Origin of the sequence: Pseudomonas sp. GL-B-26 (assembly GCF_019947405.1) — a bacterium.
GTDB lineage: Bacteria > Pseudomonadota > Gammaproteobacteria > Pseudomonadales > Pseudomonadaceae > Aquipseudomonas.
Window position 1 is genome coordinate 1 of sequence record NZ_JAGYGJ010000017.1, and the last position, 55,269, is coordinate 55,269.

56 protein-coding genes and 2 pseudogenes (1 of these 58 only partly in view) are annotated in these 55,269 nt (G+C 59.8%); 19 read left to right on the top strand and 39 right to left on the bottom strand.

Going from position 1 to position 55,269, the window contains the following annotated elements; all coding sequences use genetic code 11:
* A pseudogene (locus KGB23_RS13155) lies at window positions 1–236 on the top strand (IS4 family transposase); the annotation flags it as partial.
* Window positions 237–336: 100 nt separating this feature from the next.
* On the opposite strand, the gene KGB23_RS13160 reads toward KGB23_RS13155, so the two are convergent.
* Window positions 337–756, bottom strand: coding sequence for an organic hydroperoxide resistance protein (locus tag KGB23_RS13160; protein WP_223431382.1), 420 nt, complete (start codon window positions 754–756; stop codon window positions 337–339).
* A 208-nt stretch (window positions 757–964) separates the two neighbouring features.
* Window positions 965–1,450, bottom strand: coding sequence for a MaoC family dehydratase (locus KGB23_RS13165; RefSeq protein WP_223431383.1), 486 nt, complete (start codon window positions 1,448–1,450; stop codon window positions 965–967).
* A gap of 188 nt (window positions 1,451–1,638) precedes the next feature.
* On the opposite strand from KGB23_RS13165, the gene KGB23_RS13170 reads away from it, so the two are divergent.
* The 3 genes from KGB23_RS13170 to panB all read left to right on the top strand — a co-directional run bounded on the left by KGB23_RS13170 (window position 1,639) and on the right by panB (window position 4,050).
* Window positions 1,639–2,256 carry a LysE family translocator gene (locus tag KGB23_RS13170; RefSeq protein ID WP_223431384.1) on the top strand — a complete coding sequence of 206 codons (618 nt, stop codon included), beginning with the start codon at window positions 1,639–1,641 and terminating at the stop codon, window positions 2,254–2,256.
* A gap of 77 nt (window positions 2,257–2,333) precedes the next feature.
* Window positions 2,334–3,137, top strand: a complete 804-nt coding sequence (locus KGB23_RS13175) for a helix-turn-helix transcriptional regulator (protein ID WP_223431385.1) — start codon at window positions 2,334–2,336, stop codon at window positions 3,135–3,137.
* Window positions 3,138–3,249: 112 nt separating this feature from the next.
* Complete coding sequence (panB, locus tag KGB23_RS13180; RefSeq protein WP_223431386.1) at window positions 3,250–4,050, top strand: 3-methyl-2-oxobutanoate hydroxymethyltransferase; 801 nt, start codon at window positions 3,250–3,252, stop codon at window positions 4,048–4,050.
* A 47-nt stretch (window positions 4,051–4,097) separates the two neighbouring features.
* Here the strand turns inward: panB and msrA are convergent, their stop codons facing one another.
* The 3 genes from msrA to KGB23_RS13195 all read right to left on the bottom strand — a co-directional run bounded on the left by msrA (window position 4,098) and on the right by KGB23_RS13195 (window position 5,663).
* Window positions 4,098–4,604 (bottom strand): peptide-methionine (S)-S-oxide reductase MsrA, encoded by a 507-nt coding sequence (gene msrA / locus KGB23_RS13185; protein WP_150657296.1) that lies wholly within the window; start codon window positions 4,602–4,604, stop codon window positions 4,098–4,100.
* A 79-nt stretch (window positions 4,605–4,683) separates the two neighbouring features.
* Window positions 4,684–5,085, bottom strand: coding sequence for a GFA family protein (locus KGB23_RS13190; RefSeq protein ID WP_223431477.1), 402 nt, complete (start codon window positions 5,083–5,085; stop codon window positions 4,684–4,686).
* A gap of 146 nt (window positions 5,086–5,231) precedes the next feature.
* Entirely contained in the window at window positions 5,232–5,663 is a 432-nt protein-coding gene (locus tag KGB23_RS13195) for a nuclear transport factor 2 family protein (RefSeq protein ID WP_223431387.1), read from the bottom strand.
* 279 nt (window positions 5,664–5,942) lie between these two features.
* Between KGB23_RS13195 and KGB23_RS13200 the strand changes: the two genes are divergently transcribed.
* From KGB23_RS13200 to KGB23_RS13215, 4 genes and pseudogenes are all read left to right on the top strand, one after another.
* Window positions 5,943–6,575, top strand: coding sequence for a CDP-alcohol phosphatidyltransferase family protein (locus tag KGB23_RS13200; RefSeq protein ID WP_223431388.1), 633 nt, complete (start codon window positions 5,943–5,945; stop codon window positions 6,573–6,575).
* Window positions 6,562–7,161: a lysophospholipid acyltransferase family protein gene (locus KGB23_RS13205; protein ID WP_046049021.1), complete on the top strand. Its 600-nt coding sequence runs from the start codon at window positions 6,562–6,564 to the stop codon at window positions 7,159–7,161. Before KGB23_RS13200 ends, KGB23_RS13205 begins: the two co-directional genes overlap by 14 nt.
* A complete protein-coding gene (locus KGB23_RS13210; RefSeq protein WP_223431389.1) occupies window positions 7,158–8,105 on the top strand; it encodes a phosphatidate cytidylyltransferase in 948 nt (315 codons plus the stop codon). The genes KGB23_RS13205 and KGB23_RS13210 overlap by 4 nt, the downstream gene beginning before the upstream one ends.
* 107 nt (window positions 8,106–8,212) lie before the next feature.
* Window positions 8,213–8,416, top strand: a pseudogene (locus tag KGB23_RS13215) (methyl-accepting chemotaxis protein); the annotation flags it as partial.
* 46 nt (window positions 8,417–8,462) lie between these two features.
* On the opposite strand, the gene ilvD reads toward KGB23_RS13215, so the two are convergent.
* Complete coding sequence (gene ilvD, locus KGB23_RS13220) at window positions 8,463–10,145, bottom strand: dihydroxy-acid dehydratase (RefSeq protein WP_223431390.1); 1,683 nt, start codon at window positions 10,143–10,145, stop codon at window positions 8,463–8,465.
* Between the two features lie 387 nt (window positions 10,146–10,532).
* Between ilvD and mqo the strand changes: the two genes are divergently transcribed.
* Window positions 10,533–12,179 carry a malate dehydrogenase (quinone) gene (mqo, locus tag KGB23_RS13225; RefSeq protein WP_223431391.1) on the top strand — a complete coding sequence of 549 codons (1,647 nt, stop codon included), beginning with the start codon at window positions 10,533–10,535 and terminating at the stop codon, window positions 12,177–12,179.
* A gap of 164 nt (window positions 12,180–12,343) precedes the next feature.
* On the opposite strand, the gene KGB23_RS13230 is transcribed toward mqo, so the two are convergent.
* From KGB23_RS13230 to KGB23_RS13355, 26 genes are all read right to left on the bottom strand, one after another.
* The gene (locus tag KGB23_RS13230) at window positions 12,344–12,967 is read right to left on the bottom strand and encodes a hypothetical protein (RefSeq protein ID WP_223431392.1); all 624 of its coding nucleotides are present in this window, start codon (window positions 12,965–12,967) and stop codon (window positions 12,344–12,346) included.
* 3 nt (window positions 12,968–12,970) lie between these two features.
* Window positions 12,971–13,783: a diaminopimelate epimerase gene (dapF, locus tag KGB23_RS13235; protein ID WP_223431393.1), complete on the bottom strand. Its 813-nt coding sequence runs from the start codon at window positions 13,781–13,783 to the stop codon at window positions 12,971–12,973.
* Window positions 13,784–14,055: 272 nt separating this feature from the next.
* The gene (locus KGB23_RS13240; protein ID WP_223431394.1) at window positions 14,056–15,075 is read right to left on the bottom strand and encodes an AbrB family transcriptional regulator; all 1,020 of its coding nucleotides are present in this window, start codon (window positions 15,073–15,075) and stop codon (window positions 14,056–14,058) included.
* 152 nt (window positions 15,076–15,227) lie between these two features.
* Window positions 15,228–17,483 (bottom strand): catalase/peroxidase HPI, encoded by a 2,256-nt coding sequence (katG, locus tag KGB23_RS13245; protein ID WP_223431395.1) that lies wholly within the window; start codon window positions 17,481–17,483, stop codon window positions 15,228–15,230.
* Between the two features lie 379 nt (window positions 17,484–17,862).
* Window positions 17,863–19,899 carry an LTA synthase family protein gene (locus KGB23_RS13250; protein WP_223431396.1) on the bottom strand — a complete coding sequence of 679 codons (2,037 nt, stop codon included), beginning with the start codon at window positions 19,897–19,899 and terminating at the stop codon, window positions 17,863–17,865.
* A 32-nt stretch (window positions 19,900–19,931) separates the two neighbouring features.
* On the bottom strand, window positions 19,932–20,546 hold the full coding sequence (locus tag KGB23_RS13255; protein ID WP_223431397.1) for a hypothetical protein: 615 nt from the start codon (window positions 20,544–20,546) through the stop codon (window positions 19,932–19,934).
* Complete coding sequence (locus KGB23_RS13260; RefSeq protein ID WP_223431398.1) at window positions 20,543–21,841, bottom strand: sialidase family protein; 1,299 nt, start codon at window positions 21,839–21,841, stop codon at window positions 20,543–20,545. The genes KGB23_RS13255 and KGB23_RS13260 overlap by 4 nt, the downstream gene beginning before the upstream one ends.
* 380 nt (window positions 21,842–22,221) lie before the next feature.
* Complete coding sequence (locus KGB23_RS13265) at window positions 22,222–23,451, bottom strand: hypothetical protein (RefSeq protein WP_223431399.1); 1,230 nt, start codon at window positions 23,449–23,451, stop codon at window positions 22,222–22,224.
* A 389-nt stretch (window positions 23,452–23,840) separates the two neighbouring features.
* Window positions 23,841–24,800 (bottom strand): PDR/VanB family oxidoreductase, encoded by a 960-nt coding sequence (locus KGB23_RS13270; RefSeq protein WP_223431400.1) that lies wholly within the window; start codon window positions 24,798–24,800, stop codon window positions 23,841–23,843.
* A 3-nt stretch (window positions 24,801–24,803) separates the two neighbouring features.
* Window positions 24,804–25,241: a Rid family hydrolase gene (locus KGB23_RS13275; RefSeq protein ID WP_223431401.1), complete on the bottom strand. Its 438-nt coding sequence runs from the start codon at window positions 25,239–25,241 to the stop codon at window positions 24,804–24,806.
* The gene (locus KGB23_RS13280; protein WP_223431402.1) at window positions 25,238–26,272 is read right to left on the bottom strand and encodes an aromatic ring-hydroxylating oxygenase subunit alpha; all 1,035 of its coding nucleotides are present in this window, start codon (window positions 26,270–26,272) and stop codon (window positions 25,238–25,240) included. Before KGB23_RS13280 ends, KGB23_RS13275 begins: the two co-directional genes overlap by 4 nt.
* Window positions 26,273–26,293: 21 nt before the next feature.
* Window positions 26,294–26,521 carry a recombinase-like helix-turn-helix domain-containing protein gene (locus KGB23_RS13285; RefSeq protein WP_027923567.1) on the bottom strand — a complete coding sequence of 76 codons (228 nt, stop codon included), beginning with the start codon at window positions 26,519–26,521 and terminating at the stop codon, window positions 26,294–26,296.
* A 1-nt stretch (window position 26,522) separates the two neighbouring features.
* Complete coding sequence (locus KGB23_RS13290) at window positions 26,523–26,840, bottom strand: hypothetical protein (RefSeq protein ID WP_223431403.1); 318 nt, start codon at window positions 26,838–26,840, stop codon at window positions 26,523–26,525.
* Between the two features lie 14 nt (window positions 26,841–26,854).
* Window positions 26,855–27,997, bottom strand: a complete 1,143-nt coding sequence (locus KGB23_RS13295; protein WP_223431404.1) for an FAD-dependent monooxygenase — start codon at window positions 27,995–27,997, stop codon at window positions 26,855–26,857.
* Window positions 27,998–28,010: 13 nt separating this feature from the next.
* Window positions 28,011–28,976, bottom strand: coding sequence for a VOC family protein (locus tag KGB23_RS13300; RefSeq protein ID WP_223431405.1), 966 nt, complete (start codon window positions 28,974–28,976; stop codon window positions 28,011–28,013).
* Window positions 28,973–30,469, bottom strand: coding sequence for an aldehyde dehydrogenase (locus KGB23_RS13305; RefSeq protein ID WP_223431406.1), 1,497 nt, complete (start codon window positions 30,467–30,469; stop codon window positions 28,973–28,975). The genes KGB23_RS13300 and KGB23_RS13305 overlap by 4 nt, the downstream gene beginning before the upstream one ends.
* Before the next feature lie 10 nt (window positions 30,470–30,479).
* Window positions 30,480–31,283: an aspartate dehydrogenase gene (locus KGB23_RS13310; RefSeq protein ID WP_123368849.1), complete on the bottom strand. Its 804-nt coding sequence runs from the start codon at window positions 31,281–31,283 to the stop codon at window positions 30,480–30,482.
* Between the two features lie 10 nt (window positions 31,284–31,293).
* Window positions 31,294–32,976, bottom strand: a complete 1,683-nt coding sequence (locus KGB23_RS13315; protein ID WP_223431407.1) for a thiamine pyrophosphate-binding protein — start codon at window positions 32,974–32,976, stop codon at window positions 31,294–31,296.
* Entirely contained in the window at window positions 32,969–33,766 is a 798-nt protein-coding gene (locus KGB23_RS13320) for an SDR family oxidoreductase (protein WP_223431408.1), read from the bottom strand. The genes KGB23_RS13315 and KGB23_RS13320 overlap by 8 nt, the downstream gene beginning before the upstream one ends.
* 1 nt (window position 33,767) lies before the next feature.
* The gene (locus KGB23_RS13325; protein ID WP_082555898.1) at window positions 33,768–34,604 is read right to left on the bottom strand and encodes an IclR family transcriptional regulator; all 837 of its coding nucleotides are present in this window, start codon (window positions 34,602–34,604) and stop codon (window positions 33,768–33,770) included.
* On the bottom strand, window positions 34,601–35,485 hold the full coding sequence (locus tag KGB23_RS13330) for an alpha/beta fold hydrolase (protein WP_223431409.1): 885 nt from the start codon (window positions 35,483–35,485) through the stop codon (window positions 34,601–34,603). Before KGB23_RS13330 ends, KGB23_RS13325 begins: the two co-directional genes overlap by 4 nt.
* 4 nt (window positions 35,486–35,489) lie before the next feature.
* A complete protein-coding gene (locus tag KGB23_RS13335) occupies window positions 35,490–36,041 on the bottom strand; it encodes a cupin domain-containing protein (protein ID WP_149418820.1) in 552 nt (183 codons plus the stop codon).
* A gap of 14 nt (window positions 36,042–36,055) precedes the next feature.
* A complete protein-coding gene (locus tag KGB23_RS13340; RefSeq protein ID WP_223431410.1) occupies window positions 36,056–36,823 on the bottom strand; it encodes an SDR family oxidoreductase in 768 nt (255 codons plus the stop codon).
* Window positions 36,820–37,596, bottom strand: coding sequence for an ABC transporter permease (locus tag KGB23_RS13345; protein ID WP_027923579.1), 777 nt, complete (start codon window positions 37,594–37,596; stop codon window positions 36,820–36,822). The genes KGB23_RS13340 and KGB23_RS13345 overlap by 4 nt, the downstream gene beginning before the upstream one ends.
* 28 nt (window positions 37,597–37,624) lie before the next feature.
* Entirely contained in the window at window positions 37,625–38,626 is a 1,002-nt protein-coding gene (locus tag KGB23_RS13350) for an ABC transporter substrate-binding protein (RefSeq protein ID WP_223431411.1), read from the bottom strand.
* Window positions 38,627–38,665: 39 nt separating this feature from the next.
* Entirely contained in the window at window positions 38,666–39,502 is an 837-nt protein-coding gene (locus KGB23_RS13355; RefSeq protein WP_223431478.1) for an ABC transporter ATP-binding protein, read from the bottom strand.
* Between the two features lie 445 nt (window positions 39,503–39,947).
* Between KGB23_RS13355 and KGB23_RS13360 the strand changes: the two genes are divergently transcribed.
* The 3 genes from KGB23_RS13360 (at window position 39,948) to KGB23_RS13370 (ending at window position 42,575) form a co-directional block, all read left to right on the top strand.
* A complete protein-coding gene (locus tag KGB23_RS13360) occupies window positions 39,948–40,619 on the top strand; it encodes a DUF2238 domain-containing protein (RefSeq protein ID WP_223431412.1) in 672 nt (223 codons plus the stop codon).
* Between the two features lie 69 nt (window positions 40,620–40,688).
* On the top strand, window positions 40,689–41,909 hold the full coding sequence (locus KGB23_RS13365; protein WP_223431413.1) for a helix-turn-helix domain-containing protein: 1,221 nt from the start codon (window positions 40,689–40,691) through the stop codon (window positions 41,907–41,909).
* 36 nt (window positions 41,910–41,945) lie between these two features.
* Window positions 41,946–42,575, top strand: a complete 630-nt coding sequence (locus KGB23_RS13370; protein WP_223431414.1) for a PQQ-binding-like beta-propeller repeat protein — start codon at window positions 41,946–41,948, stop codon at window positions 42,573–42,575.
* 16 nt (window positions 42,576–42,591) lie between these two features.
* Here KGB23_RS13370 and KGB23_RS13375 read toward each other — a convergent pair whose 3' ends face one another.
* Window positions 42,592–43,452: a CAP domain-containing protein gene (locus KGB23_RS13375; protein ID WP_223431415.1), complete on the bottom strand. Its 861-nt coding sequence runs from the start codon at window positions 43,450–43,452 to the stop codon at window positions 42,592–42,594.
* Window positions 43,453–43,625: 173 nt separating this feature from the next.
* Between KGB23_RS13375 and KGB23_RS13380 the strand changes: the two genes are divergently transcribed.
* Window positions 43,626–44,033 carry a hypothetical protein gene (locus KGB23_RS13380; RefSeq protein WP_223431416.1) on the top strand — a complete coding sequence of 136 codons (408 nt, stop codon included), beginning with the start codon at window positions 43,626–43,628 and terminating at the stop codon, window positions 44,031–44,033.
* Here KGB23_RS13380 and KGB23_RS13385 read toward each other — a convergent pair.
* Window positions 43,981–44,871: a DMT family transporter gene (locus KGB23_RS13385; RefSeq protein WP_223431417.1), complete on the bottom strand. Its 891-nt coding sequence runs from the start codon at window positions 44,869–44,871 to the stop codon at window positions 43,981–43,983. The genes KGB23_RS13380 and KGB23_RS13385 overlap by 53 nt on opposite strands.
* Before the next feature lie 83 nt (window positions 44,872–44,954).
* Between KGB23_RS13385 and KGB23_RS13390 the strand changes: the two genes are divergently transcribed.
* The 3 genes from KGB23_RS13390 to KGB23_RS13400 all read left to right on the top strand — a co-directional run bounded on the left by KGB23_RS13390 (window position 44,955) and on the right by KGB23_RS13400 (window position 48,755).
* A complete protein-coding gene (locus KGB23_RS13390) occupies window positions 44,955–46,286 on the top strand; it encodes a PLP-dependent aminotransferase family protein (protein WP_223431418.1) in 1,332 nt (443 codons plus the stop codon).
* 158 nt (window positions 46,287–46,444) lie between these two features.
* The gene (locus KGB23_RS13395; RefSeq protein WP_223431419.1) at window positions 46,445–46,861 is read left to right on the top strand and encodes an organic hydroperoxide resistance protein; all 417 of its coding nucleotides are present in this window, start codon (window positions 46,445–46,447) and stop codon (window positions 46,859–46,861) included.
* Between the two features lie 622 nt (window positions 46,862–47,483).
* Window positions 47,484–48,755 carry an epoxide hydrolase family protein gene (locus tag KGB23_RS13400; protein ID WP_223431420.1) on the top strand — a complete coding sequence of 424 codons (1,272 nt, stop codon included), beginning with the start codon at window positions 47,484–47,486 and terminating at the stop codon, window positions 48,753–48,755.
* A gap of 14 nt (window positions 48,756–48,769) precedes the next feature.
* Here the strand turns inward: KGB23_RS13400 and KGB23_RS13405 are convergent, their stop codons facing one another.
* A complete protein-coding gene (locus KGB23_RS13405; protein ID WP_223431421.1) occupies window positions 48,770–49,558 on the bottom strand; it encodes an alpha/beta hydrolase in 789 nt (262 codons plus the stop codon).
* A 428-nt stretch (window positions 49,559–49,986) separates the two neighbouring features.
* On the opposite strand from KGB23_RS13405, the gene KGB23_RS13410 reads away from it, so the two are divergent.
* Window positions 49,987–50,931 carry an aldo/keto reductase gene (locus KGB23_RS13410; protein ID WP_223431422.1) on the top strand — a complete coding sequence of 315 codons (945 nt, stop codon included), beginning with the start codon at window positions 49,987–49,989 and terminating at the stop codon, window positions 50,929–50,931.
* Between the two features lie 5 nt (window positions 50,932–50,936).
* On the opposite strand, the gene KGB23_RS13415 is transcribed toward KGB23_RS13410, so the two are convergent.
* A complete protein-coding gene (locus tag KGB23_RS13415; protein ID WP_223431423.1) occupies window positions 50,937–51,599 on the bottom strand; it encodes a glutathione S-transferase family protein in 663 nt (220 codons plus the stop codon).
* Window positions 51,600–51,746: 147 nt separating this feature from the next.
* Between KGB23_RS13415 and KGB23_RS13420 the strand changes: the two genes are divergently transcribed.
* Entirely contained in the window at window positions 51,747–52,118 is a 372-nt protein-coding gene (locus KGB23_RS13420) for a nuclear transport factor 2 family protein (RefSeq protein ID WP_056745311.1), read from the top strand.
* A gap of 44 nt (window positions 52,119–52,162) precedes the next feature.
* On the opposite strand, the gene KGB23_RS13425 is transcribed toward KGB23_RS13420, so the two are convergent.
* A complete protein-coding gene (locus tag KGB23_RS13425; RefSeq protein ID WP_223431424.1) occupies window positions 52,163–53,554 on the bottom strand; it encodes an aldehyde dehydrogenase family protein in 1,392 nt (463 codons plus the stop codon).
* Between the two features lie 100 nt (window positions 53,555–53,654).
* Between KGB23_RS13425 and ptrR the strand changes: the two genes are divergently transcribed.
* Window positions 53,655–54,539: a putrescine utilization regulator PtrR gene (gene ptrR, locus KGB23_RS13430; protein ID WP_046046804.1), complete on the top strand. Its 885-nt coding sequence runs from the start codon at window positions 53,655–53,657 to the stop codon at window positions 54,537–54,539.
* A gap of 37 nt (window positions 54,540–54,576) precedes the next feature.
* On the opposite strand, the gene KGB23_RS13435 is transcribed toward ptrR, so the two are convergent.
* Both KGB23_RS13435 and KGB23_RS13440 read right to left on the bottom strand, forming a co-directional pair.
* Entirely contained in the window at window positions 54,577–55,038 is a 462-nt protein-coding gene (locus KGB23_RS13435) for a MarR family winged helix-turn-helix transcriptional regulator (protein WP_095132653.1), read from the bottom strand.
* Window positions 55,039–55,171: 133 nt separating this feature from the next.
* On the bottom strand, window positions 55,172–55,269 hold the 3' portion of the coding sequence (locus tag KGB23_RS13440; RefSeq protein WP_150657331.1) for an Ohr family peroxiredoxin. It continues 343 nt past the right edge of the window; 98 of the gene's 441 nt are visible here — the last part of the coding sequence; its start codon lies off the right edge, out of view — the gene reads right to left on this strand; its stop codon occupies window positions 55,172–55,174.

The window sequence follows — 55,269 nt, forward strand, 5'->3', positions numbered from 1 at the left end:
GTTACGAGGGTATGCAAATAGCTCTGCCAGCAGAGCACTCATCCATTCCGATCCCCGCAGGAGGGCTGGCTCAGTACCTGCTTGCACTCGCTCGAAACATCCAGCCCAAAGCGGTCGTCAAGAGCAAACGAGGTCCGAAGGTGCCCAAAACAAAGGAGTGGCTTGAAGGCAAAGCCGCGAATGCCCACGTGTCGACGGATCGGGTGCTCAAGGCCGCTAAAGTCAAAAGACCTTGAAAGGGCTGGCTGTAAAAGCGAAACCGTAATCAGCCATCACCACAGAAACGGATATGTACCCCCAACCCTAAGTAAACAGCGCTGCACGGAGTGCTTTGGTTTAAACCAGATTGATCGTAACGTCGATGTTGCCACGGGTCGCCTTGGAGTACGGGCACCGCTGGTGGGCGCCATCCACCACCGCCCGTGCAACAGCAGGGTCCAGACCCGGAAGGCTGACATTGAGGCGCGCCTGGAGGAAAAAGGCGTCTTCTGTCTTGCCCAGGTCCACTTCGGCATCGACAGCGACGTCGCTCGGCAGGGTCACCTTCAATGCGACAGCCGCCTTACCCATTGCACCGATGAAACAGGCCGACCAACCTGCAGCCAGCAGCTGTTCGGGATTGGTGCCGCTCCCTGACGAGCCAGGCGCGGAAAGCTTGACGTCCAAACGTCCATCGTTGCTTCGCGACTCGCCGTTACGGCCTCCGGTCGTGTGGGTCTTGCCGGTATAAAGTACGGTATCGATTTCATTGATCATGAGGTGGCTCCTGGTGGGGTGTTGGGCTCTTTAGCCTGGGTTCATCGGAGAACGCCAGGTGTTCGACGCCGCCCACTTTTTCACCTTCATGTACTGCGTATGTGTCCTGATTCAGTGGTTGTGTAACGCTGTGTAAGATCGCCGGCGAAAATACACAGCGATACAAATCATCTTGTCTCCTGACTCTTCGCAGATGCGCGGGAAGCCGTCACTCGCCAAGGGCCGTTACACCGTTTGTGGGATCACCTTCGCACAGCATCTGCGTCAGGATTTCTCGCTCCTTCACGCCCGGCACGACGCCACTGGTTTGTGCTTCCAGCACGACGATGTCGTCCTCGTTGGTCATCGTGATAGCCGCCGTGGCGCGGTCCTTTTCATCGATGTCCGTGATCACCCAATGGCAGGTGATGGTGTCGCCGGCATACACGGGTTTCTTGAACTGGAACATCATGCCTGACGCCAACCAGCCGATCTGCCCACCGATTTCGGTGACCAGGCTGGCCGTCAGCAGGCCATGGGAAACCGGTGCCCTGAAGCCGCGGGCCTCGGCGAAACGCGCATCGAAATGCACCGGGTTGTAGTCGCGGGAAATGGTGGCGAAGCGCTGAATGTCTTGCTCACTGAAGCGGCGGGATACCGTGAAACTGTCGCCCACTTGCAGTCCTTTGGCGGCGCGCTGTCTGAAGCTGATCACTGAATAATCCTTTTATTGATGAGGCGTTCTCAACCGGAAAAACCGATGAGCGTGTTCAATCAATAAGTGGGTTGTTGCCAGGCGTCAACCCGCTAATTCGCGACCCACAAACGTACAAGCCAAGCACCAGATTGCCTGCGTAGACTCCACGATTCGTACCGCGTTTTTGGGTTAATTACAGGCAAGTCATGGACATTTTTCTCTACGCCTTCAGCGTGATGTACAGCCCGGGGCCGGTCAATTTCATGGCGCTGAATGCCGGGCTGACAGGTAGATTTCGGCGTTCCCTGGGCTTCTTCGTCGGCGTGGGCTGCGCGTTGTTGATGCTGTTCATCCTCTTCGGCTACACCGGTGAAGCGATTATTTCCCAAGGGGCGCTGCCTTATATTTCCCTGATCGGCGGTCTCTATACGCTCTATCTCGCCTACCAGGTCTATACCGCAACGACGGTGGTGCCGGGGGAGGGCAGCGAGCCTGCGGTAGCGGCGCAAAAGACCCTGACGTTCTGGAACGGATTTTTGATTCAGGTGCTGAATCCCAAAGGCATCATGGTGGTATTGCCGATCACCAGCGTCATGTTGCCGGCGGCGCACATCACCGGTGCCTCCATCGCGATCGTCTCTGCGCTGCTGGCGATCGCCGGTGGTGGGGCGCCCGGTGTCTATTCGCTGCTGGGCGCCATCCTCGGTCGACGTATCACCCGTGAGTCTTACTTCACGGTGTTCAATCGTCTGATGGGCTTGGCGCTGGTGGCCTGTGCTTTCTTCATGTTCCACGCGTTCTACTTGCACGTTCAGGCGACATGAACCGGGTTGAGCTACGTGTCGATCCGTCGTGTTATGGTTTCGAAGGTACATATCTGCAATCGCACCGGTGCGCCACCATGCAAGATCACCCTTCGCAAAGAGACTGGGTCAGACATGCTCCCCAGGCTTCGAAGCTTGAGCGGTTCGAAGCGTTCTTCTGCGCGCACGCCTTCGACCCTCACCGGCACGACACGTACGCCATCGGACGAACCGTCGCCGGCGTGCACCGTTTCAATTACCGGGGTGAGTCGAAACTGTGCCTGCCCGGTGAAACCATGATCGTGCATCCAGACGAATCACATGATGGTTGCGCAGGTTCCGAGGCGGGTTTCCGTTATCGCGGCGTGTACGTACCGCCATCCCTGGTTCAGCAGATTGTGAAGGGCAAGCCGCTGCCGTTTTTCAAGGCAGGCGTCACCCGGGATCCGCGTCTGGCCGCTGCGGCCGATGCGTTGCTCGATACGCTGGGTGACGAACTGGATTCGTTGGCGGAAGACGACGCCCTCTACACCTTCGTGATAACCCTGGCAGAACTCGCGGGCCAGTCTCCCGGCCGGACAGCCCACCACTTCGCCGCTGCGGCGCGAGCCCGCGAGTACATTGACGACAACCTTGATCGGCCGATCACCCTCGACGACCTGGCCGATTGCGCCGGGCGCGATCGCTGGAGCCTGTCAAATGACTTTCGTGTGTTCTTCGGCACCAGTCCGCACCGCTATCTCACCCTGCGGCGTCTGGACCGGGTGAAAGCGCTCACCCAAGCGGGGCTGGCGCTGTCGGATGCGGCGATTGATGCGGGTTTTTTCGATCAAAGCCACATGTCGAGGCACTTCAAGAAGGCCTTCGGTATTTCGCCTTCGCGCTGGTGTAACCCCGCGTAAACGCTCGACCCCTGACCCAAAGCGTTGCACCGCCGAGATTCGTGCTCACCCGGATTTCGCAGCAGCGCCGTGTCCGATTGATCCTTCCAGCCACAGCACGAGAACATTAGTCATGCCCGATATCACCTTGACCACTCTGCAAGGACTCAAACAGCGCGGCGAGAAAATCGTCATGCTGACCTGCTATGACGCCACGTTCGCCCAAGCCGCCAGTAGTGCCGGCGTGGAGATGTTGCTGGTCGGCGATACCCTCGGAATGGTATTGCACGGTCACGACAGCACCTTGCCGGTGGAGGTCGAAGACGTGGCCTACCACACCGTCTGCGTCAAACGCGGTAATGCCGGTGCCTTCATCGTCGGCGACATGCCGTTCATGAGTTACGCGACCCTTGAGCAGGCATTGCAGAGTGCCGGCTGCCTGATGAAGGCGGGCGCGCACATGGTCAAGCTTGAAGGGGATATCTGGCTGGCTGACACCGTCCGCCGACTGACCGAGAACGGTGTTCCAGTGTGCGTACACCTGGGTTTGACCCCGCAATCCGTCAACGTTCTGGGCGGGTTCAAGGTTCAGGGACGCGATCCGGTTCGGGCCCGTCAGTTGGTCGAGGCCGCCCTGCGCCTGGAAGAGGCCGGTGCTGCGATGTTGCTGGTGGAATGCCTGCCCAGTCCGTTGGCCGAGCAGATCAGCCAGGCCGTGCGCATCCCGGTGATCGGCATTGGCGCCGGGGCGGGAACCGACGGCCAGGTGTTGGTCCTTCACGACATGCTCGGTCTGTCCCTGACCGGTCGCACGCCGAAATTCGTGCGCAATTTCATGGCCGGGCAAGACAGCATTCAGTCTGCGCTGGAGGCGTATGTGGCGGCGGTGAAGGGGGGCGCTTTTCCGGCGGGGGAGCATGGGTATTCGGCGTGAAGCGGTCTCGCCAATAGCTGCAGGCGGGACCGCTTCTGGCCGTACCATCACGCTCGTTTAGGCAGTTTCCAGTTTGGCCGAATGAAATGGCACGTGTAGCCGTTGGGATAGTGTTCGAGGTAGTCCTGATGTTCCGGCTCTGCCTCCCAGAACGGGCCAGCGGGCACGATTTCAGTGACGACCTTGTCGGGCCACAAGCCAGATGCATCAGCGTCGGCTACCGTGTCCTCGGCCACTTGCTTCTGTTCATCGTTGAGATAGAAGAGAGCCGAGCGGTAGCTCACACCCACATCGTTGCCCTGACGATTTGTCGTCGTCGGATCGTGGATCTGAAAGAAAAACTCGAGGATCTGGCGATAGCTGATTTGGTCCGGATCGAACACGATCTCGATCGCTTCCGCGTGCGTGCCATGGTTGCGGTAAGTGGCATTGGGCACATCGCCGCCCGAGTAGCCTACCCGCGTGGACAGCACGCCGGGGTAACGCCTCAGCAAATCCTGCATGCCCCAGAAGCAGCCACCGGCCAGGATGGCAGTTTCAGTTCGCGTCGTCATATACGGTCCCTTCCATCATTGAATTTGGGAATCAGGTATCAATGTACCTCATGTGCTTTCGCTTTTTGGCCGAAAGCGCTCACTCGGTCCGCGGCCACCGATCCTCGATTGCGTACCACGGCGCTTTCGATGCAACACACAGGTGTTTCTGTTTTTCACTCAGGAACGGCGTATCCAGCGTGCCTATCGCCACTGACATCCAGCCCGAAAACTCACCTTTGGAATCAGACCAGAACAGCGAAGAGCCGCACTCGCCACAGAACTGTCGGGCGACGCCTTCAGACGAGTGAAAGGTTTTGAGCGTCTCGACTCCCGCAACGATCGTAATCGCCGACCTGGGCGCGCTTGCATACGTCGCGAACGCTGCCCCGTGGCTCTTGCGGCATTGGCTGCAATGGCAATGGGTAACCGCTTTCAGCTCGGCGGCTACTCGATATTTCACTGCGCCGCACAGGCAACTTCCTTGGTGAAGTGCATCCATGTTCATCGTTTCTCAGGTGTCGGTCGCGCCACTCTAGCGGTCTGCCGGGTTGAGTAAAACCCAAGTGTCCGGTCAACCGTCATCGTCTTGCAGTAAAAGGGGACACCGTAGCCTGGCTAACCGATGTCCCCTTCGTTACACAAAAATCAGAACTTGAACGCTTGTCGACCTACCAGCAACCAGTGGCCTTTCTGTTTTTGCCAAATCTGGAAGTTCTCGATTTCAGTCGGAACCACTTCGGTGCCTTTAAGCGCTTGTGCCGAGAAGTGATGGCGGACCAACGCCACGTCACCGGATACGGTGATGGTCTGGTTCTGCATTTCCAGGGTTTTGAACGCGCTTTTACCGGTTTCGATATCGTCGATGAATGCTTTCTTGTCCTGGATCTTCCCGCTGGAGTGCCCGTAGGTCAGGTTCTCGGCGGTCAGCGCTTTCAGTTCGGCAATGTTCTTGTGCAACATGGCCTGCGTCAGATGATCGACGGCTTGCGCAACATCCTTGTCCACGGAAGCAGGGGCGGCGGCTACGTAGCCACTGAAGAGGCACAAGAATCCAATCAGCACTTTCACTTTTTTCATGGGTGTTTCCTTGTTGTTGTGGGTCGTCAGAGCGAGAGTGAAAATATCACTTATCGGTCATCGTACAACCTAGCATGCGGCCGAGAAAAAAACGAACGTGCGTTGAGGGTTTGTCTCGAGGTTTAAGGTCGGAACGACGTCCCGAAAAATGAAGGTGAAAACTTTTGTCTGGGAAGAGCAGGGTTCGTTAGCAAAGACTGCAATTGCTGGGTGTAGTCGGCGCAACTCGCCATTACAATGCAACACGTAGTAACTCATCATTTATAGGGATATTGGCTAGTGGATGACAACAGAAGGCCCATCAAGACGCGCTCTGCGGGCTGGGCAAGACGCATCACCGACATTCTGGTGAAAAGAGACATTTCCCCCAATCAGATTTCCGTTGCCAGCATCGCCTTCGCGTTTGCCGGCGTCGTGGCGCTCAATATTGATAGCGGTGTCATTGGATCGATCTGCTGCGCGATCGGCATTCAGTTGCGCCTGCTGTGCAACCTCTTCGATGGGATGGTGGCGATAGAGGGCGGCAAGAAGTCCGATATCGGCAGTCTCTACAACGAATTCCCGGACCGGATTGCCGACAGCCTGCTGATCGTCGGGTTGGGGTATGCCATTGGGCAATCCGACCTCGGATGGTTCGCTGCCCTGGCGGCGGCACTGACGGCTTATGTGAGGGTGTTCGGCGGCTCGATTGGCCTCAAGCAGACCTTCATCGGCCCTATGGCCAAGCAGCATCGAATGGCCGTAATGACCGCAGGACTGCTGCTGAATGCCATCGAAGCAAACGTTTATGGCACTCACTACGTACTGTTGATCGCGCTGGCTGTCATCGCCATTGGCTCAGTCGCAACCTGCGTCACACGAACGCTGGCGATCGCCAGGCAGCTGAAAGGGGCCGACCATGTGGATCAGTAATGCGCTGATTTCTGTTCTTCGATTGCTGATTGGCGTCACGGCCAGATGGGAGAGCCCACCGGATCTCACGCGTCAGCGAATCTATTTCGCCAATCACACCAGCCATATGGACACCTTGGCCATCATTGCGGCCCTGCCGCCCGAGGCGAGGTTGAATGTGAAGCCGATCGCCGCTGCCGATTACTGGGGAAAGAACCGGTTTCTGTCGTACATCTCCCAGAAAGGCCTGAATGCCGTGCTGATTGACCGTAAACCGGCGCCCGGTAAAAACGCGCTGGAGCCCATTTTCGATGTGGTGCAGGCGGGTCATTCGATCATCTTCTTTCCGGAAGGCACTCGGTCATCCGAGGCACTGCCCGGGGAATTCAAATCAGGTCTTTTCCGGCTGGCCGAGACCTTTCCCGATGTCGACCTGGTGCCTATCTACCTGGAAAACCTTCATCGCTCCATGCCCAAAGGCAAACACGTTCCTCTGCCGATCATCTGCACGATCCGTATCGGCAATCCGATGGAAAGGATTGCTGGCGAGGATAAACAGGTGTTTCTGGAACGCGCGCGTAACGCCATTGTGGGGCTGTCGAAATGAGTCTTGAAGCAAAGTTTTTGTGGTTCTTTTTTGGATTGGCATGCTTGCTGGCGATAGCTTCGCTGGCCGGTCGACTGCTGGCCCGGCGGGCCAACACAGAAGGCGCTGTCTCGACCATCGAAAACCTCAATCAGCGCGTGAATGCCTGGTGGGGGATGGTCATCATCTTCTTCGTTTCCTACCTGCTGGGCGGCAATGCAACGGTCGTCCTGTTCGGATTCATCTCACTGTTCGCGCTCAGAGAGTTCATCACCCTGACTCCGACCCGACGGGGTGACCATAACGCCTTGTTTTCGGCGTTTTTCATCCTGATCCCGCTGCAATACATTCTGATCGGTACGCACTGGTATTCGATGTTCACGCTGCTGATTCCGGTGTATTCATTCCTGCTGCTACCGGCGATTGCGGTGCTGAGTCAGGACACTGACGGCTTCCTGGAAAGGACGGCGAAGATCCAGTGGGGCGTGATGATCTGCATTTATTGCATCAGCCATGCGCCCGCGCTTTTGCTCCTGGATCTGCAAGGATTCACCGGCCAAAACGCGCTGCTGCTGTTCTATCTGGTGTTCGTCGTTCAGTTGAGTGACGTGTTGCAGTACGTGTTCGGCAAGCTCTTCGGCAAGCACAAGGTTGCGCCGCTGGTGAGTCCGTCAAAAACGGTGGAAGGACTGGTCGGTGGCGGCCTGTCTGCAACGCTGATTGGCGGCTGCATGTTCTGGATGACCCCTTTCAGCTTCTGGCAGTCACTGATGATGTCGTTCGTCATCGTGGTGATGGGCTTCCTCGGTGGTCTGGTCATGTCGGCGATCAAACGCAGTTTGAGCGCCAAGGACTGGGGAACCATGATCAAAGGTCACGGCGGCATGCTCGACCGGATGGACTCGATTTGCTTCGCCGCGCCAATCTTCTTTCACCTGACGCGATACTTCTTCTCTGCTGCCTGATTCGGGCGCCATCAAAACCGAAAAAACATACCGCATGTCGTAAAGACATGCGCGTATGGATATTCGCTTCATTAACCGCTCGTGCCAGTCGATAACCTTTTCAGCAAACCACCACGCAACTGGTCAATGACATCACCCGCACCATCGGCGAGCAGAGCCTGGCCAACAACGAAATCGCCCATCAGGTCGAAATGATTGCCGGCATGTCCGAAGGCAACAGCAAGATCATCGGCCGGACGGCCTCGACCACCGATGAGTTGTCTACCCTGGCGGGCAAGCTGTCGCAGTCAGTGGATCGGTTCAGACTTTAAGCCATAACGCGCCCCGTAGCAGCTGTCGAGCTCGCGTATGAAACGCCTAGAGGTACTTATCCGTCACCGCGCCTTCCGAGGCGCTGGACACGGTCTTCGCGTACTTGGCCAACACCCCGCGTTTATACTTGGATTCCGGGCGCACCCAACGTGTCTTGCGATCGGCCAGTTCGGCGTCGGAGACATCGACCGTAATCTGCCGAGTTTCGGCGTCGATGGTGATCTTGTCGCCGTCTTCAATCAGCGCGATCGGCCCGCCATCAAAGGCTTCGGGCGTGATATGACCCACCACAAACCCGTGCGAACCGCCGGAGAAGCGGCCATCGGTGATCAGCGCAACGTCCTTGCCCAGCCCCTTGCCCATGACCGCCGACGTGGGCGAGAGCATTTCGCGCATTCCCGGGCCACCTTTTGGGCCTTCGTAGCGAATCACGATCACATCGCCGGCTTTGACTTCGCCGTTGAGGATACCGGCCAGAGCTCCTTCCTCGCCGTGATACACACGCGCTGTGCCTTCAAAGCGCAAACCTTCCTTGCCGGTGATCTTGGCCACGGCACCGGTGGGTGAAAGGTTGCCGCGCAGCACCACCAGGTGCGAGTCCTTTTTGATCGGTTGGTCGAAGGGCAGGATCACGTCTTGACCTTCGGGGTAGTCGGGCACGTTTTCCAGGTTTTCGGCCAGGGTTTTGCCGGTGACCGTTAGCGCATCGCCATGCAGCATGCCGGCGGCGAGCATGCGCTTCATCAGCGGCTGGATACCGCCGATGGCCACCAGCTCACTCATCATGTATTGACCGCTGGGGCGCAGGTCGGCCACCACCGGGGACACCTTGCCCAGCTCGACGAAATCATCCAGCGTCAGCTCGACATCCACGGCATGCGCCATGGCCAGAAGGTGCAGCACGGCATTGGTTGAGCCGGCGAGGGCGATCACCACCCGAATCGCATTTTCAAAGGCTTTGCGGGTCATGATGTCGCGCGGTTTGATGTCTTGCTTGAGCAGCTCCATGACCTGCTGACCGGCGCGGAAACTGTCCGACGCCTTGTCGCTGCCGACGGCCTCCTGAGAGCTGGAACCGGGCAGGCTCATGCCCAACGCCTCAATCGCGGAAGCCATGGTGTTGGCGGTGTACATGCCGCCGCAGGAACCAGGGCCTGGAATCGCCACTTCCTCGATTTGCTTGACCTGAATCTCGCTGATGTCGCCCCGTGCGTGCTGACCCACGGCCTCGAACACCGAGATGATATCGGTGTGGCCGGCACCCGGCCGGATGGTGCCGCCATAGACGAAAATGGACGGGCGATTCAGCCGTGCCATGCCGATCAGGCAGCCCGGCATGTTCTTGTCACAACCGCCCACGGTCACCAGACCGTCAAAGCCTTCGCAGCCGGCTACGACTTCAATGGAATCGGCGATCACTTCCCGCGACACCAGCGAATACTTCATGCCTTCGGTGCCGTTGGCGATGCCGTCGGAAATGGTGATCGTGTTGAAAATGACGCCCTTGGCACCGGCGGCATTCGCGCCTTTTTCGGCTTCAATCGCCAGTTTGTCGATGTGCATGTTGCAGGGCGTGACCATCGCCCACGTGGAGGCGATGCCGATCTGCGGTTTCTTGAAATCCTCGTCCGTGAAACCCACGGCACGCAACATGGCGCGGCCGGGCGTGCGTTCCACGCCGTCGACCACTTGGGAGGAATATTTGCGCAAATCGTCTTTGTCGCTCATGACTGCTCCTCACAGGCTCGTCGAGAAAATCACGATGAGTATAGTGGGCTCAGCGCCCGTGCCCGGACTATCAAGTCGGGAACAGACGCGCGGGTTTGCCGTGTCGTGATATTCTTCGCCCTAACTTGCTTTGACCTATTCAGTTTGCGCGTCCTTGAGACGCGCCAACAGAATCACTGTCGCTCAAGTAGCTGAAGCCAATAACGATAAAAAGTCAGTTCAGTAGGGACATATAAACTGAGGTCGATGGAGACACGTCGGCCTTGTGTGCCCACCCTCCAATCCCTATGAGTGCGGAACCCACAGCATGCTGCCTGCATGCCGTGAACCAGGGGCCTCAAGCGTGGGGATGGAAGGGCGGATGGCGTTTTATCATAGGTGCTACACATGTTTAAAAAAATGAACACGGCCCTGCTGGGGCTGGCTTTGTCGATGGGGATCGCGTCCGCGCAAGCGGAAGAGGCAAAGAAAGTCGATGTGCTGCTCATCGGCGGCGGCATCATGAGCGCGACCCTCGGTGTCTGGCTCAATGAACTGGAACCGGGTATGTCGATGGAAATGGTCGAGCGCCTCGACGGCGTCGCCCTGGAAAGCTCCAACGGCTGGAACAACGCCGGTACCGGTCACTCCGCCCTGGCCGAGTTGAACTACACCCCGGAAGACGATAAAGGCAACGTTCAGATCCCGAAAGCCGTTGAAATCAACGAAGCCTTCCAGATCTCCCGTCAGTTCTGGGCCTGGCAGGTTCAGCAAGGCGTGTTGAAGAACCCGCGTTCGTTCATCAACTCCACGCCACACATGAGCTTTGTGTGGGGCGATGACAACATCAAGTTCCTGAAAAAGCGCTACGAAGCCCTGCAAGCGAGCCCGCTGTTCGCCGGCATGCAGTACTCCGAAGACCCGGCTGTGATCAAGAAGTGGGTTCCGCTGATGATGGAAGGGCGTGACCCGAACCAGAAAGTCGCGGCCACCTGGTCTCCGATCGGTACCGACGTCAACTTCGGCGAGATCACCCGCCAGTTCGTTGCGCACCTGCAAACCACGCCAAAGTTCGACTTGAAACTGTCTAGCGAAGTGCAAGACATCACCAAGAACGAAGACGGCAGCTGGCGCGTCAGCTACAAAAACCTGAAAGACGGCAGCAAAACCGAAACCGACGCCAAGTTCGTCTTCATCGGCGCGGGCGGCGGTGCACTGCACCTGCTGCAGAAGTCCGGCATTCCTGAAGCCAAGGAATACGCAGGCTTCCCGGTAGGCGGCTCGTTCCTCGTGACCGAAAACCCGACCATCGCCGAGCAACACCTGGCCAAGGCCTACGGCAAAGCCTCCGTTGGCGCACCGCCGATGTCGGTTCCGCACCTGGACACCCGTGTCCTGGACGGCAAGCGCGTCATCCTGTTTGGCCCATTCGCGACCTTCAGCACCAAGTTCCTGAAAGAAGGCTCATACCTGGACCTGCTGACCACCACCACCACGCACAACGTGTGGCCAATGACCAAAGTCGGCATCAAGGAATACCCGCTGGTCGAGTACCTTGCTGGCCAACTGATGCTGTCTGACGAAGACCGCCTCAACGCCCTGAAAGAATACTTCCCGAACGCCAAAGCCGAAGACTGGCGCCTGTGGCAAGCCGGCCAACGCGTGCAGATCATCAAGCGTGATGAAGCTGCCGGTGGCGTGCTGAAGTTGGGTACCGAGATTGTTGCTTCGCAGGACGGCAGCATCGCTGGTCTGCTGGGCGCATCGCCGGGTGCATCGACTGCTGCACCGATCATGCTGACCGTGCTGCAGAAAGTGTTCAAGGACAAGGTTGCTTCGCCAGCCTGGCAGGAAAAGCTGCACCAGATCGTGCCGAGCTATGGCACTCAGTTGAATGGCAGTCCTGAGAAGGTTGCTGAAGAGTGGGCTTACACCGCCAAGGTGCTGCAGCTGACTCCGCCACCGGCGATTGGTCAGATGGTGGCTCCGGCTGCTGCTCCGGCTGCTCCTGCTAAGGCGCCGAAGGCTAATGCTGCGACTGATATGGCTCTGTAACTAGAGGCCGAATCAAAAGCCCACTGAACCGGCGACGGTCAGTGGGCTTTTTTGTGCACGAAATTCAGTGCAGATAATTTGCGAGAGTCGCCAAAAGGAGATGCTTTTGTGGCGAGGGAGCTTGCTCCCGTTGGGCTGCGAAGCAGCCCCAGAAAGGTAAACGATCACTCAACGTCGTACATCAATTCCACGCAATTCGTCCATTCATTCGGCGCGTTGTATCTTGCGTAATAAATTTCCCTTTCTGCTCCGCTTAAGTTAGTGAAGAACGGTGAGAAGTAGCTGTCGTTATAGTAGCCCTGAGCACCTTGCATATTTCCTCCCCACCACAAAGGGTTGTACCCCTCAAACGCTATCCAGGGTGGCGGAACGGCCAATTTCTCAAGCTGAATGATGTTCAGAAATTCGACGCTGTTCGTAACCATCCGTATCGTTGTGGCGTTAAATTCTCCGTCGGATCTGAAATAGATCAGGTGGTTGTTTTCTCGGATGTCTGAATAACGTTTTACGGGAAGGTCGTTGAATAGTTTTTCAGTCTTGAACCTGAAATTTGATTCGACGAGTGCCGAAAATTTATGAGCGTCTTCATTGCCGATTAAGAAAGCAGAGTAATAGGCCGAGATACCGATATCGTCCAAAGATGCCACTTGCGGATAGTCGGTTAGAGACCGAGGGAGGTGTGGTAAAGGCTCAGTAAAAACTGACTTCAACTCTGGAATGGAGTAGCCGGCGACTTGCTCTTCCTGGCCACGTCTTACTAAAGTTTTTATTCGACTGAAAATACTCATTCCCTATCCTCGATCCTTGACCGTGATAGTTCCCGAAAAAGTTGTCTCTACCGGTCCGATGAGAAAGACAGGTCCCACGCCATCCCATTGAACCGTCACAGTTCCCCCATCACATTCAACCTCAACGGAATTGTCTAATAAACCACGACGAATTCCATTAACAGCGGCGCCACAAGAGCAGGATCCTGAGCCGAGCGGAATACCACCCCAGCGCTCCCAAATGCGCAACCGAATGTGCTTTCGGTTAATGATCTGGACGAAATGCACGTTCGTCCTGAGGGGGAATAGGGCATTGGTTTCAATTGTCGGTCCAACTGTCGCTATATCAATGGCCGTCAGATCATCCACAAAATAGGTGCAGTGCGGATTGCCCATGCTGCACGCTGTTGGGTCACCAGCAAGTGGCAAAACAGCAGTGTCCAGTTCCAGAGCCAGGGGAATATCCGACCAGCCGAAAAGCGGCTTTCCCATGTTGACGGAAATTGCGCCGGTCGAAGTTCGTTCGCAAGTGAGTAGGCCACGGTTGGTTCGGAGCGCTATCGAAGTGGTATTTGATTCGCGCATCAGCCTATCTGCGGCACCCCGCGTTGCGCTGCCACAAACATCCAGCGTGGAGCCATCTGCATTCCAAAACATCAAGCGCGCATCTGCATCATCGCAATCGAGCACCACCGCGAGTTGATTGAATCCGATTCCTCGGTGCCGATCACCCATTCGCCGAGCCAGGGTACTTGTCATTGGATTGGCCGCGTTTCGCGAGTCCACAATGACGAAGTCATCGCCATTGGCGTGCATTTTATGAAAACTCAGCGGCATACATAGATCCTGGCGGAAATGACGTTTAAAGGCGATCTAGCCCCAGTTTGGTGTTCTGATCCGTATTTTCCTGCGCTATCTGCATCTGTAACGCACACAGCCGCCGGCTCACAATAACGGCACGCTCCGCAGTCGCGGAAACCGCTGCACCGCAAACTCATAATGTAGGAGGCCCAATGGGCAAGATGGCGATTTTCCTGGGTGGATTTCTGGTGTTGACCATTTTGATTGGTGCCTTGGCCACGATCTCTCCCACTTAGTCCTTTCTGCGATCAAACATCTTCCCGCCAGCGCCGTGCCTGAACGACCAACGCTGGCGCAAAGTGCAGCACGACCATTCGCACCAGGTGATGGGTCAGGATAAACACCACGTTCAGCCCGCCACTGAAGGCGACGAGGGCGATGGTTTCGATGGCGCCAGGCATGTACGCCAGCCACAACGACAAGGGATCGCTGCCCAGAACCCGGGCGGCCACTGCGGCAAACGCTGCTGCGATCAGCAGCATCAGGCCGACGGCCATCAGCCCGGCCCGTCCGTGGCGGACAAGTTCTGCGAGGCTGATGTCTTTGAATTTCGAGCCAATCAGCACGCCGAGGAGGACCACGGCGGTGTCGACACTCCATGACGGCATGTGGAAGGCCTGGAGATAGCCCATCTTGAGGTAGACGCCGGTGACGACGATCGCGGTGAGCATGAACGGCGCCGGAACGCCAACGCGCAACAGCAAGCGGCCGAGCAAAAGGCACAAGGCGATCAGCGACAGCAGGGTCAGCGCGGTACTCAGCAGCAGCGGGCTGCTCTCTGCAAGCGCCACGTCGGTCTGTCCGGGAATGCAGAAGCTGACCAGCACGGTGATCGACAGCAGTCGCACCAGGTGCACGACGATCACTTTGCTGGACGCGCGCTCGGACTCGAGTAAATCGAACACGGCGGCGAGCGCGCCCGGATACACGGCTAACAGGGAGTCCTTCGGGTTCCATCCCGAGACCTTGAGCAGCCACACACCGGCCACGGCGCTCTGGACCGTCAGGCCCAGCAGCATGAAGCCCAGGCTCGGTAACATGGCGGCCGCCGTTTGGCTGTTCCACGAGGTGAACATCAGACCGGTCGCGATCCCCAACACGATTTGCACGTAGACAAGACTGAAGGGCAGCGCGGGAGAAAAACGCAAGTTGCTGGCGATCAACGCGGTGGCGAGTATCGAACCCAGCAACAGACCATGGGGGATACCAGCGTACTGCAGCGCGGTGCCGACGCCGGTGGCGATCAGCAAACACAGGAGGGTTTTCATGGTGTTGATGAGTCTTCCTTGATTCATGTTGAACCCAACGCTTGCATCCGGGCCACGCACGTTTTCCCATCTAACGGCGTGGAGCGTCAAGTGACAAAAAGCACAACGCCTCCACAGTGGGAGGCGTTGCAGTTTCAGCGATACCGCTCGTGTTACTTAACGTCGAAGCGATCCAGGTCCATCACTTTGGCCCAGGCGGCTACGAAGTCTTTGACGAACTTCTCCTGCGCATCAGCGGTTGCATAGACTTCAGCCAACGCACGCAACTGCGCATTTGAGCCGAAGACGAGGTCGACGCGGGTGCCGGTCCACTTCACTTCGCCGGTTTTGCGATCGCGCCCTTCAAACTCCTCATTAGCCTCCGACACCGGTTTCCATTCCACGCCCATGTCCAGCAGGTTCTTGAAGAAGTCGTTGCTCAACGCTTCTGGCTGCTTGGTGAACACACCGTGCTTGGTTTGCCCGACGTTGGTGTTCAGCACGCGCATGCCGCCAATCAGCGCGGTCATTTCTGGCGCGGTGAGTGTCAGCAGTTGCGCCTTGTCGATCAACAGCTGCTCGGCCGCTACGCTGTATCTGCCTTTGAGGTAGTTGCGGAAACCATCGGCGATGGGTTCGAGGAAGCCGAAAGACTCCACGTCCGTCTGCTCTTGGGAGGCGTCCATCCGTCCTGGTGTGAACGGCACTGTCACGGTTTGACCGGCATTTTTCGCCGCCTGTTCGACGCCGGCGTTACCGGCCAGCACGATCAGGTCTGCCAACGAGATTTTGTTGCCGCTGTTATTGAACTCGCTTTGGATGCCTTCGAGCTTCGCCAGCACGTTCGCCAGTTGCTCAGGCTGGTTGGCCTGCCAGAACTTCTGTGGGGCCAGACGCAAACGCCCACCGTTGGCGCCACCGCGTTTGTCGGAGCCACGGAAGGTCGAAGCCGCCGCCCAAGCTGTTGATACAAGCTGCGAGACGGTCAGCCCCGAGGCCAGGAGTTTGCTCTTGAGCGCGGCGACGTCACTGTCGTTGACCAGGGCATGGTCGACCGCTGGAATCGGGTCTTGCCACAGCAGCTCTTCGCTCGGCATTTCCGGGCCGAGGTAGCGGGAGAGGGGACCCATGTCGCGGTGGATCAGCTTGAACCAGGCGCGGGCGAACGCGTCGGCCAATTGGTCTGGATTGGCCAGGAAGCGCCGCGAAATCGGTTCATAGATCGGGTCGAATCGCAGCGACAGGTCGGTGGTCAGCATGGTCGGATTACGACGCTTGGACGGGTCGTGCGCATCCGGAATGATGCCGGCGCCGGCGTTGTTCTTCGGTATCCACTGGTTCGCACCGGCCGGGCTTTTGCTCAACTCCCACTCGAAGCCGAACAGGTTCTCCAGATAGTTGTTGCTCCATTTCGTGGGTGTGGTGGTCCAGGTCACTTCCAGGCCGCTGGTGATGGTGTCCGCGCCCTTGCCGGTGCCGAAGCTGTTCTTCCAGCCAAAGCCCTGTGCTTCGAGGCCAGCGGCTTCGGGCTCGGCGCCGACATTGTCGGCCGGTCCGGCGCCGTGGGTCTTGCCGAAGGCGTGGCCGCCGGCGATCAGTGCCACGGTTTCTTCGTCATTCATCGCCATGCGCGCGAAGGTTTCGCGGATGTCTAACCCGGCCGCGACCGGGTCGGGGTTACCTTCCGGACCTTCCGGGTTGACGTAGATCAGGCCCATTTGCACGGCGGCGAGCGGGTTCTCCAGGAAGCGTCCCTGCTCGGTGCGGCTCTCCTCATTTTCCCCAGGCTCAGCTACGAGTGGGCCTTCGCCAGGCTCTTGCATGGGCTCGTTTTTTTTGCCGTAGCGGGTGTCGCCGCCCAGCCACTTGTTTTCCGAGCCCCAGTAGACGTCCTCATCCGGCTCCCAAACATCCGGGCGACCGCCGGAAAAGCCGAAGGTCTTGAAGCCCATGGACTCCAGCGCGACGTTGCCGGTGAGGACGATCAGATCGGCCCAGGAAATTTTGCGGCCATATTTTTGCTTGATCGGCCAGAGCAGCCGGCGCGCCTTGTCGAGGCTGACGTTGTCCGGCCAACTGTTGAGCGGCGCGAAGCGTTGCTGACCGGAACCGGCGCCACCACGACCGTCACCGGTGCGGTACGTACCGGCGGCGTGCCAGGCCATGCGAATGAAGAGTGGCCCGTAGTGACCGAAGTCCGCCGGCCACCAGTCCTGGGAATCGGTCATCAACGCAGTCAGGTCTCTTTTGACCGCTTCAAAGTCCAGGCTTTTGAATGCTTCGGCGTAGTTGAAGTCCTCGTCCATCGGATCGGACAGGGACGAGTGCTGATGGAGGATCTTCAGATTCAGTTGGTTCGGCCACCAGTCGCGGTTTGTCGTGCCACCGCCAGCGGCGCTAATGAACGGGCATTTCGATTCGTTTGCCATGTGTGAGCTACCTTTGGTCGTATTCATCCGGCTATCCGGCCCAACGTGGGCGTTAAACAGCAACGGGCGAAACCAATGACACAGGCTGCAGGGCCAGCAGTTTGATCAACTGATTGTTTTGATCACACGGGAATTCTGAACAGCGGCAATCGAGTTGCCTGCACGGTGGCCTACGGCAGGTTTAGTCAGGCTTCTGACCCATTCCTATCTCCTTATCAGCTCTTGACCGGCCGGCTTATGGTGCCGGCGCTCGAATAAGGTTAGACCCCAGTTGGGAAGTCAGCTAATAGGGGGAGTATTGGCTCGTGATAGGCAGAGTCTTTTACGGGTATCACGGGCAGGCCCCGCGTCTATTTGAAGCATAGACGCGGGAAAGCCGTTACTTGCGCACGTTCTGGTACAGCATCAACCTTGAGGTTTCATGCATGGCGCGGGTCAATTGCGACAGGCGCTTGAACTCTTCAGGGTTTTGCTCGGCGACGTTGTCCAGCGGCGTCGGTGAGGCCAGGTCATGGAGACTTGGCGAGCTGCCGTCGTGTTCCATTTGCACCATGTAGTGTTGAGTCACGCCGGCAATCAGCGGGAATGTGCCTTCACGCAACACCAATGGCACTACGCGTTCGCCTTCGGGCGCGGGCTGCTGAATGTCACGGCCCATGCCGCTGTTGCGAAACTCGAGGCCGGCCATGCCCGCCACGGTGGGCAGCAAGTCCACCAGACCGACCGCTTCCTTGACCTTACGCGTCCCCAGCAAACCCGGTGCGTGGATGATCATCGGCACCGCGTTGCTTTCCAGGCCCAGTTGCTCGTAGGCCGGTGCCAGGAACGGGATCTGCGCGATTCGGGTGTTGTGATCGCCAAACAGCACGAAAATGGTGTTGTCGTACCAGCCGCCTGCTTTGGCGATTTCCATCAAGCGACCGATATTGAAGTCCAGCAAACGCACGGCGTTGTACTGCTCGACACTGCGCGACCCTGCGGCCTGAACTTCGGCCAGGGTAGGGTGCTTGACCTCGAATCCATCATTGGTCTTGGGAATCGTGAAGGGACGATGGTTGCCGGCCGTCTGCACATAGGCAAAGAACGGTTTGTCCTTGGGCAGTGCTTGCAGGATCTGGTCGGTTTCCTTGAACAGGTCCAGATCGGAAATCCCCCAGACATCCACTACCGGAGATTTCCAGTCCCGCTCTTCGAACAAGCGAACGCCGTCGATGCTTTGCCGGATCAAGGCATTCATGTTGGCCCAGCCGGAGTTACCGCCGATGGTGTAGATCTTCTCGTAACCGGTGAAGGCGTTGATCAGTGTGTTTTGCTGGGTGATCAACGGATTACGCGTCGCGGTTTCCTGACGAGTTACGTCAGGCACCCCGCTGATGCTGGCCCAGACGGTTTTTGCGGTCCCCGTCACCGGCACATAGAAGTGCTCGAAGAACCAGCTCTGCGTGGCCAGGCGGTCGATATTCGGCGTCGGATTGATTGGGTTACCGTAGGCCCCGACGGCGCTGGTGCCCAGCGATTCGAGCATGACGAACATCACGTTCGGCGGCCGCGAGCCCGGTATTTTGTAGGGTTGTGGCGCCTGGTGACGGACGAAATCAAGGGTTTGCGGATCGGGCTTGTCTACGCCCAGGTAGTTGGCCATCACCGCGTAGTGCTCGCGCACCTGCGCTTCGTCATAGCGCGACTGGCCGACTTTGACCGTGTCGTAGAGGAACAACACCGGGTTCAGGCCCAACGCCGCGATCTGGTTATTGCCAGAGAAGAACGCATCGCTCCAGCGCAATGGGACCGGGTTTTCAAGGTTCATGTTTTCGACACGACCTAAAATGCCCAGCAGCACCGCCACGACCATCAACGCGCCACCCCATGTCGCGGAGAGCCGGCGAATGGCTTTGCGGGGGCGATCCAGCGTTACGCGTTCCAGACGCACCAGAGCCAGTGTCACCAGCGCGACCGTTGCCAGCCAACCCAGTGAAATCCAGATCACCGGGTAAGTCTGCCAGACCATGTCACGGGATATTTGCGCATCCTCGATGAAGCGCAGCACGGTGGCGTTGATCCTCACGCCCAGGTAGGCGTAATGACCAAAATCGATGATGTAAATCAGCAGCAGGACGCTCAGGGCCGCGACCAGATACACACGTGCGATGCGGCGAAGCAGACGGCTGCCGATCAGGTTCCAGCGAGGAATCCAGGCCAGCAACGCCAACGGCAACATCGCCAGGATGGCCAGGCGCAGATCGAAACGAAAGCCGATCCCCAGGGTTTCCATGACGGCATTTTGGTCAATCAGCGCTCTGGCGTCGAAACCCGAATAGCCGAAAAAGAACATGACCCGAAGCACAGCAAACAGCGCGAACGTAATCGCTGTCGCGCCCAGCCAGTAATGTAAACGTCTCGAGTGCAGCCAACCCATCCCTGTTCCCCTGTTAATAAAGTCGTTAAATCTCAAACGGAACTGGACACATCGCCCACTGCACCACGGCGCTTGGTTGCCCGGCGATACGTCCAGCGCACGGCAAGCAGCAGCAGTGCCACGCAGCAATACAGACCCAGCAGCGGATCAACCAGGTAATCCCAATAGTTTTGCGAAGGTTTGATCCCTGCGATGAAGGCCAGGGTCGCGCTGGCCAGCATGACAACGGCCAGGCCGTTGCGCAGGTAAAACAGGCCCAGTGTCAGCACAGCGAGGAAAATCAACATGGGGCGCGGGCTGTAGCCAAGCCGATAGGGGTCCAGATCACTCATGCCCAAGGTTGCCGGGTACAGCACCAGGGCCATCGCGGCGAAGAGGATCAGTACGCCAGTCTTCCCCCGCGCAGGTGGCAGGAGGTCCAGCCGACGCAAGCAGCCCCACGCCATGAACACCATGGAGGTGATCGCCAGGTCATCAATGTAGCTGCGCAAATAGGCGGCCAGCGATAACCCGTCCAGCGATATGAAGCTGACTGCCAGCAATGCGGCCAACAGTGCGATCCGCCAGGTCCTGGGCAAGCCGAAAGACGGCAGCACCAGGAAGATGATCATTGCGAAACTGACATGGGCTTGCCACAGGCTGATCATTTGCGACGCTCGTTGAGCCAGGCATCGTTGAAGGTGACGTGTTTGATGAAGGTGTTGTTCCAGGAATAAACCAAGTGATACATCCCGTCGGGGCTGCGGATGAAGTACGGGTATTCATATTCAAATTCACACCCTTGGCTTTTACAGACACGGTTGTCGAGGTTATCCAGGAACTGTGCCTCCAGCGGTTGGCGAAGCGCGCCGCTGGAACCGCGGAACTCCCTGCCGATGATTTCCTTGTAGGCCTCGGGAGAAAACGGAGCGCCTTCTGGATCAGGTGACTTGTCCAGGTCCCGCAACGAGCGCCAGTCGTCCATTTTTGCGTCGGTCCCATACAGACTCAGCTTGAAGCGCCCCTCCTGAAGGTCGTTGAGCGCCACCAGCAACCCATGTTCAGGCGTCGCGACGGCGGCCAACGATGAGTTCGGATTCGAGGGGTCGAGCGGATAAGGTTCGCTCCAGGTTTGACCGGCGTCATCGGTGCGGGTCGCCAGCACACGGTGGTGGGTGTCGCCGGCATAGCGCAGCAAGGCGATACCGCGCTGGCCGTCCAGCGGAACCACCGTGGGTTGCAATGAATTCATGCCGTGGCTGATGCGGAATTTGTCGATCACATTGCCGTCTGCGCTCAAGTAGAGGTATTCGGCAAACTTGCCCAGAAACTCGTGGTAGACCGGCAAACCGATGGAGCCGTCGGCATGAAACACCGGTGCCGACCGGACCAGGGTGCTGATGTTCAGAAAGGGTGAAGTGATCAGTTGGCGCGGAGCGGACCAATGTTCACCGAAGTCGTCTGAGACCATCACATTGACCGCGCTGCCGGCCCAGCCGCCCATGGACACCGACACGTAGAACAGCCACACGCGATTATCCGGCGCGAGGGCAACCACCGGATTGCCCAGCTTGCGAATGTATTTTCGCGTGCCCTGTTGGGTCGAATCCCGCGTCGCCAATACCTTTTCTGCACCCCACTCGCCGGTTTTCGGGTCGAAACGGGCGGAGCGCACCTGCACATCGGCTGCGCCTTCGCGGGAACCGGCGAACCAGACCGTCATCAGGCTACCGTCGGGCAAGGCAGTCACTGCCGAGGAATGCACGAAATCCACCAGCCCGGAGGAGGCGAAGCGGCTGGTGTAAATGGGCTTGGCCACTTGGCCGGCCACTGCCATCACTGGGCTGATCAGGGCAAAGGAAGAGTGCGTATTGGCAGGATTGAAGAACCATGCAGCCGCAAAAAGGCAAGAGAGTGCAAGGTATGCACCGAGGGCAGGAACGCTGGGAAGTTTGATGCGCATAATTAAGACTTTGGCATCTCATGGCCCGATAAAGCGCTCAAGCTAACACTCGGTAGTTCATGATCGGGTTTTATGAATTTCTACTTTGTAAGCAATTGTTTGTAGCGTGCGGCCAAGTTGACGTGTAATGCTCGATTGAGAGTCGGAGACGACCGGATTAGACGGATTCTGTTGGATTGAGTGGGCGTCTCCGCCATTGGTCGCAAAAGCCGGACATGAGCAATGACTTGGCTGGTCCGGCTTGAAAAAAGAGGCTGTGTTCCTAATGCCGATCAGTTAAGCCGTAATGCAATCTGTAGCAGCTGAATTGCTTATCTGATCAACATTAGGCTGTGTTCCCCGGGCGGCGGCGAGGAATCTGTTTTTGTGATCTTAGTGGGTCAGAAGTAGTACCCGATATTGACGTTGGTCCGGTAATACCACTGATTGCTGCCAACCGAACGGGTATTGGTAAAGCCCGTACCGTTTTCCGCACCGCCATAGGGGTTGGCGTTTTTTGCCCAGGTCAGGTCGACCCACGCCATGATCGGCATGGCCAGGAACTGCGCACCGACGGTGTACATCTGCGAGTCGTCCCAACCGCTCTTGTCTTTCATCATTCGACTGTAGTCGTTGTACAGCTTGATCTTCTTCAACTGACCCAGTTTTGGCGTGGGGATGTCATAGCCGACGTTCAGCGAGGCAATGGTGGCTTTAGAGGCGATCAGGTACGCGGGTGTCAGGCCGTTGCCGCCCATCAGCACCGAGTCGTTGCTGACACCGGCAGGGTTTTTGGGGTCGTACTCGTAGCGAATGCCTTGGGTGGAAACGGTCCACGCGCCGGCGTTGATGATTGCGTGGATACCGCCGGCCCAGTAATCGCCGTCGTCTTTGGTGGTGGCGTTGTACAGCTGGGCGGTGGCCACCGACGCGCCGATTTCGGTTTTCCAGCCGTCATTATTAAAGGTCCGCGCGACCCGGGCGTTGATCTGGTTGTGTTTCTCGTTGTCCTGGCGCGACTGGGTGAAGGGGATCGCATTGTCCTTGAGGTCGGCGTAACGCCCGACTTCCGGCGAGTAGCGAATGTCGGAAGGCAACATGCGCGGGAAGTACCCCAGTTGCAGATCCCAATCCTGATCCTTGTAGCTGTACTTCAAGCCTGTGCCGGCGCTGACGCCATAACCCATGAAGAAGGGCAGGTGATAGCTCCAGCCAAATTGCGGATAGGGTTCCAGGCCAAACGGTTTGAAAGGCGCGCCCAGTTGCAGGTTTGAGTTGCTGTTCAGGCGGTAACCGACGAAGCCGCGGTCGATGGAGTGCTTGCCGTCATCCTGAAACCAGTAGCCGACATCGCTATAGAGTTTTTTGTAAGTCGCCTGTACGTCGATGCGGAAGGTGTCGAAGAGAAAACGCCCGTTGTTTTCGGTGGTGTCCCAATGCTCGTCGCGGTAGTTGGTTCGCAGGGCACCACCGATGTCCAGGCTGCTTTCGCCATCGTCGCTGCGCCAGGCGATATGCGGAAACGGTTTTTTACCGGTAGTCGACGTCACGGGCGCAGCGGGACCGGGTTCACCGGCGAAGCTCACGCAACTGCTCATCATCAGTCCCATACATATAACGTAATGCTTCATGTTGACTCCGCTGCTCAATTGAACGCTACAAAGTGACCGGCAACACTGTTCCGTTCGCCTTGAAACTGGCGATGGGTGAATAACGTCGAGTGTTGCTTTGATTAAGTGCGTTTCTGTTTTTATTGTTTCATGGGTAATACGGCGTATGGCCTATGAACTCAGGGTTACCTGAGCAGAAACTATGCCAACTGTTAAGCGTCTTTAAGGTTCTTAAAAACTCAATAAAAACAATTGTTTATATGGGAAACATAGTTGTTTGTATTGCCCATGAAACAGGCGCGTCGAGGGGTAACGAAACTGCACGTTCACTGTGCGTTTTTTATTTCCCGCGCATAAAAAAGGCCGACATACCTGTCGGCCTGTTTAACCCTGGAAACTTGATACTCGCGTTATAGATCCAGTACCAATCGCCGACTCTTGCAACCCGACACACACACCATCATGGATTTGTTGGCCGCACGTTCGGCTTTGGTCAGCACGCCGTCCCGGTGGTCGACATCACCTTCCAGCACGCGTGTTTCGCACGAACCGCACACCCCTTCGCGACAGCTGTATTCGATGTCGCAACCCGCCTCGAGCAGCACGTCGAGCAAACTCAAGCCGGGCTCGATCGACAGCGTCTTGCCGGTTTTTTTCAACTCGACGCTGTAGCTGCTCTGTGCGTCTTCAGACGGCGGCAGTTCGGCCGCCGCGAAGCGCTCGATATGCGCATGAGGGTAACCGAGGCCTTCGCAGGTGCTTTCGAAAGCATCGAGCATCGGCGTCGGACCGCAGCAATAGAAGTGCGTATCGCTGGGCTGATCGGCCAGATAAGCGCTCAGGTCTGGCGGCATGCCCTTTTCATCGTTGAAGTGATAGACGACTTTGGCACTCAAGCCGCTGAGTTCCTCAACCAGCGCAGCTTCCTGTCGCGAGCGGGCGCAGTAGATCAGCTCGGCGGATTTTCCCAGTGCCAGCAGTTGGCGGAACATGCAGTAAATCGGTGTGATACCGATGCCGCCGGCCACCAGCACGCTGTGTTTCGCACTCAGGTCGAGCTGGAAATTATTGCGCGGCGACGAGATCGGCAGTTGCATGCCGACCCGCAGTTGCGCGTGCACAAATTCCGAGCCGCCGCGGCTGTTGCGATCACGCAGGATGCCGATCACGTAACGGCCTCGATCGCTCGGCGAGTTGAGCAATGAATAGCTGCGCACCAGTCCGTTGGGTAAATGCAGATCGATGTGCGAGCCGGCATCAAACGGGGCGAACACCGTGTCGCCAAACGGCCGCAACTCGACGCTGATGATGCCTTCGGCTTCATAGCGCAGCGTGTGCACGCGAGCGGTGAGGGGGGAGGAATGGGACATCGGTCACCTCTTTTCGACAGTACGCAAATCGAGATCGAGACGCGCACTGGCCTCGATCTCCACCCGCAATTCGGGAAACACCAGTGCGCTGACTTCGACCAGCGTGGAAGTCGGGAAAACCGCCTGACCTTCGAAGAAGTCACGCCGTGCGCGACCCACTTCGTCCTTGTCGGCGATGTCGGTGACATACACCGTCAGCCGGTAAATGTTGCCGACATGCCCACCCGCCGCCTCGACCAGCACCCGGACTTTGTTCAGCGCGACAAGTGTCTGGGCGTAGGCATCGAGCGGCGCGTCAGCCACTACGGCCAGGCGTGTAGCGGGATGTCCGGTCATGCCGGACATCACCACTTCATTGCCGATCAGCAAGGCATTCGACCAGGTGGCGCTGGCCGGCTCGATCAACGAGCCGGCCTGAACACGTTGCACGGCTGCGTTCATGGCAACTGCTTCGCGTCGATCAGCTCCAGTTGGGCCTTGGCTGCGTTTTTCAGGTAGCGACGCAGACGCACCACACCGAGGTCGTGCTGGTAGAGGTTTTCCCGCTGGTTGGCGTCCGGTTCCATGAATTCGAGCAGCACCCGGTCCTGTTCCAGCACCGCCCAGTGGCGTGCTTCCAGGCGATTTTTGTAGAGGAAACGCCAGGTGTCGCGCTGCCAGCCGGTCAGTGGGCGGCAGCGCCAGTGGAACACCGCCGACAAGGAACGGCTGCTCGGTGTGTAGCTGCCGATGATGGTGAAGTTGCCGCCGGGGCCACCGGTTTTCGGGTAGGGGATTTCCAGGCGCAGCCAGTGGCAGCCGTTATCCATGAACTCGGTCCAGTCGAAATTCACCCCACGCTGGCCTTCTTTCTCGAAGAAGAAACCGTTGTCGGTGTCGCGGGTGACGAACTTGGCGGTGGCTTCGCCTTCGCTCATGGAGTGCGACATCTTGTGCAGGTAGGTGCCGTGCATCGGGTCCATGACGTTGTCGATGACGTAGCGGTAATCGCCTTTCCACTCGGTGTAGCAGAGGAAGCTGCTCCATTCCGGGGAGGTCAGTTGCTCTGGCAGGACCAGCTCCGGCGGGGCGTCCACGTGCGGATCTGCAGCGTTGTACAGAAAGATTGCGCCAGCGGCTTCACGGGTGTGGAACATGCGTGTCGGGCGGCTGCCTTCAAGCTTGCAACCGGGGCTGCCGGGGACTTTGGTGACGGTGCCGTCGCAGCGCACTTCGACGCCGTGATAAGGGCATTGCAGACGGTCACCCAGCACCGGCCCCTGGGACAGCGGCGCGCCGCGATGAGGGCAGTGATCTTCCAGGGCATGGACGCTGCCGTCATTGTCGCGCCACAGGGCGATCTTGTAGCCCAGGCGGCGAATCGATACCGGTTTTTCGCCCAACTGATCGGAGGGCAGGACCGGGAACCAAAGGTTTTTCAACCCGTTGGCCAAGAGGTGTTCAGCTGGATCGACGGTTGTATTCAGGTTCATTTCTTATTGTCCTCCGGCGGGTCATTCGCCCAGCCGAGCCATCAGGGTTTTATAGGCGTCTGCTGTCCACTCTCCGGTGGTCAGAGGGCAGGGCGGCCCGGCCAGATTCAGGTGCGCGAGCAGGTCGGGCAACTCGGTCACCCCGTTGCCAAAGGCGCGCTCGATGGAGTCGCCGAGCAACTCTTCGAACTGGGTGTTGGGACGTTTGCGGGCCTGATGGGGCTCCAGGTAGGGTTCGGTATTGCTCATCTCATTGACCTCCGTTACGTACCCGTTCGCGGATCATTTCGCGCACGGGAATAAAGTCATACGTCGGGAAAACTTCGGTGCTGAACACACCCCAGGCCGAGCGTTCGAGCTCGACGTTGAGGGTCGGCAGCAGGCTCGGCGGCAAACGCAGAGTGACGATCTGGCCCAGGCCCATGGCCACGGTCCAGGACACCACCTCGACGCCTTGCGGGGGAAACCGTCCCCACCAGTCCTGCTGCTTCATGTGCCGCTGAATCTCTTCCAGGTTCTTTGATTGGTCGTGCTTGAGCAGCACGGTCACCAGCAAGGTCTCGCTCATGGCTACGGTCCTGCTCACGCCACGTTCGGCATCGGCACGGCCCAGGCGTCATAGCCATAAACCCAGTCGGCGTTGCCGCCGTCCTTGAGCCATTGGTTGCCGCGCGAGCCGATCTGGATCTGACTGGTGCGTTGCAGCCGCGCCTGCTGATAAGCCTGCAGGGCATCGGCGATCTGCGCGGTGCTGGTCAGGTCTTGCAAATGGCGAGCGAGCACAACCGCGTCTTCGATCGCCTGGCCGGCGCCTTGCGCCATGAACGGCATCATCGGATGGCAGGCATCGCCCAGCAGCGTCATCGCGCCCTTGGACCAGAACGGCAGCGGATCGCGTTCATACAGCGCGGTCTTGAGCACCTCGTTGCACGCATCCAGCAGAGCGCGAGCATCCGGGTGGAAGTCCTGATAATGGCTGCGCAACTCGTCGGCATCACCGGCGCTGGTCCAGGACTCTTCATGCCAGCTGTCCTGAGCGGTGGTGGCGAAGATGAAAATGTCCCGGCCCTGGTTCAGCGGAAACGTCACGATCTGGCTTTGTGGAGTAGGGCCCCACCATTTAGTGAACGCCTGAATGTTCGGCACATGGGCCACGCGTTCGGCAGGTACGACGGCGCGGTAAGCGACTACTCCGGTAAAGCGCGGTTGCTCATCACCGAACAGCGCATTACGCACCACCGAATGGATGCCATCGGCGCCGATCAACAGATCGGTGACGTGACGGCTGCCATCCTTGAAGCGCAACTCGATGCCGTCGGCGGTTTGCACGACGTGCTCGGCGCGTTTGCCAAACTTCACCTGCTCCTGCGGAAAGACGTCTGCCAGTGCAGCCAGCAGATCGGCGCGGTGAATGGTCAGTTGCGGTGCACCGTATTTCTGTTCGGCGGCATCGGACATTTCCAGGCGCGACGTTTCCTCACCGCTGTCCCACAGACGGCTGATCCGGTGGGTTGGACGAGCGGCCGGGATGCGCACGGCAGCGCCCACTCCGAGACCATCCAGAGCACGCACGGCATTAGGTGTCAGGTTGATGTCGGCACCGACCCGCAAAAAGGCTTTCGACTGTTCGAATACGGTGACGTTATGGCCTGCGCGAAGCAGCGCAATGGCGGCGGTCAAGCCACCGATACCGGCCCCGGCAATCGCGATATTCAGTGAGGACATGAGTAACTCCTGCTCAGGGTTTCGGTTTGTCGGTGAGGAACTTGCCTTGCGGCGCTTCGACGTTTTGCTGGCGTCGGGTATTGCCGTCGATGCCGCCGGCAATCGCCCATTCAGCGAACATCGTCGGGCCCGGCTCGAAGTCCCGTGGCTGCCATTCGCCAGTCAGTTGGTCTTCGTCGGCGTAGTACTCGACCAGTGCGCCGGCCGGGTTTTTGAAGTACCAGAAGAACGCCGACGACACCGGGTGCCGACCCGGACCGATCTCCGTGGCCCAGCCGCGGCGGGAAATGTGCATGCCGCCACCGAACACTTCGTGCACATCGCGCACGGTGAAGGCAACGTGGTTCAGGCCGGCGCGAGGGGCGGGCAGTTGCAGCATGAACAGGTCGTGGTGGCCGCCTTCTTCGGCGGTGCGCAGGAACGCCCCGCGATCCGGATAGCGGTCGGAGGCCTGGAAGCCGAAACGGTCGTGGTAGAAGGCTTCGCAGGCATTGACGTCCTTGACGAAAAACACCACATGGCCGACTTCGATCGGCGTGGCGCGGTCGTAGATCGGCGCAGCCTTGTTGATCCGGCCTTTGGTCTGCCAGGTGTTATGGCCGCTGCACTCGATCTCCAGTTCACGCTTGCGGGTCACTTGCAGGCGGATCGCCAGGCCGTTGGGGTCGGTGCAACCGATGCGCCCATCCGCTTCGATGAAGCCCGGATCGTTGGCAATTCGTTCGCTATAAAGCTTCAAGTCAGCGTCGCTTTCGACGCCCCAGACTACTTCGCGCACGGTCGAACCGGCTTCGATGGCGGGTGGCAAACCGGCCTTGTTGATGTCGGCGAGCACCACGCGGCAACCGTTGAGGGTTTCGAAGATCACTTCGTCAGGCTGCTCGCTGACTTTTGTCAGGCCCCAGTCGCTGAAAAAACGCACGCTGGTGTCGAGGTCCTCGACGCCGTAGGTGACTTCATCAATGCCTAAAACGCTCATAACCCAACCTCTCGTTGCACACCGGCCCAGGCCAGTGGCTGTTCATTCATGCCCCAATAAAGGCTTTTCTGTTCCATGTACTGCAGGATGCCGAGGCGACCTTTTTCACGGCCCAGGCCGCTGTCGCGCCAGCCGCCGAACGGTGTGGAAATCGAGAACTGTTTGTAGGTGTTGATCCACACTGTACCGGCCTGAATTTTTCGGCCCAGCGCCCAGGCGCGTTTGTAGTCGCGCGTCCAGATGCCGGCGGCGAGGGCGTACAGGCTGTCGTTGGCCTGCTCGAGCAATTGCGCTTCGTCGTCGAAGGGCATCGCCACCAGAACGGGGCCGAAGATCTCTTCCTGACAAACCTGTTGGCTGTTGTTCAGGCCTTCGAGGATGGTCGGCGGGTAGTAATAACCCTGGTCATACACGCCGCCGCTCGGACGCTTGCCACCGAGCAGCAGGCGTCCACCTTCGGCCAGCCCTAGAGCAACATAACGCTCCACCGAGTCGCGGTGGCCGGCGCTGATCAACGGGCCCATTTGGGTACGTTCATCGGCCGGATCACCGACGCGCAGTTCGGCCGCAGCGGCCACCAGGCGCGACATGAACGGCTCATACAGCGCGCGGGCGACGAACAGCCGCGAGCCGGCGATGCAGGCTTCGCCCGAAGAGCTGAAGATGCCGTACAGCACACCCGCCACCGCGTGGTCGAGGTCCGCGTCGTCAAGAACGATGGTCGGTGATTTTCCGCCCAGTTCCAGCGACACCGGCATCATTTTGTCAGCGGCGATGTGGGCAATGTGTTTGCCGGTTTTGGTGCCGCCGGTGAACGACACGCGCTTGACCAGCGGATGACGGGTCAGCGCATCACCGAGCAGTGAACCTTTGCCCGGCAGCACACTGAGCAGACCTTTCGGCAGCCCGGCGTCCTCGCAGATGCGCGCCAGTTGCAGGGCCATCAACGGGGTGATTTCCGCCGGTTTGATCACCACCGCGTTGCCGGCGGCCAGTGCCGGAGCTACCTTCTGCGCTTCGCTGGCAATCGGCGAGTTCCACGGGGTGATCGCGGCGATCACGCCCATTGGCTCGTACACACTCATGCTGACGAAATCACCACGGGACGGCGTGATGGTTTCTTCGAGGGTTTCGCAGGCCGAGGCGAAAAACTGGAACGTGCCGGCGGCGCTGGCCACCAGGGCTCGGGTTTCGTTGATCGGTTTGCCGTTGTCCTGTCGCTGCAATTGCGCCAGTTCTTCGCTGCGCTCACGGATCAGTTCGGCAATGCGGTACAGCACGCCGGCCCGTTCGTGAGGTTTGCGCTGCGCCCAGCCGCTGTGCAAAAACGCCTGGTGGGCGCCTTGCACGGCGTCTTCAACGTCCTCGACACTGGCGGCATTCAGCCAGGCGACGGCTTCGCCCGTGGCGGGGTAGCACGTGGCATAACGCTCGCCGCGACCGAGACGCCAGTCGCCGGCAATGCAGATCGGTAAAGTCTGTTCGAGAGTCATCGACGGTCCCCTAAATCGAAATCGCGTGGGCGTGGTTGCCCAAGGCGCGGACAACGCTGTAAACGGTCAGCGCCGAGGTCTTCGGGTTGGCCAGCAGCGGTTTGCCACGCAAGCTCAGTTCGAAACCGCCAAAAGCACCTCGGGCTTCGAAGTGATGGACGTTCTCCTCGCTCAGCGGGTCGGCGATCAGCGTCACGTGTGTGCGGTCCAGGCCAAGTCCGGCCAGCGATAAGGTCGCCGCGACGTTGGCGTTTTTTGGATAGAGCCGTGCCGCTTCCCGGGCGCTGCCCTGAAAAATCACCGTGGCTTCGGTAATGCTGTCCAGGTCACAGGCCTGTTCAGCGGGGGTGTTTTTCCAGGCTTTGGCCGGTTTGCGGCCGGTGTAATTGACCGAATCCAGCCCACCGACTTTGGCTGCCGACAAGGCGTCGATGCCGCCGATGGCGCCGGGCAGCAACTCGATGCGGGTCTGGCCGCGTTCGGCTGCCGCTTCCAGACGCTCCACCAGGCCGACTTCGGACAGCGCGCCGACCGAGACGATCAGGCAGGCAATGCCACGCTCCAGCGCCGGCAACACATGTTCTTCGATGGCGCGGTGGCCGGCGCACTCGACCAACAGGTCCGGGCGGGCGTCGGCTGGCAACGCGGTCAGCACCTGCGGTGGTTGCTTGAAACTGGCCAGCCGCTGGCGCACCAGTTCTTCAGACCCGGCCGAAGCGATGACGTAGTCAACGCACAACTGCGGGTCCTTCTCCAACAGTTCGAGCACGCCGACGCCAATGGCGCCGCAGCCGATCATGGTGATATGCAACATGACGAAGTCCTCAGGCCGTGGCTTTTTGCGCTTTGGTTTCGCTGTTGGGCGGACCGGCGAACTGGGTGGCGAAGCTGCCGACGGCGAGCATGTCGACTTCCAGCAGGAACGGGCCGGGTTGAGCCAATGCGCCGTCGACCACGCGGCCGAAATCCTTCAGGTCGGTGACCAGGCCGTGGCGCAGGTTCAGCGATTCCGCCAGCTTGGAATAATCCGGGGTGTGCAGGTCGACGTAGCAGTGACGGCTGCCGTAGACCGCGTCCTGAATGTTGCGGATCACACCGTAGCGCTGGTCGTTCATCAGCAGAATCACCACGTTGGCTTTTTCTTGCACCAGCGTCGCCAATTCGCCGAGGTTGAGGATGAAACCGCCATCACCGGCCAGGGCGAAGACCTTGCGCTCAGGCGCCGTTTCAGCCGCGGCGACAGCCGCGCCGATGCCCATCGACAGGCCCTGGCCAATGCCGCCGCCGAGGGCATGCACGCCGGCGCGCGGGTGGAACAGGGTCAGCAGGCGGTTGCCCCAGATGCTGTTGGACAGCGTGACATCGCGCACCCAGGAAAAATTGCGCCCGGTGATGGCTTGCAGCTGTTCGACCATGGCCGAGTACGGGCCGAGGTCGGCGATCAATTGGGTACGGGATTTTTCACGGACGTCCTTGAGTTCGGCGAGGAATGTCGGGTCGATCTGCAGGCGACCTTCCAGACGATCCGCCAGGCCTTCAAGGGCCAGCGCCGAGTCGCCACAGATGAACAGTTCGCTGTTATAGCTGCGACCTTCGATGGCCGGGTTGGCGTCGATGCGCAAAGTGTTGCGTGGCAATTTCAACGCGTACTTGAAGGTTTCGTTGCTGCGCAGACGGGAGCCGGCGATCAGCAAGGCATCGCAACGTTGCAGGAACTGCTCGACCTGTTTGTTTTGCGAGAACGCGCCAAGGCAACGCTCGTCATCTTCGTTGACCACGCCGCGACCTTGAGTCGAGGTAATCACACCGACGCCCATGTCCAGCAGACGTTTGACTTGCGGCCCGGCATGCCGTGCGCCGCCGCCGAGCCACAGCAGTGGACGGGTGGCCGTGGCCAGACGCTCGGCCACCAGGTCCAGCGCTTCGGGCGCGGGGACGGCCACTGGAATCGGCAGCGGTGAAAGGTCGGTCGGCATCGTGATAAACGTCGACTGGATGTCGATCGGGATTTCTACGCTGACCGGCCCGGTAGGAGCGGTCAGGGCGGTTTGCACGGCCAGTTTCATCGTACTGATGGCGGTTTCGACGCTGCGCACGCGAAACGCAGCCTTCGACACGGCCTTGAGCATGGTCAGTTGGTCGCGGGCTTCGTGGATGTAGGCGAATTCCTGGTCCAGGTACGGCGTTTCAATCTGCCCGGTGATGTGCAGCAGCGGTGTGCCGGCGGTCAACGCTTCGACCATGGCGCCTGCGGCGTTGCCGGCTGCGGTGCCGGTGGACGTCAGGCAGACACCGAGGCCGCCGGTGGTGCGGGCATAGGCGTCGGCCATGTTGGTGGCGCCGGCTTCACCGCGAGCCATGACGAAGCGGATATTTCCGCGAACCGCGAACGCATCGAGGATCGGCATGTTGTGGATCGAGATCACGCCGAACGCAGCCTTGACGTCGCATTGCTCGAGAAACGCGGTGATGGCAGCGCCAACGGTGACAGTATTTTCATTACGCATGGCGGGACAGGCCTCCAGAAACATCGATATGGCTGCCTGTGGTGTAAGCCGACAGAGGCGAGGCCAGAAACAGGATCGCGCGGGCCGCTTCAATCGGCAGGCCCAGACGCCCTAAGGGAATGTGTTTTTGTTGCGCGAGCCGGGCGGTCCATTGGGTCCAGTCCAGATCCCGCTCTTCGCGGGTCTCGAAACGTCGACGCCATTGCCCGGACTCAACCAGGCCAATGAGGATGCCGTTGACCCGAATGCCCTGACCGGCAAATTCGGTGGCCATCGAGCGCACCAGGTTCATGACCCCGGCGCGAGCGGCCGAGGTGGCGACCATGTGCGGTTCCGGCTGGCTGGCCAGCAGCGAATTGACGCAGACGATGGCCGCGTTCGGCTGGCGTTGCAGCTGTGCCATGAAGGCGTGGACCGGGTTGATCACTGAGAAGAATTTAAGGTTCAACTCTTCGGTCCAGGCGCTGTCGGTGGTGTCGGCGAAGGTCGACACCCGACCTTGCCCGGCGTTGTTGATCAGCACGCTGGCCGGGCCCAATGCGGCCAGGCTGGCCGCGGCAAACGCCTTGACCGAGTCCGCATCGAGCACGTTGCAAACATGGGCGAGCAGCCGTGCTTCGGGGAAGCGTTGACGCAACTCGGCTTCGGCGCTGCGCAGCCGGTTTTCGTCCCGGCCACAAAAGGCCACGGCCGCGCCGGCTTCGAGCAACAACTCGACGCAGGCCAGGCCAATGCCCGAAGAGCCACCGGTGACTATCGCGGTGCTGTCTTGCAGTTGATAAAGGCTCATTTCAATCCCTCATCAATGCAGTGACGCGGTGCTGACCGTCATGGGCAGCAGCGCTGTTGTAGTTGAGCAGCCGCGACAGTTCGTCGGCGCTACGGCGCACTTGCAGGAGCAACTCGTTGAAGTTGACGTGAGCGATCTGTGCGGTCGGGATCGTGACGCCCAGCGCGGCGACGATCCTGCTTGTCTCATCGCGCACCGGGGCGGCGACGGTCGAAATCGTTGACTCGAAAAAACCTTCGCTGCTGACGAAACCGCGCTGGCGGTCGGCCTGAACCAGGTCGAACAGTTCCATCACGGTTTTCGGCGTGCACGGCGAGAACTGCTCCAGGTGTTCTTCCGGGTACAGCTCACGCAACTCGGCCAGCGACAGGTCTTCGAGCAGAATTCGCCCGAGGACCGTGGCATGGGCGGGCAGGCGAGTGCCGACGTTGACCGCGCTGGAGAACACCGACGGCGGCGACACTTTGGCGACATAGACAATCGAGCGACCATCGCGCACCACCAGGTTGCTCGGGTAGTTGAGGCGGTCGCACAAACGAGCCAACAGCGGTTGACCCAGTTCGGTCAGCTCCAGCGAAGCCAGGTATTCAAAGCCCAGGCGCAGCACCGACATGCCCAAGCGGTATTCATTGCCGCTGCGGGTGACGAAGCCCATGGTTTCCAGGGTCGTCAGCAGACGGAATATGGTCGAGCGTGGCAGTGCCAGACGCCGGGCCAGTTCCGGCGCGGTCAGCGTGCGATTGCGCCGGCTGAATTCGCAGAGCAGCAGCAGGCCGCGCTCGAGGCCCGGCACGATGTATTTGTCCTGAGCGTCCTTCAGCAGATCTGAATCGTTCATAGAGATGCACCTGTCAGGGATTCTTTAATGGCAAAGGCCAGACGGCCCGCCACGACATAAGGTTGTTCAATCGGGCTGGCATGCCCGGCATCGGCAATCAGGTTGAACGTGGCGCCCAACGCCTTGGCCAGGGTCAGGCAGCATTCGGGCGCCGTGATGCCGTCGGCTTCGCCGCAATGCACTTCGCAAGGCATCGACAGCGGTGGGTGCCGCAGCAGGTCATCGCTGCACAACAGTTCAATGGCCTGGCGATAGCCATCGGGATTGAGCCGCGCCATGTTCCATCGCACCCACGCCAGTGCTTTCGGGCTGGCGGCGGGTGACAGCATGTAGGGACTGCGTTGCTCGGCCATCTGCTGAATGCTCAGTTGTTCCAGGGCACGCAGGCGTTTGTTGCGCACTTCCTGACGTTGCAACGCGCGTGATGGATGGCCATAGCCTTGGGCCGGGCTGATCAAGACCAGCCGGCTGATCCGTTGCTGCTGCACGCCGCTGGCGAACGCTGTGGCGGTAATCGCCCCGAGGGAGTGACCCACCAGCACACAGCGCTGGATGCCCAGTGCGTCGAGCAGTTGCAGCAGTCGTTCGGCGTAGTCCGAAGCGTCGGGGGCCAGCGATCTCAGCGGCGTGGAATCACCGTAGCCGGGAGCGTCCCAGGCAATCACCCGGGCGCTCTGGCCAAGCTCCTGCGCCACCTCTAACCACGACGCCGAGCCCGAGCCGATCCCGTGCAACAACACAATGGCCGGCCCGGCCCCGCATTCGCGAAAGGCCTGGCGACCGCCGGCGATCTCTAGCGTGCGTACCGCAAAGTTCAGGGCCAGTTGTGCCTGGAGGTCAGCCGTGAGCGGCGAAACGAGATTATCGATGGCGTACGACATGGGCTTATCCGCGCTTGATCGAGGCCAGAGGGTGTTCTGGCGGGTAGGTCGGGGTCAGCGGTTTTTTCGCGCCGAGCATCACGCACATCAGCGCGTCTTCATCGCCGATGTTGATCTCTTCGCGGTACACGCCGGGCGGCACGGAAATCACGTCGCGGTCGGTGAGGATGGTTTCGAAACGCTCGCCGTCCTTCTCGATCACCACCTTGAGTTTGCCGCGCAGCACAAAGAACACTTCTTCGACGTCGGTGTGCAGGTGCGGCGGGCCTTCGTGACCGGCCGGAATCACCATGGTGGAGAACGTGAAGTTCTCCGACGGGATGGTGTTCATGTCGGTGCTCACGCCGGTGCCGCCGGTGCCGATGTAGCGCATTTGCGCACGACGGAATTTCGGGTCGTAGTCAGCCTGGAACTTCAGCGCGTTCCAGTCGTACTTGCGCGTGTCGTAACGGGCGATGCGGGTTTTCATCCAGCTTTCGAGATCGCTGCCGGCCGGCTGTTCCCAGCTTTTCGGGGTTGGTTGCTGTGATGACGAGTGTGCGGATAAATCGGTCATGGCAGTCTCCAGATTCAAGGCATGACGAACCCGCCGTTGACCGGCAAGGTTTGTCCAGTGATGAAGCGGGCGAGGTCGGACAGCGCGAACAGCACGGCGCCGCTGACGTCTTCGGGAAGTTGCGGGCGTTGAATGGCCCGGTGGTCGTTGTACAAACGGTGACGTGCTTCGGGCACGTAGGCGGTGGCTTCGACCAGCACCAGGCCGGGCGCGATGGCGTTGACCGTGATGTTGTCGCTGCCCAGTTCGCGGGCCAGGCTGCGGGTCATCGCAATGATTGCGCCCTTGCTGGCGACATAGGCCAGCAGGTTGGGCGCACCCCACAGCGGCGTGTCCGACGCCAGGTTGACGATGGCGCCATGACCACTGGCGCGCAGGGCTGGCAGACACGCCTTGGTCATCAGCCAGGTGCCGCGCACGTTGACTTGCATGACCTGATCCCAGGTATCGAGGCTCAGCTCTTCGCAGGTCTTGCCGCCGGAATTGGTGATTGACGCGTTGTTCACCAGACCGTCGAGGCCGCCGAGCAAGCGGGTGGCTTCAGCCACGCAGGCATCGATCGAATCGGGTTGCGCCAGGTCAACCGACACGCCATGCACGGTCAGGCCTTCGGCGACGAGTTCAGTGGCCGATTGCTGGACGCGTTCGGCAAGAATGTCGGCGATCACCACGTGGGCACCGGCGCGGCCGATGGCCTGGGCAAAGGCATAACCCAATCCGCGGGCGCCTCCGGTGACCAGGATCCGGCGGCCTTCGAGCAAACGATTGAGGGCCGTCATCATTGCGTACTCAGCATGGCTTTGGGCATGTAATGCAGAACGCGTTTCTCGGCCCAGACCACCGCGCCGTAAGAGAGCACACCGATCAGCGTGAGCATCACAATCGCGACGAATACGCCCGCGGTGTTGCCCTGACCTTCAGCATCGACCAGCAGGAAGCCCAGGCCCTGGTTGCCGCCGACCAGCTCACCGACGGTGACGCCGATCACGGCCAGGGTCGAGGCAATGCGCAAGCCCGAGAACAGCGCAGCCATGGCTGAAGGGAACTCCACCAGGCGGAAGATCTGCCAGCGACTGGCGTTCATGGTCCGGACCAGGTTGATCATGTCCGGGTCAACGGTGCGGATGGCCGACAGCACGTTGATCATCACCGGGAAGAACACAATCAGGATCGCGATCAGGATCTTCGGGTAGATGGTGTAGCCCAGCCACATCACGAACAGCGGGGCGAAGGCCACTTTCGGGGCGATTTGCAGGGCCAGAATGTAAGGCGACAGCATGGCTTCGGCAGCGGGCGAGAGCCCGAGCGAAACACCGATCGCCACGCCGAGCAGAGCGCCCAGGCCGAAGCCGACGATGATCTCGAAGGCGGTGATCAAGGTATGTTGCAGCAGGCCGCCGGTTTGCCACATCACCACACTTTCCTGGGCCACGCGGCTCAGGTGCGGCATGACGAATTCAGGCATGCCGAGCAGTCCCGGGCCCCATTGCCAGAGCACCAGAAACAGGATCAGCAGGGCAACGCTGCCGAGCATGGAGTTATTGAGGTTTTTCATCGTGTCGTTACCTTGTTGTCACTCGCCGTTATTGCGCAGCTGTTTGGGTGTCGATGAACTGGTTGGTGTACAGGTCGTCGAGCTTCGGTTCCTGGGTGACGATGCCTTCGCTGACATAGAACGTGCGGACCGCTTCCAGTCGCGCCGGATCGATGCGACCCAGTACGGTTTGGTTGGCGTAGACGTGTTCGACGTAAAGCTTGAAGACCTTCTCCAGCGAATCTTCCTTGCCGGCGTAGGCGGGCACAGCTTTGGCGAAGGTGACCGCAGCGGCGCGCGGGTCCTGGATGATGTCGCGCATGCCTTGCAGGGTGGCCTGGACCACGCCGCGAACAATCTCCGGGTGCGTCTTGATGGCGTCGTCCGACGCGAGGATCGCCTGAGCCATGCTTTCGAAAATTTGCGATTGCGGGATCAGTTTGATCTTCACACCGGCTTCTTCAGCGTTGACCACCCAGTCCGGTACGCCCGCCATCGCCTGGGCTTTGTCAGCCGAGAACAACTGCCAGACGCCCGACGGGCCGGCCGCCTGGATGTTCACGTCGGTTTTGCTCAGGCCTGCTTTGCGAAGGGAGGCGAGCAAGGCGTAGTAGGTGGTGTCCGAGTAGGACATCACCGTCATGGTCTTGCCCTTGAGGTCGGTGATCGAGTTGATATTTTCGGCGGCGTTGGTGGCAATCATGGTCACACCGCCGGCGCCCAACACAGCGACGGAGCGCACCGGAATACCGTTGGCCCGCACCACAATCGGGGTATCACCCAGGGCACCGCCGAGCATGGCGTTACCGGCACCGATCTGCTTCGCCACGTCCACACCGCCCTTGGCCGCGATGAAGGTCATGTTCAGGTTCTGGGCGGCGTAGTAACCCTTTTGCTGGGCAATGATCCACGGGGCGAACGCCGGCGAGTTCGGCGGCGCCGGCAACAAGTAGGTCACATCGGTGGGCTGCGCCTGAGCGGCGAAGGCCATGCCCAGGCCGAGCGCAATGCCGCTGGCCTGGCTGAAGCGTTGAAACAGAGACTTGAACATGCGTACTCCTGAATCGGTTGATGGCCGCAAGGGCGTTGATCAATGCAGTTCGGTGTCTTCGCCGACTTTCAGCAACTCCATCAGGCGACCGGCCAGCGGACCGATTTCCGGCAGCTTGCGACGCTCCAGCGGGTTGTCGCGAAACGGCAGGTCGACGGTGATTTCTTCGATGATGGTGCCCGGGCGGGCACTCATGACCAGCAGCCGGTCGGACATGGCGATGGCTTCGATCAGGTCATGGGTAATGAACAGGGCGGTTTTCTTTTCATCGAACAGCATCCGCGCCATGTCCTGCTGCAGGATCATCTTGGTCTGCGCATCCAGGGCCGAAAACGGCTCGTCGAGGAACAGCACTTGCGGGTCGATGGCCAAGGTACGAGCCAGGGCCGCACGCTGCCGCATGCCGCCCGACAGCTGGAACGGGTAGTGGTCGGCAAAGCCTTGCAGGTGGCAACGATCGAGCAGATCTTTGGCCACGGCCTGACGCTTGGCGGCCGGTACACCTTGAATTTCCAGGCCCAGTTCGACATTGCGACGAATGCTGCGCCATGGCATCAGCAGGTCTTTTTGCAACATGAAAGCAACTTGGCGAACCGGACCTGTCACCGCTTCACCGCCGACAAACACTTCACCTTCGGAAGGTCGATAGAGGCCGGAGCCCATGTTGAGGATGGTGCTTTTGCCGCAACCGGAAGGGCCGATGATCGACACCACTTCACCGCGGCGAATCTTGAAATTGACTTCGCGAATGGCAAACGGCGCTTCGGATTTTCCTTTGGCCGGGAAACATTTGCCGACATTGCGAAATTCAATTTCGATGGGCTCCAGATCTTCCTTGGGAGCGGGTTTATTCCATTGGGGGGCGATGGCGTACATCTCGTTCACAGCCATTGGGAAGGGTCTCTGGTCTGTTTTATAGGTGATACGGTGGTTAGTGCATGAACAATGCCACCCCAATGCCAGGTTGAATTTTTGTTAGAAAATCTTTGTTTATTAATGAGTTGTGAGGTTTTTGAGATTTTTGCCGTGTTTCATATACGAAACGTGGTTTCTTGTATGGCACGAAATTTCACATCGAATGTGCTTGCCATGGGAAACGGCGAGAAAGAAGGACTTGTTGAGGTAACGCGAATCGGGGAGAAATAGAGGGTTTTGTTTTACATGTGAAACGAGGGGTCGGCATTTTGCATTCTGGGTCGGGATTATTGTTGTTTGTGAGGGGCCGCCTTTTGTCGGTGTGCCTGAACCGGACTTGCAATCGGTTGATCCATTTAGAAGGACTCAGGAGCTGTCGTCATTCTCCGATTGAGGAACTCAAACCATGCAGCCCAAGGCACACCAGCGATACGACCTGACGCTGCTGATGCTGTTTGTGTTGATCGTCGTGGTGTCGGGTTATTCACCCCGCAGCCGAGTGGATTGGGCACTGGAAAACTTGCTGGTGCTGTTCCTGGTGGGCGCGCTGGTGGCTGTCTCCGGCCGGTTTCGCCTGTCGGCTATATCCATCAGCCTGGTATTCGTTTTCCTATGCATTCACGAACTGGGTTCTCACTACACCTACGCCAAGGTGCCGTACGACCAATGGTGTTCAGCCTTGACCGGGGTCAGCCTCGATAAAGCGCTGGGGCTGCATCGCAATCATTTTGATCGGCTGGTCCATCTGAGTTACGGGTTGTTGATGGTTTATCCCATTCGAGAAGTGCTGGTGCGACTCACACCGTTGCGGGGTTTCTGGCTGGTGTTTATGGCGTTGAACATCATTCTGTCGACGTCGGCCATTTACGAAATGGTTGAATGGATTGGTGGCGCCTACCTGGGCGACGACACCTCGCGTGCGTTCGTCGGCGCGCAGAACGATCCCTGGGATTCACAGAAAGACATGGCGTTGGCGGTGGCTGGGGCCTTCGTCAGCGAGTGTGTGGTTTTGCTGTGCAAGCAAAAGCGCGTCGTTCCTCAGGCCCAACATTCGAATGTCGGGCGACCTCCTTCGTGATGGATCATCGTGAGATAGACTCAACTGCGAATATCCGACAGTGGGAGTGACAACGGTGGCGGGATTGCGATGGACTCGCTGATCACGGCCGCAGCGCAGGCGCTGGCGGCGGGTGATCCGCTCGGCGCGCTGAACCGGGTCGCGTTGCGCGACGATGCGCCGGCGCTGGCGTTGCGCGGCATTGCGATGGCGCAACTCGGTGATCTGGTGCGAGCCAAGGCGCTGGTGCAGAGGGCCGCGCGGGCCTTCGGGCCGAAGGAGGCCTTGGCTCGGGCGCGCTGTGTGGTCGCCGAGGCCGAGATCGCGCTGGCCTCCCGGGAGTTGGGCTGGCCGGTGAAGGCACTCGAGTCGGCGCGGGTGACGCTTGAGGCGCACGGCGATCGAATGAACGCCGCTCATGCGCGGTATCTGCAGATCCGGCGTTTGCTGCTGATCGGGCATCTCGAAGAGGCCGACGTGCTGCTCGCCGAGCTTGACCCTGCGCCATTGCCGCCGGCATTGCGCGCCGCCCACGAACTGGTCGTGACGGGGATCGCGATGCGACGACTCGAGACGAACAAGGCGCGGTCTGCACTCACAAGGGCCGAGCACGCCGCGCGCGACGCCGATATTCCTGCGCTGACGGCCGAGGTGGAAAACGCTGCCCTTGTCCTGGACACGCCCGTCGCGCGTTTGATTGCCTATGGCGAAGAACGGCCGCTGTTGCTGGATGAGGTTGAAGCGTTGCTTGCGTCCACGTCGCTGGTCGTGGACGCCTGTCGCTACGTGGTGCGTGGCGCCGGCATGTCGGTTCCCCTCGCTACACGCCCGGTCTTGTTCGCCCTCGCTCGGGCACTGGCCGAAGCGTGGCCGGCCGACGTGTCGAGGGAAACGCTGATTGCCCGGGCCTTTCGTTTGAAGCACGCCGATGAGTCCCTTCGCGCACGGTTGCGAGTCGAAGTCGGGCGACTGCGTGCGGCGCTGAAACCCTTGGCTGGCGTCACTGCAACCCAACGTGGTTTTGCTCTGGTGGCGCTGGTTGCCTCTGACGTTGTGGTGCTGGCGCCACACGTCGAAGAGAAGCACGGGTCGGTGTTTGCTTTCCTCGTCGACGGTGAGTCGTGGTCGAGCTCGGCCCTGGCCCTGGCCCTCGGCGCCAGCCAGCGCACGGTGCAACGGGCACTCGAGGAACTGGCCCGTGCGGGCAAGGTGCAGTCGTTCGGTCGCGGCCGGACGCGTCGCTGGATGACCCCGCCGGTGCCGGGTTTCGCGACGACCTTGTTACTCCCGGTGCCACTGCCGGGTGACTAGGATGAACGTCACCCACCCGTAACGAGGAATGCCAACATGAAACAGTCAGCAGCCAAAATCCTTCGTGAATATGGACCCTTTGCCGGTGTCGACAAGGTGCATGGCGTCACCTGGGACGGTCAGCACGTGTGGTTTGCCACCGGTGACAAACTCAACGCCATGGACCCTGAAAGTGGCAAGACACTGCGTTCAATCGATGTTGCCGCCCATGCCGGCACCGCCTTCGACGGCCAGCACCTGTTCCAGATCGCCGAGGACCGCATCCAGAAAATTGACCCGCAGACCGGTCGTGTACTCGCGACTATTCCGGCGCCTGGCGGCAGCGACTCAGGGCTGACGTGGGCGGAGGGGACACTGTGGGTCGGCGAGTATCGGGATCGCAAGATTCATCAGATCGATCCCGAGACTGGTGTGATTCTGCGCACCCTTGAATCCAACCGCTTTGTCACCGGGGTGACCTGGGTCGAGGGGCAGCTGTGGCATGGCACCTGGGAAGAAGACGAGAGTGAGTTACGCCATATCGATTCGACCACCGGCGAAGTGCTGGAAAGCGTGAAGCTGCCGGCCGGCGTCGGGGTATCGGGGCTTGAATCGGACGGCGGCGATCAGTTTTTCTGCGGCGGCGGTGGCAGTGGGAAGGTGAGGGCGGTGCGGCGCCCCAAATGAGGCGCCGCTCAATCACTCAAGGCGCGCCAAACAACATCGTCCAATAAACGCCTCTATCACTGCGTGCGTCCGCCGCATAGGCTGCACCCATCTGAGTAAACATCGGGTTCATCAGGTTGGCGCAATGCCCCGGGCTGGCCAGCCAGCCCGACATGGCCTTGCTCGGTGAGCCCTGGCCGGCAGCGATGTTCTCGCCGATTTGCCGGCCACGGAAACCAGCGGCTCTGGCCCGGTCTGCGGGCATGTCACCGTCGGGGTCCTGGTGTGCGAAGTAGTTGCCGTAGGCCATTGCCTTGCTATGCCCTTGCGCCGCAGCGCCCAGGGCTGCGTTCCAGGCCAATGGCCGTGCAGCGGCGAAGCGCTGACGACCGCAGAGGCGCGGTATTGAGCGTGCTGCATTGACCTGTGCCAGCAACGCTTTGCTGACGGCTCGCGTATCGCCCACACGACTGTCCAGCACGGGCTGCGCCAGCACCACCTGCCACTCACTCCGGGCGCGACTGACGCCAATGTCGGCATATTGGGTATCGAGCAACGCCCCGCAGTAATCGCTCTGGAGCATGTCGAAGGCCTCATCGGCATCCTGCGCACCGACCACACGAATCGTGCGCACGGTTACCGCCTGATAGCCAGACGCTTTCAATCGATCACGCAGACCGCCGCCATAGCCGATCGGCAAGGCCAGGTTCGACTTCAATGCCAACGGCGATAACGCTCGACCCGCGCGCCCCAAGCAGCGATCGGGGTGAGCGCGGTAGTCGTTGATGGCTTCCACCAACTGCCTTTCGGCACCGGCGTGGGCGGGGTTGGCGAACAGGGAAAACAGAGGAATGAAACAGAGCGAGGCAACGCGAACGGACAGGAGGGTTTGGCGCATGGATGAATAGCTCTGAGCGGGCAAGTGGAATTCACGGCTCGGCTATGACTGGCGCTTCAACACAAGGTTCACGGGCGCAAGAGACATATTTGCGCTGGGCGCAGGACGTCCGCCAAAGAGGACATGGAGGTGTCGTATGATGGCTTCTTTTTACCCGTCACAAGGACCCAGCCATGCCGTTAAGCAAGCGCGATCAGGCGAACATCGAGCGACGCCTGGTGGCCACCCTGACTGAGGCGTGTGAGACGGCCAAAGCGGAAGTCGTCGGGTTCTGCTGGCTGACCCACGAGGTCGATTACGATCTGTTTCCTTCCAGTCTGCGGGTCATCTGGGTCTTCGATACACAGGCCAACAAGGATCAGGCGCTGGCCAGCGGGCAGGGCGAGCGCATGCTCGAGTTGACCGCCATTGCGTTAAGCGAAGCAGACGTTCTCGTCAGCCCGGTATCGGCCCATGTGCAGTTCGATTCTGAAGAAGAATGTCAGCGCGCCAATGCCGGTAATTGGCAGCAGCGCTTGTCGCGCCCACTCACTTCGAAAACTTTCGCGCCCCGGCCACGCAAAGGATCACCGCGACGGTAACCCCCAGCATGCCGATGCTGACGTGTTCGTGAAGTAACGTGGCCGCCAGCGCCAAACCAAAAAACGGCTGTAGCAGCTGAAGCTGGCCGACGGCGGCAATCCCCCCTTGGGCCAGCCCGCGGTACCAGAATACGAAACCGACCAGCATGCTGAAGATCGATACGTAAGCCAGGCTGAGCCACGCGGATGGGGTAATTCCCGAGAACGAAGCAGGGGCCAGAAACCAGGTCAGCGGGACCATAACGGGCAGCGACAGCAGCAAAGCCCAAGAGATCACCTGCCAGCCTCCCAGTGTTCTTGAAAGTTTTGCGCCTTCCGCATAACCCAGCCCGCAGGCGAGGATGGCCAGCAGCATGAGAATGTCGCCGGTCGGAGAGGCGGTCAGGCCTTGCGAGACGGCAAATCCCACGACCAACGCGCTGCCCAGCACCGAGAAGAACCAGAACACCGGCCGGGGACGCTCCCCGCCGCGCAACACGCCGAACACCGCAGTGGCGAGTGGCAACAAGCCAACGAAGACGATCGAATGAGCCGACGTCACGTACTGCAGCGCCAGCGCCGTCAGCAGCGGAAACCCTACTACAACGCCCATTGCCACGATCACCAAGGGCAAAAGCTGACGCTTGGCGGGACGTTTTTCTTTAAACAGCACCAGCATGCACAGCGCCAGAAGTCCGGCAATCGTCGCTCGGGCAACGGTCAGGAAAACCGGGTCGAATTCCAGCACGGCCAACCGTGTGGCCGGCAGCGAGCCGCTGAAAATCAGCACACCGATAAACCCGTTGAGCCAGCCGCTCGCGGTCTTTTCCGTCGTTGGGTTTTGCAGGGTCCGTTCCATCTGAGGGCACTCTCAATTTGCAGAGATCCATCGTATGATCGACGATCACTACAATCAAAAAATTGTCATGGATACATCTCGACATGCCTCGCTCACGGTACAAGTCATTAGTGGATGCTTTTGCGGCTGACATCCGGTCAGGCCGATTGTTGCCAGGCACGCGCTTGCCGACGCATCGTCAACTCGCGGCGACAGAAGGGCTGGCGCTGGTCACCGCCAGTCGGGTCTATGCAGAGCTCGAAGCCATGGGCCTGGTCAGCGGCGAGACGGGGCGAGGCACGTTCGTGCGGGAGACGTCGTTGCCGCCGGGCTTGGGCATCGACCAGAAAAACGTTGCTGTGGGAATGACCGACCTCAACTTCAACTATCCCTCGCTGCCAGGGCAGGCAGAACTCTTGCGAAATGCGCTGCGCCAACTCGCCTCGGGCGGTGATCTGGAGTCCCTGTTGCGCTACCAGCCACACGCCGGGCGTCTGCATGAGCGCGCCTCGGTGGCGCGCCATTTGCTCGCCCGAGGGCTGACGGTGGATCCCGAACAAGTGTTAGTGGTCAGTGGTGCCCAGCATGGGCTGGCCGTGACGATGATGGCGCTGCTGCAACCCGGTGATGTGATTGCAGCGGATGCGCTGACCTATTCAGGATTCATCGTGCTGGCCGAAGCCTTGCACCTGGAAATCGTGCCCATTCCCGTGACCGAACACGGACCTGATCTAGAGGCGTTGGACCGTCTGTGCCGGAGTCGCCGCGTGCGGGCGGTGTACTCGATGCCGACGCTGCACAATCCGCTCGGGTGGGTGATGAGTGCCGATCAGCGCGATTCGCTGGTGACGATTGCACGCAGGCATGACTTGCTCATCATCGAGGACGCCGCCTATGCCTTCCTTGCCGAGAACCCGCCGGCACCGTTGGCGCAACTCGCACCCGAGCGAACTGTTTACGTTTCAGGGCTCTCCAAGAGTGTGGCCACCGGATTGCGCGTAGGTTTCGTCGCTGCCCCGGCCGAAAAAGTGCCCGCGCTGGAGCGCACGATCAGGGCGACCACCTGGAATACCCCGGGCGTGCTGACGGCGATCGCGAGCACGTGGCTCGACGATGGCACGGTCATGCAGCTGGAAGCTGAAAAACGTCAGGATGCTCAGGCCAGGCAAACCATGGCCGCAGAAGTGCTGGCGGGCCTTCCATGTATTCGCCACCCGTCGTCCTATTTTCTTTGGTTGCCTTTGTCTGAAGATGCGAGGGCAGACCAGATCGCGGCGGCGCTGCTGCGTGAAAAAGTCGCGGTTTCAACCGCTGAGCCTTTTGCGACTTCTGCTCATGTACCGCATGCAATTCGCTTGGCGCTGGGGTCTGCGGAGATGGGCGCACTGCGTGAGGCGCTGGAAAAAGTTAAGTGGGTGATTGGTGCTTACTCATAGCCCGAAGTCGCCCACCGCCATCTATATTGAAAGGTCCAGTCCGCTGCAGGTGACGCAAGCGCCCTGACGAGGGGCGAATCCATCTAGCAAGAAGGACTGGTCGATACGCTCACAGAGGGCAATCTTTTTCATCCGGCATTTTCAATCAGGAGATCATCATGACCCAGATCGAAAAAGTACTGTACACCGCCAAAGTCCACACCACGGGTGGGCGAGACGGCGCATCACGCAGTGATGATGGACGTCTCGAAGTCAAGCTTTCGTCCCCTGGCACCAAGGGTGATGGCACCAATCCGGAGCAGTTGGTCGCCACCGGTTGGTCAGCCTGCTTCATCGGTGCGATGCAGGTCGCTGCCGGCAAAATGAAGGTCACGCTCCCGCCTGACCTGGCCATTGACGCCGAAGTTGACCTGGGCACCAACGCAGGCGGTTACCTCCTGCAGGCGCGCCTCAACATCAGCCTGCCGGGAATGGACCGCGAAACCGCCCGGGCGCTGGTGGATGAAGGGCACAAGCTGTGTCCGTATTCCAAAGCCACGCGGGGCAACATCAACGTCGAAATCAACCTGGTCTGAGCCGTAATACTGTTCACTTAAGGTTGGGGTGCATATCCGTTTCTGCGGTGGTGGCTGCTGGCGGTTTCGCTTTTACAGCGACTCCCTTTTGCAGACGCCCAAAAGGAAGCAAAACGCTTTGCCCCTCCATTCGGTGCCTCGCTTAGGCTCGGCATGCCGTAACGAAGGCATTACTCCGGGGGCCCGCCGCCATCGGCCATCCATGGCCGGGGGCGGCTACCGCGGCATCCTTGCCGCGGTGCCCCCTGCGCAACGCCTGCGTTCGGCCTCTGGGAAAGGGGCAGGCAGATCTAAAGCCAAAGCAAAGCAACGGCAAGATCAAAAGATCGCAGTCTCGCTTCGCTCGACAGCTCCTACAGGGAAATTGCGCATGCTCTGTAGGAGCTGCCGAAGGCTGCGATCTTTTGATCTTGATGCACCGCCCCATCGAGAGGCCGAGTGGCGGTTCTGCGCAGTGGGCAACCCGGCATGGATGGCGGCGGGCCCACGGAGCAGGACCGGAGCGAGGGCATGCCAAGCTACCGAACGAAATGTACTAACCTTCTGACGTCGAGATCGTAAAGGGCGCCATGCGCCGCCCGACCTCCGCCCACGCCATTCTCACCTCAGCTGAGGTATGAAGATGAAGCACACATTCGCGGTCGCTATAGCGACCCTCGCGCTTTGCGTCTCGGCCCTCGCCAGCGCCGCTCCCACCGCCGATCCCAAGGCCATTCAGCCCTTCCACGTCAATATTGCGGACAAGGAACTCGCCGATCTGCGCAACCGTATCGCGGCGACCCGCTGGCCGGACAAAGAGACGGTTTCCGATCGATCACAGGGTGCGCAACTGGCACAACTGCAGGAACTGGTTCGCTACTGGGGCACGGACTACGACTGGCGCAAGGCCGAAGCGCAGCTCAATAATCTGGCGCAGTACGTGACCACCCTCGACGGGGTCGAGATCCACTTTATCTGGGTGCGCTCCCCCCACCCGAACGCTCTGCCGATGATCATGACCCACGGTTGGCCAGGCTCGGTGTTCGAGTTCATCAAAGTCGTCGGTCCACTCACTGATCCGACCGCCTACGGGGGCAATGCGGCAGATGCATTCGATGTGGTGATTCCTTCCATTCCTGGCTACGGCTTCTCCGGCAAACCAAGTGGTATTGGTTGGGATCCAGACCACATCGCGCGGGTCTGGGCGCAGCTGATGCAGCGCCTCGAATACACCCGCTACGTCGCCCAGGGTGGTGACTGGGGCGCCCCCATTACCAGCGCGATGGCGCGCCAGGCGCCGGCCGGATTGCGCGGTATTCACCTTAACCTGCCCGCCACGATACCGGCGGAAGCGAGCGCGGCGCTCGCTGTCGGCGGACCGGCGCCGGCGGGATTTTCCGAAGAGGAGCGTGCGACCTACGACGCCGTCGCCACGCTCGTCAAACAGGGGAATCTGGCGTACAGCGCGATGATGGCCGCGCGGCCGCAGATGATCGGTTACGGCGCGACGGATTCACCGGCCTTCCTCGCCGCGCTCCTGCTCGTGCATCCAGGCTTTGCCCGGTGGACATACGGCGCCGACCCCCAACAGTCGCCGACGAAGGATGAAGTGCTGGACGACATCACGCTGTACTGGCTGACGAATAGCGCCGCTTCGGCAGCAAGGCTCTATTGGGAGAACATGGGGCGAAGCCCGCTTTCTTCGGCCGCACAGAAGACCACCGAGATTTCGCTGCCGGTGGCCGTCACGGTGTTTCCAGAGGATGTCTACTGCCCGCCAGAAACATGGGCCCGGCGCGCCTATAGCAACCTGATCTACTTCCACCAGGCCGACAAGGGCGGCCACTTCGCGGCCTGGGAACAGCCGCAGCTTTTTACCGAGGAACTTCGCACGGCGTTCCGGTCGCTGCGCTAGTCGAACACCGCCACTTACAAACCATCGCCCAACACTTTGAGGTACTCGGGACTCTCGGATATCGAGTTGTGCCCCGTACCCGGTATGACCTTCAGCGACGCCACCCCCTTGGCGAAATGCGTGAAGAGCCGCTCTGTGCTGGAACGCGGTATCACTTCGTCGTGCTCAGCCGCGATCAACAGCGTGGGCACTGTGATATGGGCGGCGTACTTCCATGATTCAAAGGTGTCCTTGAGCAACCACTTCACCGGGAAGATGGGGAACTGCCGGGCGGCGAGTTCTTCAACACTGTTGTAGGGCGTGATCAGCACCAGACGCGCCGCCGGGCGTTGGCTGGCGAGGCGCACGGCAACGCCCGAGCCCAGGCTGCGACCGACCACCGTAATGTGTGGATGGGTGGCGTAGACCAGGTCAAACAAGGTCATGGCGTCGCGCGAAATCATCTCCTCGGAGGGCGATCCAGAGCTGCCACCGTAGCCTCTGTAGTGCAGCAAGTAGACGGCGTGATCGGCAAAGGCTTCGGAAAACGAAGGCAGGCTCCGGGAGACGTCCTCGGCATTCCCACCGAAATAGATCAACGCTTTGGGCCCCTCGTGCGGCCTGACGGATACCAGCACCTGAGCGTCGTCGACGGACAACGTGAGCAACGTGGCCGAGGTGTCGACAGCGCGCGGTTGCGGGAAGTAGATGAGGGCGCGCTGGAACACGAACAGCGCAGCGCAGAGCGCCAGATACACGACGGCGATGATGACGACGATTGACACCAGGATTCGTGGCATTCGGCTAACTTTAGTGGGCGGCATTGACGGCTCTGGCCTGAAGACGGCTATCGCTTGATCGCTGTCAGAGTGTAGTAGACCGAGAGCGCGACGCACCGGGAGGGCACCCATGCCCATCGCTGTTAAATGGCTCAACGTCCCGCCCTGCGAAAAAGCGGCGCTGAGGCTGTTAAGCCGTAACGCGATCTGTAGCAGCTGGCGAAGCCTGCGTCCGGCTGCGAAGCAGTCGTGAAATCAGACGATGCGGTGTTTCAGGAAGACCGCAAACTCAGGTTTTACGACTGCTTCGCAGCCGAACGCAGCCTCGCGGGCTCGGCAGCTGCTACAGATCGCGGTGCTTGTTGAGGGGCGAATGGTCGCCGGTAGCTATGCTGATGTGGCCAGCCTCGTGCGTCCGGCGCGAGACGTGCGGTGGACCGTGGCTGACAGCAAAAATGTGGAAGGGCAATTCCATGAGCCACACTGATGGCTACACGCGTCGAAAAATACTCACGCTGGCTGCCGGTGCTTCGGCGGTTTTCACCTTCGATCCGGCTTTTGCAGCATCCACGCCGTCGAGCGAAACAGGAGGCAAGAACATGCTGACCCGGGCCATTCCATCCAGCGCCGAACTACTACCGATCGTTGGGCTGGGCACGTATCGCGGCTTTGATGTCGAGCCTTCAAGCCCCGCCTACAAGCAGCTGCCTACTGTGTTGCGCGCGTTGTTCGAGAAGGGTGGGAAGGTGATCGACAGTTCGCCGATGTACGGTCGCGCCGAACAGACGACCGGTGAATTGCTGTCGATTCATGAACCGCGCTCGCCGGCGTTTCTGGCCACCAAGGTGTGGACCCGTGGCCGCGAAGAAGGCATCGCGCAGATGGAACAGTCCTTCAAACTGCTGCAGACCGACCGGATCGACCTGATGCAGATTCACAACCTGCTGGACTGGAAAACCCATCTGCCGACCTTGCGCAAATGGAAGGAAGAAGGGCGCATTCGATACATCGGCATCACCCATTACACCGCGTCGGCGTATGACGAGGTGGAAGCGGTACTCAAGGCCGAGCCATTGGACTTCTTGCAGATCAACTATGCCCTGGACGATCGCGGCGTCGAGAAACGCATCCTGCCACTGTGTCGCGAACGCGGCGTGGCGGTGATCTGCAATCGGCCCTTCGGCGGCGGTGATTTGCTCGCGCGCTTGAAGGGCAAACCGCTACCGGGATGGGCCGCGCAAGTGGGGGTCAACAGCTGGGCGCAGCTGGCGCTCAAGTTCCTGCTGACGCATTCGGCGGTGACCTGCGTCATCCCTGGTACCGGCAACCCGCGTTACATGGCGGAAAATGCCGGTGCCGGTTTCGGTCCGATGCTGACGGGAGCGCAGCGCGAGCAGTTGATCGATATTGTCGGTTAGGCGCGCTAGCGAAACCGCTCCGGGATGGCTTCGGCAAACGGATACATCGAGAAGTAGGGTCTGGCTTCGTCGATGACCCGCTGGACGGACGGTCTGTTCATCAGCCTGTCGAAATAGGCTTTCAAGTGACCGTAGTTGTCGGGAAACGGCTCAAGCGTACTGGCATAAAACAGGGCCGGGGCGGCGGCGCAATCGGCCAGGCTGAAATTTGCACTGGCGAGCCAGATTCTGGAGGCCATCTGGTGGTCGAGCATGCCGTACGCCGTCTGCAGTGTGGAACGTTCTCGGGGCAAATCGCCGTGAGCGCCGCGCAGGCGATCCAACACAATCTGTTGCAGCGGCGTCTGTAGATAGTGGTCGCACACACGGTCCCACAGACGGACCTCCAGCGCGGCGTCCCAATCGTTGGGAACGAGCGGATGTTCACCTGGATAAAATTGGTCCAGATATTCGATGATGATCGTGGTCTCCGCCACGTTGCGCTGGCGAGCGTGGTCGCAGATGACCGGGAATTTGCCGAGCGGCCACAGCGCTTGCAGCTCTGCTCTGTCTACATCGTTGGCGAGATCGATGATCCGTTTTTCGAATTCGACAGCGTTTTCGTAGAGCGCGATGAGCACTTTATGGCAGAAGGACGACAGCGGATGGTAGTAAAGAGTCAGCGACATCTCTCAGCTCCTCGAAAGGCAAGTGACCCCCATCATCATAGTCGCCGTCCAGGACGGTTAAGCGCGCGGTGCTAGACTTTCAGGGTGGGATGGACGACCGATCAACCTGATCCGGCGGTGCGAAGGTGAGAACGCTGGAGGTATGACATGACGACTCAACTGCTGGCTAAAGAACACATCAACGTGGTGGTCCGCAATTATGTAGAAGGCATGGTGTTCGCCGATGAAGCCTTGCTGCGACAGGCCTTTCATCCTTCTTGCCGCATCATTGGCCATTACGAAGAAAAGCTTGAATGGGCATCCCTGGAGGAATTTATCAGCGCGATCAAGGCCGAGGGGCCGGCAGCCAAAGAGGTCAAACCGTTTTGGGAAGTGCTCAGCATCGATGTCACGGGTGATGCCGCCGCGGTCAAAGTCACTGATGATTATCTCGGCATGCGATTTACCGATTATCTGTCGCTACTGAACATCAATTACCGCTGGATGATTGTGAACAAGCTGTATTACTTGAACGAATAGCGCGTGAGCCCGGGAGCCAAAAGCTCCCGGGAATCGTTATGCAATCAGTGCCGATCCAGCCACACCGTCTGGGCATTGCAGAATTCACGCACACCGAAATGCGAGAGTTCACGGCCAAACCCGCTTTTCTTCACGCCGCCAAAGGTGACGCGTGGGTCGGAGGCGCAATAGCCATTGATAAACACGCCACCGGTTTCCAGTTCACCGGCCATCTGTTCGGCAAGCTCGACGTTGCGTGTGTAAATGGTTGAGGCCAGGCCGAACTCACTGTCATTCGCCAGTGCCAGTGCATGGGCAGCATCGCGCGCCGTGATGATCGAGGCCACCGGGCCAAACAGTTCCTGTTTGAACGAGGTCATCTGGTCGGTGACATCACCGAAGACCGTGGGCTCGTAAAAATTGCCGGCGCCTTCAGCCTTCTTGCCGCCCATCAACAACGTCGCGCCTTCTTCCAGGGTGTCGCGCACCTGTTGATCCAGTTCATCACGCAGATCAAAGCGGGCCATGGGGCCGATGTAGGTGTTGGCGGCCAGTGGATCGCCGACCACCAGATTTTGCGTGGCTTCGACGAACTTGCGCGTGAATTCCTCGACGATGCCTTGCTCGACGATCAAGCGTTTGGCGGCCGCGCAGACTTGCCCGGTGTTTTGGTAACGGCCAATCACGGCGGCTTTGACCGCTTCGTCGAGGTCGGCATCGTTGAGCACGATGAACGGATCGGAGCCGCCCAGTTCCAGTACACACTTCTTCAGCGCCGCGCCGGCTTGAGCGCCGATGGCGATGCCGGCTCGCACGCTGCCAGTGAGGGTCACCGCCGCGATGCGGGGATCGGCGATCGCGGTGGAGACGCCGTCGGGCGTGACGTTGATGACCTCGAACACGCCTTCAGGGAAGTCGGCTTGCTTGAAGGCTTCCCGCAACAGATAGGCGCTGCCCATCACGTTCGGAGCATGTTTGAGTATGTAGGTGTTGCCGGCGATCAATGCTGGAACGGCGCCGCGCAGGACCTGCCAGATCGGGAAGTTCCACGGCATCACCGCGAGAATCGGGCCGAGCGGGCGATACTCAATGCGCGCTTTTCCACCTTCAACCAGCGTCGGCTCAGCGCTCAGCATCGCCGGGCCGTGTTCGGCGTACCATTCGCAGAGCTGCGCGCACTTTTCGATTTCGCCGCGCGCCTGAGTGATTGGCTTGCCCATTTCCAGGGTGATCATGTTCGCCATCGCGGCGGCGTTGTTGCGCAATGCCTGAGCCAGGGCGATCAACAACTGCGAACGTTGATCAACCGGTTTGCTGCGCCAGGCGCGAAACCCGGCAGCAGCGCGGGACAGGGCGTCGTCCAGTGCCGATGCGGATTCGAAAGGGTAGTGGCCGATCTGCTCGCCGTTGGCGGGGTTGATCGAAATGGCATGAGTGAGGCTGGAAACTTGAGTCATGGCACCGTCCTGCGAGGTGGGGATGCGCTCAGGTTACGGTGGCGTTCGTTTTCTGGAAACTGAATAATACTGAGTATATCGTTCACGTTTGGAGAATGCCTTGGATCTGGTTCAGCTGGAAATTTTCAAAGCCGTCGCCGAACATGGCAGCATCAGCGCGGCGGCTCAACACATCCACCGGGTGCCGTCGAACCTGACGACGCGGATCAAACAGCTGGAGCTGGATCTGGGCGTGGACCTGTTTATCCGCGAGAAGAGCCGCTTGCGCTTGTCGCCGGCCGGCTGGAGTTTCCTTGACTATGCCCGGCGCATTCTCGACCTGGTCCAGGAGGCTCGCGCGACGGTGGCGGGCGAAGAACCGCAGGGATCGTTTCCCCTGGGGTCGCTGGAGAGCACCGCTGCAGTGCGCATCCCTGAGCTGCTGGCGGCGTATAACCAGAAGCACGCCAAGGTCGAACTGGATCTGTCCACCGGACCTTCGGGGACCATGATCGACGGGGTGTTGTCTGGCCGACTGGCGGCAGCGTTTGTCGATGGACCGGTGCTGCACCCGGCACTGGAAGGCGTGCCGGCGTTTGAGGAAGAAATGGTGGTGATCGCACCGCTCAACCATTCCCCCATCCATCGTGCGCGGGATGTTAATGGCGAAAACATCTATGCCTTCCGCTCCAATTGTTCCTACCGCCATCACTTCGAAAGCTGGTTCGCCAAGGACGCGGCGGTGCCCGGCAAGATTTTCGAAATGGAGTCCTATCACGGCATGCTGGCGTGCGTCAGCGCCGGTGCAGGCCTGGCGCTGATGCCCCGCAGCATGCTCAACAGCATGCCCGGATGCACCACGGTGAGCGTCTGGCCGTTATCGGAATCGTTCCGCTACTTGCGCACCTGGCTGGTGTGGCGCCGGGGCACGGTGTCGCAAAGTCTGACCATGTTTGTGCGCTTGCTGGAGGAGCGCGGGGTGGTGCGGGATGAGGCGGTGCGCTAGTTCGTGCGCTTGAGAATGTCCAGATCGGCGTGCCGGCTTATTCCCCGGCTTTTGTCGACTTGATCAGATTGTTGCGCAGCTTCACGACCGCTTTTTGCAGGATCGAGAACTCGTCGAGCGTCAGGCCCGTCGCGTCGGCGAGGCCCATTTCCGGTTGGCTTTCGCGCAGCTGTCGGCCGTTCTTCGTCAGGCTGATCCGCACTTGGCGCTCGTCCTCGGGATCGCGCTGCCTTTGCAAAAAGCCCATCGCTTCCAGTTTCTTCAGGATTGGGGTCAGCGTGTTCGATTCCAGAAACAGCTTCTCGCCCAGGCTGCCGACGGTCTGATTGTCTTCCTCCCACAGCGCGACGATGGTGATGTATTGCGTATAGGTCAGCCCAAGCTGCTCGAGTATCGGCTTGTAAGCCTTGCCGAAGGCCAGGTTGGTGGAATAGACCGCAAAACACAGGAATTCGGAGAGCTTCAGGTTGTCGGGGACGGCGTTGTCGGTGGGTTTCATGTACATCCTCGTTGGCCAAAGACGGATGGCTCGCAAAAAGCGAAATATACCTCGTATGCGATTGTGTCGGAACGACTCTAACTGACGGTGGCGACCGGTTCGACGGCGAAAGTCGAACCGGTCGTACGGTGCATCACGCTGTCAGGGCGTTGATGACCACGTCGATATTGCCGCGCGTCGCCTTCGAGTACGGGCAGATTTGGTCTGCGGCGTGCGCCAGCTCCGTCGCGA

What these genes read in the sequence shown, in the direction of transcription:
- KGB23_RS13160 (WP_223431382.1), bottom strand. Translation starts at nt 756, where the DNA reads ATGATCAATGAAATCGATACCGTACTTTATACCGGCAAGACCCACACG.
- KGB23_RS13170 (WP_223431384.1), top strand. Translation starts at nt 1,639, where the DNA reads ATGGACATTTTTCTCTACGCCTTCAGCGTGATGTACAGCCCGGGGCCG.
- KGB23_RS13175 (WP_223431385.1), top strand. Translation starts at nt 2,334, where the DNA reads ATGCAAGATCACCCTTCGCAAAGAGACTGGGTCAGACATGCTCCCCAG.
- panB (WP_223431386.1), top strand. Translation starts at nt 3,250, where the DNA reads ATGCCCGATATCACCTTGACCACTCTGCAAGGACTCAAACAGCGCGGC.
- msrA (WP_150657296.1), bottom strand. Translation starts at nt 4,604, where the DNA reads ATGACGACGCGAACTGAAACTGCCATCCTGGCCGGTGGCTGCTTCTGG.
- KGB23_RS13190 (WP_223431477.1), bottom strand. Translation starts at nt 5,085, where the DNA reads ATGGATGCACTTCACCAAGGAAGTTGCCTGTGCGGCGCAGTGAAATAT.
- KGB23_RS13195 (WP_223431387.1), bottom strand. Translation starts at nt 5,663, where the DNA reads ATGAAAAAAGTGAAAGTGCTGATTGGATTCTTGTGCCTCTTCAGTGGC.
- KGB23_RS13205 (WP_046049021.1), top strand. Translation starts at nt 6,562, where the DNA reads ATGTGGATCAGTAATGCGCTGATTTCTGTTCTTCGATTGCTGATTGGC.
- KGB23_RS13210 (WP_223431389.1), top strand. Translation starts at nt 7,158, where the DNA reads ATGAGTCTTGAAGCAAAGTTTTTGTGGTTCTTTTTTGGATTGGCATGC.
- ilvD (WP_223431390.1), bottom strand. Translation starts at nt 10,145, where the DNA reads ATGAGCGACAAAGACGATTTGCGCAAATATTCCTCCCAAGTGGTCGAC.
- mqo (WP_223431391.1), top strand. Translation starts at nt 10,533, where the DNA reads ATGTTTAAAAAAATGAACACGGCCCTGCTGGGGCTGGCTTTGTCGATG.
- KGB23_RS13230 (WP_223431392.1), bottom strand. Translation starts at nt 12,967, where the DNA reads ATGAGTATTTTCAGTCGAATAAAAACTTTAGTAAGACGTGGCCAGGAA.
- dapF (WP_223431393.1), bottom strand. Translation starts at nt 13,783, where the DNA reads ATGCCGCTGAGTTTTCATAAAATGCACGCCAATGGCGATGACTTCGTC.
- KGB23_RS13240 (WP_223431394.1), bottom strand. Translation starts at nt 15,075, where the DNA reads ATGAAAACCCTCCTGTGTTTGCTGATCGCCACCGGCGTCGGCACCGCG.
- katG (WP_223431395.1), bottom strand. Translation starts at nt 17,483, where the DNA reads ATGGCAAACGAATCGAAATGCCCGTTCATTAGCGCCGCTGGCGGTGGC.
- KGB23_RS13250 (WP_223431396.1), bottom strand. Translation starts at nt 19,899, where the DNA reads ATGGGTTGGCTGCACTCGAGACGTTTACATTACTGGCTGGGCGCGACA.
- KGB23_RS13255 (WP_223431397.1), bottom strand. Translation starts at nt 20,546, where the DNA reads ATGATCAGCCTGTGGCAAGCCCATGTCAGTTTCGCAATGATCATCTTC.
- KGB23_RS13260 (WP_223431398.1), bottom strand. Translation starts at nt 21,841, where the DNA reads ATGCGCATCAAACTTCCCAGCGTTCCTGCCCTCGGTGCATACCTTGCA.
- KGB23_RS13265 (WP_223431399.1), bottom strand. Translation starts at nt 23,451, where the DNA reads ATGAAGCATTACGTTATATGTATGGGACTGATGATGAGCAGTTGCGTG.
- KGB23_RS13270 (WP_223431400.1), bottom strand. Translation starts at nt 24,800, where the DNA reads ATGTCCCATTCCTCCCCCCTCACCGCTCGCGTGCACACGCTGCGCTAT.
- KGB23_RS13275 (WP_223431401.1), bottom strand. Translation starts at nt 25,241, where the DNA reads ATGAACGCAGCCGTGCAACGTGTTCAGGCCGGCTCGTTGATCGAGCCG.
- KGB23_RS13280 (WP_223431402.1), bottom strand. Translation starts at nt 26,272, where the DNA reads ATGAACCTGAATACAACCGTCGATCCAGCTGAACACCTCTTGGCCAAC.
- KGB23_RS13285 (WP_027923567.1), bottom strand. Translation starts at nt 26,521, where the DNA reads ATGAGCAATACCGAACCCTACCTGGAGCCCCATCAGGCCCGCAAACGT.
- KGB23_RS13290 (WP_223431403.1), bottom strand. Translation starts at nt 26,840, where the DNA reads ATGAGCGAGACCTTGCTGGTGACCGTGCTGCTCAAGCACGACCAATCA.
- KGB23_RS13295 (WP_223431404.1), bottom strand. Translation starts at nt 27,997, where the DNA reads ATGTCCTCACTGAATATCGCGATTGCCGGGGCCGGTATCGGTGGCTTG.
- KGB23_RS13300 (WP_223431405.1), bottom strand. Translation starts at nt 28,976, where the DNA reads ATGAGCGTTTTAGGCATTGATGAAGTCACCTACGGCGTCGAGGACCTC.
- KGB23_RS13305 (WP_223431406.1), bottom strand. Translation starts at nt 30,469, where the DNA reads ATGACTCTCGAACAGACTTTACCGATCTGCATTGCCGGCGACTGGCGT.
- KGB23_RS13310 (WP_123368849.1), bottom strand. Translation starts at nt 31,283, where the DNA reads ATGTTGCATATCACCATGATCGGCTGCGGCGCCATTGGCGTCGGCGTG.
- KGB23_RS13315 (WP_223431407.1), bottom strand. Translation starts at nt 32,976, where the DNA reads ATGCGTAATGAAAATACTGTCACCGTTGGCGCTGCCATCACCGCGTTT.
- KGB23_RS13320 (WP_223431408.1), bottom strand. Translation starts at nt 33,766, where the DNA reads ATGAGCCTTTATCAACTGCAAGACAGCACCGCGATAGTCACCGGTGGC.
- KGB23_RS13325 (WP_082555898.1), bottom strand. Translation starts at nt 34,604, where the DNA reads ATGAACGATTCAGATCTGCTGAAGGACGCTCAGGACAAATACATCGTG.
- KGB23_RS13330 (WP_223431409.1), bottom strand. Translation starts at nt 35,485, where the DNA reads ATGTCGTACGCCATCGATAATCTCGTTTCGCCGCTCACGGCTGACCTC.
- KGB23_RS13335 (WP_149418820.1), bottom strand. Translation starts at nt 36,041, where the DNA reads ATGACCGATTTATCCGCACACTCGTCATCACAGCAACCAACCCCGAAA.
- KGB23_RS13340 (WP_223431410.1), bottom strand. Translation starts at nt 36,823, where the DNA reads ATGATGACGGCCCTCAATCGTTTGCTCGAAGGCCGCCGGATCCTGGTC.
- KGB23_RS13345 (WP_027923579.1), bottom strand. Translation starts at nt 37,596, where the DNA reads ATGAAAAACCTCAATAACTCCATGCTCGGCAGCGTTGCCCTGCTGATC.
- KGB23_RS13350 (WP_223431411.1), bottom strand. Translation starts at nt 38,626, where the DNA reads ATGTTCAAGTCTCTGTTTCAACGCTTCAGCCAGGCCAGCGGCATTGCG.
- KGB23_RS13355 (WP_223431478.1), bottom strand. Translation starts at nt 39,502, where the DNA reads ATGTACGCCATCGCCCCCCAATGGAATAAACCCGCTCCCAAGGAAGAT.
- KGB23_RS13360 (WP_223431412.1), top strand. Translation starts at nt 39,948, where the DNA reads ATGCAGCCCAAGGCACACCAGCGATACGACCTGACGCTGCTGATGCTG.
- KGB23_RS13365 (WP_223431413.1), top strand. Translation starts at nt 40,689, where the DNA reads ATGGACTCGCTGATCACGGCCGCAGCGCAGGCGCTGGCGGCGGGTGAT.
- KGB23_RS13370 (WP_223431414.1), top strand. Translation starts at nt 41,946, where the DNA reads ATGAAACAGTCAGCAGCCAAAATCCTTCGTGAATATGGACCCTTTGCC.
- KGB23_RS13375 (WP_223431415.1), bottom strand. Translation starts at nt 43,452, where the DNA reads ATGCGCCAAACCCTCCTGTCCGTTCGCGTTGCCTCGCTCTGTTTCATT.
- KGB23_RS13380 (WP_223431416.1), top strand. Translation starts at nt 43,626, where the DNA reads ATGCCGTTAAGCAAGCGCGATCAGGCGAACATCGAGCGACGCCTGGTG.
- KGB23_RS13385 (WP_223431417.1), bottom strand. Translation starts at nt 44,871, where the DNA reads ATGGAACGGACCCTGCAAAACCCAACGACGGAAAAGACCGCGAGCGGC.
- KGB23_RS13390 (WP_223431418.1), top strand. Translation starts at nt 44,955, where the DNA reads ATGCCTCGCTCACGGTACAAGTCATTAGTGGATGCTTTTGCGGCTGAC.
- KGB23_RS13395 (WP_223431419.1), top strand. Translation starts at nt 46,445, where the DNA reads ATGACCCAGATCGAAAAAGTACTGTACACCGCCAAAGTCCACACCACG.
- KGB23_RS13400 (WP_223431420.1), top strand. Translation starts at nt 47,484, where the DNA reads ATGAAGCACACATTCGCGGTCGCTATAGCGACCCTCGCGCTTTGCGTC.
- KGB23_RS13405 (WP_223431421.1), bottom strand. Translation starts at nt 49,558, where the DNA reads ATGCCGCCCACTAAAGTTAGCCGAATGCCACGAATCCTGGTGTCAATC.
- KGB23_RS13410 (WP_223431422.1), top strand. Translation starts at nt 49,987, where the DNA reads ATGAGCCACACTGATGGCTACACGCGTCGAAAAATACTCACGCTGGCT.
- KGB23_RS13415 (WP_223431423.1), bottom strand. Translation starts at nt 51,599, where the DNA reads ATGTCGCTGACTCTTTACTACCATCCGCTGTCGTCCTTCTGCCATAAA.
- KGB23_RS13420 (WP_056745311.1), top strand. Translation starts at nt 51,747, where the DNA reads ATGACGACTCAACTGCTGGCTAAAGAACACATCAACGTGGTGGTCCGC.
- KGB23_RS13425 (WP_223431424.1), bottom strand. Translation starts at nt 53,554, where the DNA reads ATGACTCAAGTTTCCAGCCTCACTCATGCCATTTCGATCAACCCCGCC.
- KGB23_RS13435 (WP_095132653.1), bottom strand. Translation starts at nt 55,038, where the DNA reads ATGAAACCCACCGACAACGCCGTCCCCGACAACCTGAAGCTCTCCGAA.